The organism is Noviherbaspirillum suwonense (assembly GCF_900182955.1).
Classification (GTDB): Bacteria; Pseudomonadota; Gammaproteobacteria; order Burkholderiales; family Burkholderiaceae_D; genus Noviherbaspirillum_A; species Noviherbaspirillum_A suwonense.
In genome coordinates this window covers 1-56677 of record NZ_FXUL01000020.1, presented here as the reverse complement: position 1 = coordinate 56677, position 56677 = coordinate 1, and the positions used below count along the sequence as shown (strand labels likewise).

Genomic DNA, 56677 nt, shown 5'->3' with positions numbered 1-56677 from the left:
CCCATACGTCCTGGCGGCCGCCCGCGAAGCCGAAGGTCTTGAAGCCCATGGTTTCCAGCGCGACGTTGCCGGTGAGGATGATGAGGTCGGCCCACGAAATCTTCTCGCCGTATTTCTGCTTGATCGGCCACAGCAAACGCCGCGCCTTGTCCAGGCTGACGTTGTCCGGCCAGCTGTTAAGCGGCGCAAAGCGCTGCTGTCCGCGGCCGGCGCCGCCGCGACCGTCGCCGATGCGGTAAGTGCCGGCGCTGTGCCATGCCATCCGGACGAACAGGCCGCCGTAATGCCCGAAGTCCGCGGGCCACCAGTCCTGCGAGTCTGTCATCAGTTCGGCAAGATCCTTCTTGACGGCGGCCAGGTCGAGGCTCTTGAAGGCCTCGGCATAATCGAAGTCCGGCCCCATCGGGTTGGACCTGGACGAGTGCTGATGCAGCAGGTCCAGGCGCAATTGCTGCGGCCACCAGTCGCGGTTCGTCGTTCCTACGCCGGCAGCGGCATTGAACGGGCACTTCGATACATTTTTTTCCGTACTCATCTTGCACTCCTGTTTATCAAGTGAAATGCCTAATCAAGGGACTCGATTAATTATAGGCAGATCGTTTTTTGACGTGGATTGGCAATTCTCATTGATTCAATAGCGTTTCATGCAAGCTGCGGCAAACGCGCCGCAAGCGCTCGCTGCGCCCCTGCGACGGGAGGCGCGACGATGAATCTCGCCGCAAGCCGGGCCAGCGTGTCGGCCTGTTCATTCAGCGAGCCTGCCGCCGCGGCCGACTCTTCCACCAGCGCGGCGTTCTGCTGCGTGACCTGTTCCATGGCGGCCACCGCGATGTTGACTTCGGCAAGGCCCGCGCTCTGCTCCATGGCCGCGGCGCTGATGGCCGCGATGGTGTCGCTGACCTGGTCGATGCTGTCGGCGATCTCGCGCATGGTCGCGCCGGCGTCATGCACCAGCGACTGGCCGCCAGCGACTTCGCGGGCGGCTTCGTCGATGAGCTTCTTGATCGTCTTCGATGCGACCGCCGAGCGCTGCGCCAGGTTCCGCACTTCGCCTGCCACCACCGCGAACCCGGCGCCCTGCGGCCCTGCCCTCGCCGCCTCGACCGCCGCGTTCAGCGCCAGGATATTGGTCTGGAATGCGATGCCATCGACTTCGACCGTGATCTCGGCGATCCGTTTCGATGACGCATGGACCGAGTTCATCATGTCCTCGACCCGTGTCATCGCGTCCCTGCCGCTTGCCGCGCAGGACGACGCTGCCCGCGACAGCGCGTTCGCGTGGGTCGCGCTGACGGCAGTCTGCTGCACGTTGCGTCCCAGGTTTTCCAGCGTGGCGGCGGTCTCTTCCAGCGCGCTGGCATGGTGCTCGGTGCGGCTGGACAAGTCCATGTTGCCCGATGCGATCTCCTGCGCGCCGATGCGGACCGAGTCCACCGCGCGCTGGATGCCGGCCACGGTGCCGCCCAGCACCTGCTGCATCGCCTTCATCGAGAACAGCAGGCTGCTGTCGTCGCTTTTACGGAGCGCGATGGCGCTGCCCAGGTCGCCCGAGGCGATGCGGCGCGTAATGGCGACTGCATCATGCGGCTCGCCGCCGAACTCGCCGAGCAGCCCCCGGACGATTACCGCCGCGACCGCGATGCCCAGCGCCAGCGCGCCCGCGAAGATCGCCAGGAGCAGCCTGCCGGCGCTGCCGATCTCTTTCCTGGCGTCGGCTTCGTCAGCCTCGTTGCGCAGGTTCACCGCCTGCACGGCCGTGTCGATTGCGCTGCGGTGTTCTTCATAGGCAGCCTTCATATTTTTAAGCACCGCGCGGAGTCGCGGCTCGTCCCCGGCCTTCGCCGCTTCTGCGAATTCCGTGTCGGCAAGCGCATAGAACGCGGTTGCGGGGCGATAGGACGCATCGAGCAGGGGCTGGGCCACCGCGGCCTCCAGACCCTGCTTTTCCCAGAACGCATGCCTGGCGACATAGTCCGCTTCCAGCCTCCTGAGCCGTTCCAGCAACTCGCCCCGCGGTCCGTCCGGCGCAGCGGCAATTTCCAGCGCCACCTGGTAGGACTCGACGATGTACTCGGGCGGCGGCAGGATGTCCGCGACCAGATCCTTGCCGTTCGCGATGCGCTGGTACACCGGACCGTTGACCGCGAGCTTGTCCAGGGCCAGGAAGGCGGCATAACCGGACAGCAGGAAACCCGCGGAGAAAATACCAACTATCAAGGCCATGCGATATGACATGCGTACTTCCAGAAGCCGTTTCATCCGTTTTCTCCCCCATGTTTATATTTCTACATGACAATATATTATGGTAAAATTCGTTTAATTGATATTGAATTTAATAAATATAACGAATTTAAATGTTTTTTCTCATCCCATCGCCGGGGCGTATTTTTATTAGCGGCGAAACTGCCGGTATGCATTCAGGAAAGAACGACGGCAGTCGTAATAGATGGACAGAGTTGGCTTGTAACAGCCGGTTATCAAGGAAAGTTCGGAGAATAAATGCAGGTTCTTTTGATTGACGACACGCCGGTGTCGCTGACGTTCATGAAATACCTGGTGCAGAAGATCCCGGGTGGCGAGGTCGTCAGTTTTGCCGATCCGCTGGCTGGCCTCGAATGGTGCCGCGGCAACGAGCCTGACCTGCTGATCGTCGACTTCATGATGCCGCAGCTCGACGGCAGGTCGCTGGTGGCCGGCTTTCGCGAGATCCATCCCCACGTCCCGGTGCTGATGGTCACGGCCAATCATGACACCGAGCTCAGGCACAACGCCTTGCAGACCGGCGTCACCGACTTCCTCAACAAGCCGCTGGACAACGTGGAATTCGTTGCCCGCGTGAAGAACATGCTGGCGCTGCGGGCCAGCCACAAGGAGTCCAGGGACCGCGCTTCATGGCTGGCCGCCGAAGTGCGCAAGGCGACAGAGAAGCTGGTCGCTCAGGAACGCAGCACGATCTTCTGCCTGTCGCGCGCGGCGGAATACCGCGACCCGGAAACCGGCTCCCATATCCTGCGGATGGCGCACTACTCGCGCCAGATCGCCGGCGTGCTGGGATTGAGCGCCGAGCTGCAGGACCTGCTGCTGCAGGCCGCGCCGATGCATGACATCGGCAAGGTCGGCACGCCGGATGCGATTCTGCTCAAGCCCGGCCGCCTGAGCCCGGAAGAGTTTGCGATCATGAAGCAGCACGCGGCGATCGGCTACAAGATCCTCAGCGCGATGACCTCCCCGCTGCTCGCGACCGCCGCGGAGATCGCCTATACCCACCATGAAAAATACGACGGCAGCGGCTATCCGCGCGGCCTGAAGGGCGACGAGATTCCCCTATTCGGCCGCATCGTCGCGGTGGCCGATGTGTTCGATGCGCTGACCTCGGCACGGCCGTACAAGCGGCCCTGGTCTGCCGACGAAGCGGCGGACTTCCTGAAGGCCGGCCGCGGCGCGCACTTCGACCCTGCCTGCGTCGACGCCTTCCTGCAGGACTGGGACGCCGTCATGCAGATCCGCGACAGGTTCGCGGATGACGACGACGAGCACGGAACGCAACGTGCCCTTGAAGTGCAGATGTCTGCGCACTGAGGATTGCCATGGCATTACATCCGATGCACAACCAGCCCTTTCAACCGACCGGAATCAACACCAGCATGCCTATCCCCAACGCCTCCCGCCGCCTCTTCACCGCGTCCCTGCTGCTTGGCGCGGCCGTTGCCGCCATGGCTGCCCGGCCGGCGAACGCCGAGAACGCGTCCTACCAGTTCTCGCCGGTCAACCAGTACGGCATCGAGCTGACCGCGCAATACTGGAATCCCATCATCGACTATGTCTCGAAGAAGGCCGGCGTGCAGCTGCGCCTGAAGATCGGCCGCACCTCGGCGGACACCACCGCCTACGTCCTTGCCAACGAAGTCGACTTCGTCTTCACCAATCACCTGTTCAGCCCGGAACGCGACAAGCTGGGCTGGCGCACCGTGGCGCGGCGGAACACGCCGCCGATACACAGCCAGATCCTGGTGCTGGAAGATTCCCCGATCAAGTCGCTCGAGCAGCTTGCCGACCAGTCGGTCGTGTTCCCCGGGCCGGAAGCGCTGGTCGCCTACAAGTACTCGTATGCGCAGCTGCTGAACCGCAAGATCCCGGTGCATGTGGGCTTCAGCGGCAACCATGACGGCGCCTTTGCGCAGCTGGTCAGCGGCAAGGCGCAGGCCGTGGGCGCCAACTCTCAGCTGGGCGACGGCTGGTCCAGGCGAGAAGGCAGGAAACTGCGCGTGCTGTGGCAATCCGAAGCCCTGCACGACCTCGCGCTGATGGTGTCCAAGAATGTCCCCGACAACCACCTGCACGCGGTGCAGCGCGCATTCGTGGAGATGGGCGGCGACCCGGAGGGCCGCAAGATCCTGGCGACCGCATCCGAACTGGTCAAGCTGCCGCCGTCCACCGCCTTCGTCATCTCGACCGGATCGGAATACGCCGCATACCGGTCGTTCTACCAGACAGCCCCGGCCAGCCTGCGCTGATATCCATGCCCCAACTACCACGCGCAATGCATTGGCTGGAGCGGCTGCTGCCGGCATCGCTGGTCAACCGGGTGTTCATGCTCTACAGCCTGAGCCTGCTGCTGTTCGTCGGCGGCGGCCTGCTGGTGTTCCTGCGCTTCCAGTTCTACGAGGAAGTCGAGAGCACGCAGGTGGCGTCGGTAATGGTGATCGAGGTGGTGGCCCAGGCGGTGCAGGACAGCGTCGTCATCGGCGACTACGACACGGTCCACAAGACGCTGGACAAGGCGGTGCAGGCGTCGCTGTTCAAGTCCGCCAGGTTCATCGACATGCAGGCCGGAAAAGTGGTCGCGCGTTCGCGCACGCGCCCGCCGCGGATGGCGCCGCAGTGGGTAGAGAACTATGTCGCCGGCTACCTGTACGACGTGAACCGCACGGTGTCGGTCGGCGGCCGGGACTACGGCGTCATCCGGCTCGAATTCGACACCGCCATCGTCGCCGGCAGCTTCTGGTCGCTGGCGGAGGTCGCGCTGACCATCAGCGTCGTCTCGCTGATCGGCGGGCTGCTGCTGATCCGGCTGCTGCTGCTGCAGTGGCTGGGCGGGCTGGAGCGGCTGCGCGACCTGGTGGAGGACCTGGGAACCGGCGCAGTCAAGCCGGAGACGCTGGATGCGCATGACGCACCGCTGGAAATCCGCCGGGTCGTGGAGATCTTCAACCAGACCGCGGTCCTGATACGCGACCGCGAGGCCACCCGACGCGCGCTGGACGACCAGAAGTTCGCGCTGGACCAGCATGCGATCGTCAGCATGACCGACGTCGACGGCAACATCACCTATGCGAACGACCTGTTCTGCCAGATCAGCGGCTATACCCGCGATGAACTGATTGGCAAGACGCACCGCATCATCGGCTCGCAGCGGATGCCGAGGGCATTCTTCGACACTCTGTGGGCGACGATCACCAGCGGCCAGGTCTGGAACGGCGAGATCTGCAACCGCAACCGCGACGGCGGGCTGTACTGGGTCAATGCCACCATCGTGCCGCTGCTGGACGACGAGGGCCGGCCGAAGCAGTTCATAGCGATCCGCACCGACATCACCGCGATGAAGGCCGCGGAAGTCGCGATCCTGCGCGCGAAGGAAACGGCCGAGCAGGCCAACCGGATCAAGAGCGACTTCCTGGCCAACATGAGCCACGAGATACGCACGCCGATGAATGGCATCATCGGCATGACCGAACTGGCGCTGGACACCGAACTGACCGACGAGCAGGCCGACTACCTGCGCATGGTCCGGTTCTCCGCCGGGTCGCTGCTGCAGATCATCAACGACATCCTCGACTTCTCCAAGCTGGAGGCCGGCCGGCTCGATGTCGAGCAGATCGAGTTCTCGCTCGAGGGCATGCTGCACGAACTGGTGCGCAGCCAGGCGATCGAGGCGCACGAGAAGTCGCTCGAGCTGCTGCTGCGGATCGAGCCGGCGGTGCCGGAACGGATCATCTCCGACCCCGGCCGGCTGCGCCAGATCGTGCTGAACCTGGTCGGCAACGCGATCAAGTTCACGCACCACGGGGAGATCGAGATCTCGGTCTCCAGGATCAACCGTCCCGGCGACGCGCTGGCGGATATCCGCATCAGCGTGCGGGACACCGGCATCGGCATTCCGCAGGCAAAGTTTGCGGACATCTTCGATGCGTTCTCGCAGGTCGACACGTCCACCACGCGCCAGTACGGCGGCACCGGGCTCGGCCTGTCGATCTCGTCGCAGCTCGCGCGGCTGATGGGCGGCATGCTGACGCTGGAAAGCGCGGTCGGCGCGGGCAGCACCTTCCACCTGACGCTGCAGGTGCCGACCGTCAGGGTCCGCGCAGCCACGGGGCTGGCGAACCGCAAGCTGGCCGGCATGCGGGTGCTGGTGGCGGACGACAACGCGACCAACCGCAGCATCCTGACCGGCGTGCTGCGCAACCTCGACATGCAGCCGGCGGCTGCGCCCGGCGCGGAGCCGGCGCTGGCCGAGCTGCATCGCGCGCGGCTGGCCGGAGAGCCGTACGAACTGGCCCTGCTCGACGTGCAGATGCCGGGCGTCGACGGCTTCGAGCTGGCGCGGCAGATCCGGGCGCAGCCCCTGCTGGCGGGCGTGAAGATCATGATGCTGACCTCGGAGGGACGCCGCGGCGACGCCGCCCGCTGCCGCGAGCTGGGACTGGAAAGCTACCTGGTCAAGCCGGTGTCCCGCTGGGAACTGCTGCAGGCGGTGTCGGCGGCCTTCGGCGAGCAGGCCAGCGACGACATGCCGCTCATCACCCGCCATACGATCCAGCAGGCCAAGCGCCAGCTGCGGCTGCTGGTCGCCGAGGACAACGAGGTCAACCAGATCCTGGCGCTGCGGCTGCTGCAGAAGCATGGCCACATCGTCACGCTGGCGGGGACCGGCCTGGAAGCGGTCCAGCAATGGCGCAGCCAGCCCTTCGACGCGATCCTGATGGACATCGACATGCCCGACATGGACGGCTACGAAGCCAGCATGCTGGTGCGGCGCGAGGAAGGCGGGTCGGGCAAGCGCATTCCCATCATCGCGCTGACCGCGCATGCGATGCGCGGCGCGCGCGAGAAGTGCATCGCGCATGGCATGGACAGCTACCTGGCCAAGCCGATCGACCCGGTGGCCCTGCAGCGCGAACTCGACGGCATCGGCGCGCAGGCGCCGGCGAGCGCGATCTCCTTTGCCGTTGCGCACCCGGTCGACTTCGCGGCGGTGCGGGAAAAGATGGATTACAGCCGCGAGCTGTTCGAGGAAATCGTCGCCCTGTTCCTGCGCGACATGCCGAAGGAAATCGCCCGGCTGAAGCAGCACGCGGCCGAGGGCGATGCCGATGGCGTCAGGCGCGATGCGCACACCATCCGCGGCATGGTCAGCATGTTTTCTTCCGGCCCCGCCGCACAGGTGACGAACGCCATCGAGGCGCGGGCAAGCCACGGCCGGCTCGATGGCCTGCTGGCGGAGCTGGAACAGGCGGTGGACGCGATCGGGGATGCGCTCTCCGCCTACCGGTGGGAGGACGACTGCGCCGCGCTGCGGCAACCTGGCTGATACGCCGGCAGACCCGGCCCACCTGCTCGGTCTGCTGGCGAACCGACCGCGCCGGCGCCTTGCGCTATGTTGCTGCAACTAATCCTGCACACCCGGAACACCATGGCTAACGACAGGCAGGCATTTTGCGGCGCGGTATTTTCCCTTTGCGTCGTCGCGCTGGCCGCCTATGTGGCCCGTGACTTCCTGGTGCCGGTGATGTGGGCGGCGATCCTCGCGATCGCGACCTGGCGGCTCTACCTGCGGCTGCGGCGCATGCTGGGCAAGCACAACGTGCTGGCGTCCGCGCTGGCGACGCTGATCGTCGCGACGGTATTCCTCGCGCCGCTGCTGGCGGCGCTGCGCGAGATCTCGAAGCTGGTGCCCGAAGCGGCGGTCTTCATCACCCATGCCAATGCGCAGGGCGTGCCGCCGCCGGCGATACTCGGCCGCATTCCCCTTGCCGGCCCGGCGATCCATTCCTGGTGGTCCAACACGCTGGCGCTGCCGCATGGAATCGCGCAGGTCTTCTCGGGCCTGCCGGTGCAGCGGCTCACCGGCGCCGGCGACCTGCTGAAAATCTATGGCGCCCGCGCCTTCCACGGCCTGGTCCACTTCGGCTTCACCATCCTCTGCCTGTTCTTCCTGTACCTGAACGGCCTGGTGCTGCGGGCGCAGATCGCGGCGATCGGCGCGCGCTATCTCGGGGCCGAGCGCTGGCAGCGCTATGCGCGCAACGCGGTGCTGGCCATCCAGTCGACGGTCAACGGCCTTGTGCTGGTCGGCCTGGCGGAAGGCGTGCTGATCGGCGTCAGCTACTGGATCGCCGGCCTGCCGTCGCCCATCGTCTGGGCCGCGCTGACCGCCGCGCTGGCCATCATCCCGTTCGGCGCCCCGGTCGCCTACCTGGCCGCGGCCGCCTTCCTCGCCGCGAGCGGCAACGCCAGCGGCGCGATCGGGGTCGCCGCGTGGGGGTCGGTCGTGCTGTTCGTCGCCGACCATTTCGTCCGGCCGCGCCTGATCGGCGAGGCCACGCGCATGCCCTTCCTGCTGGTCCTGTTCGGGATCTTCGGCGGCGTGGAAGCCTTCGGCCTGGTCGGCCTGTTTGCCGGGCCGGCGGCGATGGCCCTGTTCATCACGCTGTGGCGCGAGCCGTACGAAGACGCGGTGTCGCGGCAGGAAACCGCGCGCAACGGCAAGACGGGCAACAGGTAGTATCCATCCCGGATCATGGCGCACCCGATGAGACCGACGGTTCAAGTTCGTAGGGTGTAATAAGCGCAGCGCATTACACCCTACGAACTTGCATCGCGCCTTGTGAGCCAAGGTTGGCGTGACACGGCGATCGACGCGCGCTGCCGGGCCGGTTTATTCGCTGACCGTATGGTCCGGCATCGCGGCTTCCAGGAAGGCGCCGGACATTGGCAACGGGTCGCTGCGGTCGGCGCGGAACAGCCAGAAGCGCTGCCAGCTGTCGCCGGGGCGCGCGCCTTCCCATACCTGGTGATAGCCGCGCAGGTCGACCTGGCGGGTTCCCTCGACCGCATAGCCCTGCACCAGCAGCACCTCGCATCCGGCGCCGGGCCACTGTTCGCGCCGCAGCGTGTTGAGCCCGCTGAAATAACGCAGCATCGCCCGCTCGCCTTCCCCCAGCCCGATGCTGGCCACGCAGTCATGGTCGTCGGGCAGCGGCATGGCCGCGAACACCGACCGGTAGCTTTTCGCGTAGTCGAGCCATGGCATCCACAGCGTCGACAGCAGCACCCAGAAAACTGCCAGGCTGGCAGTCCAGGCGAACAGGCCGGACGCGGCGAACCGGTAGCGCCGGCTTGCCAGCCCGAGCGCCGCCAGCGTGGCGGCAAGCGCGACCGCGAAGGCGCCGGCGTCGAAGCTTGGCAGGTAGTCGGCCGGCAGCACCCGCAGCAGCCAGGGCCAGGCAGGCGCGGCGCCGGTGAACATCATGATGCCCCAGCCGCTCCATACCAGCAGGGACATCAGGCCGAACAGGATCGCCGCGCCGGCGACCCAGAGCCGGTTGAACCGTTCCGGCAGGCTGCATGCCGCCGGGGCAGCCAGCAGCGCCAGCGGCACCATCAACGGCAGCGCATAGATCACGCGCGCCGATGCCGACGCCGCCAGCGTCAGCATCAGCACGCCGAGGGTGACGGCCGCGTACTGCAGCGCCGGATGGCTGCCGATCTCGCCGCGCCGCTTCCACAGCAGGAATGCGGCCAGCGGCAAGGCCGGAAAGGTGAACCACGGCAGGTTATGCGCCCAGAACCATGTGGGCTGCTCGGTGCCGCTGGCGACCCCGGAAAACCCGAAGAAGCGGCCCAGGTTGTTTTCCCAGAACCATTCGCGGAACAGCAGCGGCGAGCGCAGGTACAGCGCCAGCGGCCAGACGACGATGAACGGCAGGCTAGCCGCGAACGCATTGCGCAGGCCGCGCAGGTAAGCCGGCGAACGCCATTGCCGGAAACACAGCGGCAGCAGCACCGCGCTTGCGCCTATCGCCAGCGGGCCGAGCAGGCCCTTTGCCAGGAAGGCGATGCCGACCCCGACGCCCAGCACGATGCCGGACGCAAGCGGCCTTTCCAGCAGCCGCGCATGGCCGTAGGCGGACAGCGCGAAGCCGGCCAGCAGCGGCACGTCGGGCATCATCAGGTGGGTCTGCGGGGCCAGCGCGAAGCAGCCAAGCAGCGCCAGCGGCGCATACCGGCCGACCTGCCTGCCCCACCAGTGGCGCGCCGTCAGCCACAGCGCGCCGCAGGCGACCAGCATGAAGAAGCTGGACGTGAGCCGGGCCGCATCGGGCGGCGCGAGCCATCCGGACAGCAGCGTCACGAACAGCGTCGCCACCCAGTAATACAGCGGCGGCTTTTCCATGAAGTATTCGCCGCCCAGCATGGGCGCCACCCAGTCGCCCGAGCCGACCATGCTGTGGATCATGCCGAACACATAGGCCTCGTCCGCCTTCCACGGGTCGTGCCCGACCGCGCCGGCAGTGACGAAGACGACGATGAGCGCGACGCACAGCAAGGCGGAAGGATGACGGTGCGCGGAGGGAGGGAAAGCGTGCATGGCCAGGTGCGATGGTTATTCTGTGTTGGAGTGAAGGCCGATGATGGCAATGGAATGGCGGACGTCAGCCGCCGCAACCGTTCCGCGCTCGAGCCGCGGGCGGCGCGGCTTATTGCACCTCCCGGGACAGGGAGGCGATGGCATAAAAAAGCCCGCAGCAGTGCAGCATCCAGGCGCATGCTGCGGGCAAACGGCGTCCGTCAGGGACGAGGAAATGCACGGACGCCGTGGAGAAAGGGATAGCCTGCCGCGCCGGGCCGATGCGAGGCGATCGATTGCGCTTGCGTTCGTCGGCATCGGCAGCTACTCCTGCGGCGCGCGGGAAAAGTAGCCATAGGCCATCGGCAGCAGCAGCAAGGTGAAGAAGGTGGCGGAAACGATGCCGCCGACGATCACCACCGCGAACGGCCGCTGCGTCTCCGAGCCGACGCCATGCGACAGAGCGGCCGGCAGCAGCCCAAGGCCTGCCATCAAGGCAGTCATCAGGATGGGCCGCAGCCTGGCTACCGCGCCTTCGATGGCGCTGTCGAAGGTCGCCGCGCCGGTGCTGGCTATCTCGACGATCTGCTCGACCATGATCACGCCGTTCTGCACCGAGATGCCCGCGACGGCGATGAAACCCACCGCGGCCGACACCGAGAAATGCAGGCCCGCCAGCGCCAGCCCCGCGATGCCGCCGATCAGCGCAAACGGCACGATGGACAGCACCAGCGTCGCCTTGCCGACCGAGCGGAAAGCCCAGAACAGCAGGGAGAAAATCAGCAGCGCCGTGACCGGCACGATGACCGCCAGCCGGCGCACCGCGCGCTGCTGGTTCTCGAACTGGCCGCCCCAGGTCAGCGTGTAGCCGGGCGGCAGCACCAGCTGCTCGCCGACCTTCTTCTGCGCCTCGGCGACGAAGCCGCCCTGGTCGCGTCCGATCAGGTTGGCCTTGACCGACGCATTGCGCCCGCCGGCCTCGCGGCTGATCCGGGCCGCGCCCTGCCGCACCTGCACCCGCGCCACGTCGCCCAGGCCGACGGTGCCGGCGCCGCCCGGCAGCGGCACCTGGATCGCGGCGATATCGTCCACCGACTCGCGGGCGTCGGCGCGCAGCCTGACCGTGAGGTCGAAGCGCCGGTCGCCTTCGTAGAACTGGTTGACGGCGGTGCCGGCCAGCGCAGTCTGGATCGCGCCGTTCACGTCGGCGACATTGATGCCGAGCCGGGCGACCCGCTCGCGGTCGATCACGATGTCGAGCTCGCTCTGGCCGCCGATGCGGATCGCGGCGACGTCGGCCGCGCCCGGGATAGCCGACAGTATCGCGGCCACCTCCTCGCTTTTCTGGGTCAGCACCTCGAGGTCGGGACCGAAGATCTTGACGGCGATCTCGCCTTTCACGCCGGACAGCGCTTCCTCGACGTTGTCCTCGATCACCTGGGAAAAATTGGTCGGCACGCCCGGCAGGCGGCGGATCTTCGCGGACATGTCTGCGACCAGGCTCTCCTTGTCCGGGAAGCGCCAGCTGCCGCGCGGCTTCAGGTCTGCCAGGATTTCCATGTTGTTCGCGCCCTTGGGGTCGGTGCCGTCGTCGGGACGGCCGACATGCGCAATCACCTTGGCCACTTCCGGATAGGTCAGCAGGATCGCCCTCACCTCGCGCTCCACGCGCTTGGTCTGCTCCAGCGCGCTCGACGCAGGCAGCGTGACGGTGAGCCAGATGTTGCCCTCGTCCAGCCTGGGCAGGAACTCGCTGCCCAGCATGGGCGCCAGCGCCAGGGTCACCGCCAGCGTCGCGCCGGACGCGGCGAACACCACGAAGCGGCTTTCATGGGCGCGCCGCAGGAAGCGCCGGTAGCGATCCTGCAATGCATGCATCCACGGGCTGTGCCGCTCGGCCAGCGTGTGCCGCTTCATCAGCAGCGCCAGCAGCGTCGGCACCAGCGTCATGGTCAGCAGGAGCGCGCCCAGCATCGCGAAGCTCAGGGTCAGCGCCACCGGCGTGAAGATCTTGCCCTCGACCCGCTGGAACGTGAAGATGGGAATGAAGGCGATGATGATGATGGCCTTCGCGAACAGGATCGGATGACCTAGCTCGACCAGGGTGGCCCGCAGCACGTCCCTGCGCCACAGGTAGTCGGCGTCCGCCAGCGCCGGGTCGAAGGTGCGGGTGGCGAGCCGCACCATCAGCGCCTCGACCAGCACCACCGCGCTGTCGATGATGATGCCGAAGTCGACCGCGCCGAGCGAGATCAGGTTGGCCGGCACGCCCCTGGCGTCCAGCATGATGAAGGCGAACAGCAGCGACAGCGGTATGACGGCGGCCACCACCAGCGCGGCGCGCCAGTCGCGCAGGAACAGCACCAGGATCGCGATCACGAGCGCCGCGCCCACCAGCAGGTTCTCGGCCACCGTGTGGACGGTGTGGTCGATCAGCTCGGTGCGGTCGTAGATCGGGTGCACTTTCACGCCGGCCGGCAGCCTGGCGTTGATGTCGGCGATGCGCTGCTTCACATCGTCGACCACGCGCGCCGCATTGCCGCCGCGGACCATCTGCACCACGCCCTCGACGACGCTGTCGCTTCGGTTGAACGCGACCACGCCGGACCGCGGCCGCGCGCCGGCCCCGACCTCGGCCACGTCCGACACCAGCACCGTGCGCCCGGCCTTCGCGCTGACGATCACGCGGCCGATATCGTCGATGTCGCGGAACAGCCCGATGCCGCGCACGATGAGCGCCTCGTCGCCGCGGCGCAGGTAGCCGCCGCCGACATTGGCGCTGTTCAAAGTCAGCGCCTGGCTGACCTGGTCCATCGTCAGGCCGTAGCGCTTGAGCGCCTGCGGGTCGACCCGCACCTGGTATTCCTTGACCGTGCCGCCGAAGCTGACGACGTCGGCGACGCCGGGCACGTTGCGCAGGCCGGGACGGATCACCCAGTCCTGCAGCGCCCGCACCTCGGAGTCCGGCATCGCGACCGGCGCCTCGACGATGTAGCGGTAGACCTCGCCGACGGCCGTGGTCAGCGGCGCCAGCGTCGGCTGGATGTTGGGCGGCAGGTTCACGCCCTGCAGTTTTTCCAGCACCTGCTGGCGCGCGAAATAATCGTTGGTGCCATCCTCGAAGGTCAGCGTCACCACCGACAGGCCGCTGATGGTGACCGAGCGCAGCTGCGTCTGGCGCGGCACGCCGCTCATCTCGCGCTCGATCGGCAGCGTCACCGTGCGTTCGATCTCTTCCGGCGCCTGGCCGGGGTACTGGGTGACGATCTGCACCTGCACGTCCTGCACGTCGGGGAAGGCTTCGATGGGCAGGCCGACCAGCGCGCGGTAGCCGAAGATGGCCAGCGCAGCGGTCAGCACCAGCACGAACACGCGCTGGCTGAGGACGAAGCGGATCAGCTTATCGAGCATGGGACGCCATCTCCGCATTCAGCAGCAGCGCGCCTTCGACCACCACCCGGTCGCCGGCCTGCAGGCCGCTGTCGACATGGCTGGTCTCGCGGCCGCGCAGCGCCAGGCCCACCTGCCGCTTCCGGAAAACGCCGGGGCTAGCCTCGACGAACGCATAGGTGTTGATGCCCTCGGTGACCAGTCCCGCATTGGGCACGGCGATCGCGCTGCGGCCGTTGTCGGACAGGAAGGAAACCCGCGCATACATCTCGGGGCGCAGGCGGCCGTCGGGGTTCTCGACCGTGCAGCGCACCTGCACCCGGCGCGTCGCCGGGTCGAGCGCATAGCCGACCTTGTCCACGGTCGCGCTGAAACGCGCGCCGGGAAACGCATCGGTCTCCAGGCTCACCTTCTGGCCCGGCCTGACCTGCGCCAGCGAGCGTTCCGGCACATCGACCAGCAGCCAGAGCCGGGACGGGTCGCTGACCACGAACAGCGGGTTTGCCAGGTCGGGCCGCAATTCCATGCCGGGCGTGACCTGCCGCTCGACGACCACGCCGGCCAGCGGCGTGCGCAGGCTGAAGCTGCCGTTCTCGGCGCCCGATGCATGCAGGCTGCGCATCCGCAGCCCGGTGCGGCGGCTCTCGGCCGCCGCCTGCCGGTAGTCGGCGTCGGCCGCCTCGACATCCTTCTGCGGCACCACCTCGTGCGCGAGCAGGTTGCGGGCGCGCTCGTAGGCCAGCTTCTTGCGCACCTCGTCGGCCTGGGCCTTGCGCCAGTCGGCATCGGCGGCGGCCAGCTCGGGCGCGTCGGCCTGCAGCAGCACCGCGTTGCGAGCGACGCGGTCGCCGGGTTCGGCGACGAGCTTCAGCACGCGGCCGGCGATCGGGCTCGAAATGCGGGCGGTGCGGTTTTCATCGAGCGCCAGCCTGCCGTTCAGCGCCTCGGCCATCGGCAGCGGCATCGCCACCGCGGTCTCGATGCGCAGCGCCGACAGCTGCGGCGCGCCGGCGTCGAAGCGCAGCACGCCGGGCTCGGCGAGGCGCGCCGGGACCGGGTCGGCGGCCGGCTGGTCGGCCGCGTGCAGGCGGGTGGCGAAGATGGCGCCGGCCGCGACAGCGCCGATCAGCGCAAGCGTGGCGACGGTTTGCAGGGTTTTACGCATGGTCATTACAGGTCGTTGTTATCGGTGGCGCCGGCGCGGGCGGCTTCCCGCGCGGCCAGCGCCTTTGCATGCTCGGCCCGGACGATGGCCGCATCGAGCAGGGTCGCGCGCCGCGTGCGACGGGCGTCGAGCACGTCCATCACGCCGGCCGCGCCGTTGCGAAACGCGTATTCGGCGGCATCGGCCGAGCGCGCGGACGCCGGCAGCAGCTCGCTCTCGTAACGTCGCCGGCGGCTGGCGGCGACCCGCGCATCGCTGGCGCTGCGCGCCAGGTCGGACAGCGCGGCGGCCCGCGTCTTTTCGAGCGTGACCGCGGCGCTGTCGGCCGCCGCCTGCGCATTGCGGATCTCGCCCTGGTACTGGTTGCGCACGAATAGCGGGAACTGGACCGCGACACCGACGCTGTTGCCGCTGCCCTGGGCATCGGCCGCGCTTTGCGGCCAGTGCTCGCCCTGCAGGCTGACGGTGATGTCGCGGGTGCGCAGCGCCAGCGCCAGCCGCAGCGCGGCGGCCGCGGCGCCCACCCGCGCCTTCGCCGCGCGCACGTCGGCGCGCCTGTCCAGCGCGGCCTCGATGCCGGCGATGTCTGCGGCATCGTCCTCCGCGCCGGGCGCGGGCAGGTCAGGCCACGGGTCGGTTGCGCGCAGCCGCGGCGCGTCCTGCGGCATGCCCAGCGCCAGCGCTAGCGTCTGCTGTGCGCGCTGCAGTTCGGCGTCGGCCTGGTCGACGTCGTTCGCCGCGCGCAGCGCATCGACCTCGATGCGGGAGACATCGGCGCCGGCCAGGTCGCCGGCCTTGCGCCGCCGGCGCGCCGCTTCCAGCGAGCTGCCGTACAGGCCGGCGGTGTCGCGCGCGATCTCGCGCTTCTCGTGCGCCGCCAGCAGGTCGTAATAGGCCTGCGTCACGGCCAGCCGGAGTTGCCGCCGGACGTCGGCCAGGTCGGCGCGGGACGCCAGCTCGAGGTACTGCGCATTGTCGATGCGCAGCGCGCGCTTGCCACCGCGCTCGATCTGCTGGTCGATCCGCACGCTGCTGTCGACGGTCTTGCCGCGCAGCGGCCCGGCGCCGATCCCTAGCGATGGATTGATGTTGACCGTCTGCAGCGTCAGGACCGGGTTGGGCGCGGTGTCGGCGGCCAGGATCGCGGCCTGCGCGGCTTGCACGGCGGCCAGCGCCAGCCGCAGGTCATGGTTGCCGTCGACGGCCATGCGCTGCGCCTGCGCCAGGCCGAGCCCGCCATCGGACTGCTGGGACCACGCGGGCGCACAGGTCGACAGCGTGCAAAGGAGGAGGAGGATGATTCTTTTCATGGCGCAGACTGCCCGGAACGAAACTGCAAGGCCACGGATGATGAACCGCCTTCCTGTCAGCAAACTGAAGAAGGGCTGACAAACTGCTGACAGTGCGGCGGCAGGACTTTCTCTATAATTGCCTGCTTCAAATCCAGGCCGGTCGAAACACACTATGGATGTTCTGCTTGTCGAAGACGATGCCGTCCTTGCCGATGGAATCGCGCGCAACCTGACCAAGCACGGCATCGTCGTGAACGTGGTCTCGAACGGCCTGGACGCCGACGACGTGCTCAAGCGCCAGTCCATATCCGCGGTAGTGCTGGACATCGGCCTTCCCGGCATCGACGGCTTCGAGGTGGTGCGGCGGCTACGGGCGCGCGGCAGCACGACGCCGGTGCTGCTCCTGACCGCGCGCGACGCGGTGGAAGACCGGGTCTTCGGCCTGGAGCTGGGCGCGGACGATTACCTGGTCAAGCCCTTCGCGACACCCGAACTGGTGGCGAGGGTGCGGGCCATGCTGCGCCGCGCCGGCCCGCTCCAGGCCACGCTGCAGATCGGCGGCCTCACCCTCGACAGCGTGGCCCGCCGCGCGACCGTGCATGGCCGCGTGATCGAGCTGTCGGCGCGCGAATGGGGCATCCTCGAATACCTGGTGCGGCATCGCGGACGCGTCGTCTCCAAGCAGCAGATCATCGACGCCATCCTTCCCTGGGGCGAGGAACTGACCCTCAACGCGGTGGAAGTCTATGTCTCGCGCATCCGCATCAAGGTCGGCGACGCCGGCCTCGGGCTGCGCACCATACGCGGATTCGGCTACATGCTCGACAAGGCGGTTTAATGCGCAGCATCAGGCTGAACCTGCTGAAGCGGCTGCTGCTGCCGCTGCTGGCGATCAACCTGGTCGGCGCGGGTTCGACCTACTGGCTGGCATGGCGGCCGACGCAGCTCGCCTACGACCAGAACCTGGCCGACGCCGCCTGGGCGCTGCTGCCCTACATGCAGCAGCATGACGGCAGGATCGTCGTCGACCTGCCGCACCAGGCCGAGCAGGTGCTGCGGCTGGATCATTTCGACTCGGTCTATTTCGTCGTGCGCAATGCGGCCGGCGACACGCTGGCCGGCGACCGGGACTTCCCGCCGCTGCGCACGCCGCCGTCCATCGACGAGCCGGAAGCCTACGACAGCCGGATGCGCGGCGGGGCGATCCGCGTGATCGCGCTGTCAGTGCTGGTCGGCAGCGAGCGGGTCACGATAGGCGTGGGCGAGACACTGTGGAAGCGCCTGAGCGTCCGCTCGGGCGGCAACTTCGCCGGCCTGCTGCTGCTCGACCTGGCGCTGACCTTCATCTCGATCGCGGTGGTGTCGTTCGGCGTCACCCGCGGCCTGGCGCCGCTGCAGGCGATGCGGGACAGCCTGGATGCGCGCAAGCCCGACGACCTCGCGCCGCTGCCGGACGGCCCGCTCGCGCTCGAACTGGCGCCGGTGGCGTCCGCGATCAACCAGCTGCTGGACCGGGTGCGCCAGGTCTCGCGCAGCCAGCAGGACTTCCTCGCGAATGCCGCGCACCAGCTGCGCACGCCGCTGGCCGGGCTCAAGACCCAGCTCGAATGGCTGCAGCGCGGCGAGCCCGACCGCGACGAAGCCGCGCGCGCGCTGTCGCTGATGATGTCGTCGGCCGAGCGCATGATCCGGCAGACCAACCAGCTGCTGGCGCTGGCGCGCGCCGAGCCGGACCAGTTCGAGAAGGCCAGGCTGTACCCGCTGTCGCTCGACAAGCTGGTCGCGGAATCGGTGCAGCACTTCGTCGAGGAGGCCGACAAGAAGGGAATCGACCTTGGCTTCGATTTGTCGCCGGTCGACATCATCGGCGACAGCTTCCTGCTGCGCGACCTGATCGACAACCTGGTCGACAATGCGATCCGCTATACGCCGCCGCATGGCCGGGTCACGGTCAGCTGCCGCGCCGTCGACGGCGCCGGCCTGCTGAAGGTGGAGGACGACGGCCCGGGCGTGCCCGCCGACGAACGCGAACTGGTGTTCAGCCGCTTCTACCGCCTCAGCCACAATACCCGCGGCAGCGGGCTGGGCCTGGCGATCGTGCGCGACATCGCGGCCGACCATGGCGCGCAGATCAGCCTGGACGCGGGGCCGGATGGCAGGGGAACGGCGTTCTCGGTGCGTTTCCAGCTGGCGCCGGCCTGATGCCGGCCGCTGGCGTTCACCGGCGGCGCCGGGGGATCGGAACGGGGATGGGAGCGGAGCACGGCGTTCGTCAGCACGCGCCATCGCGCAGCTGCATCGCGTCCTGGATCCCGGCGCGCAGGCGCTTCAGGCTATGCAGCGCCCTGAACGTGGAAAACAGGAGTTCGGCCTGGATGCCCGCGCCGGCCTCCTCGCTGACCAGCGCGACGATCTGGTCGGCGAGCATGCACAGGCGCTCTTCGACTTCGTCGATATGCTGTTCCGGCATCTGCCCGCCGGCATCCAGTCCATCCATCGCGGTTCTCCCGGGTGACGCGACTGCCGTTGTTCGACGCAGTGTAGGCGTCCTGCAAGGGGCCGTCTGTCATGTCCCGGACATAGCGGCGGCCTGCGAATGCGCAAGCATTCGGCAGTGCGCCTGCACGGAAGCGATGGGTATGCGGGATGTGGATGGAAAGCGCGTCGGCGCGGGGCCGGCGCAGCGACCGCGTGTCGGGTCGGGATTGCAGACGTGCTGGTGCGCGGCCGGCTGGCGCGGCCAAGGCAAGGCGGGGATCGCCCGGCGGCGTCGCCGAGCCAGCCGGGCATGTCGCCCGGCTGAGGCAAATTTATGTCGCCGGCGCGGACAGCTTGATGTCGCGGGTCGGGAAGACGGTCGAGATGGCGTGCTTGTAGACCAGCTGCGTTGCGGTGCTGCTGCGTAGCATGACCACATACTGGTCGAAAGATTCGATATGGCCGACCAGCTTGATGCCATTGACCAGAAACATCGAGACGGGAATGCGTTCCTTGCGCAGCGTGTTCAGGAACAGGTCCTGCAGGTGTTGTTCGTTACTTTTCACGGCAATGCTCATTCTGGATAAAACCAGCAGTGTAACGGTTTTGCTAATATTGAATTGCCTATTTCCTCCGCGCCGATGCGGCCGGATGGCACATACTGCCCGGCGCGCTCAAGTAAGAAGCCCGCGTGCCGATAATCCCGACAAGCAAAAAAGATCGCCGCACCGGCGCGCCGTCATCCCGGGCGCCACCTCACATGAAACGGCATTGCATTTGACAACCTACCCAGACCGCCCCGCCGCCAGCCTTGCAGACCACGATGGAATGCGAGGCAGCACCGAATGACCCCCGGCGGCGACGCACCGGCCGGCAACGCCAAGCGCAATGCGATCCTGTTCGTGCTGCTGGTCGCGCTGACCCTGATCGGCATGGGCTGCTGGACACTCTGGAAGGCGCGGGTGCTGCAGATGGAAGAAGCCAGCACCGCCACCGCCAACATGACGAAGGCGCTGTCCCAGCATGCGGACGACACCTTCCGCGCGGCCGACTCCATGCTGCTGGGCGTGGTCGAACGGCTCGAAGTGGACGGGATGGCCGGCGTGTCCCTGCCGCGCCTGCATAACCTGCTCAAGGCAAGCGTGGCCCAGCTGTCCTCGCTGGAAGGCATGTTCGTCTTCGACCAGGAAGGCCGCACGATGGTCAACGCGCTGAGCGTGCGGCCCGCAAGGGCGGGCAATGCGGACCGGGAGTACTTCGTCTATCACAAGGCGAACCTCGACCAGAGCGCGCATGTCGGCGCGCCGACCGAAAGCCTGACCACGGGCCGCTGGGTGGTGCCGATATCGCGGCGCATCAACCACCCGGACGGCACGTTCGCCGGCGTCGTCCTGGCGACGGTGGACATGGCGTATTTCCGCCAGTTCCACCAGAGCTTCGACATCGGCGCCAACGGCACCATCCTGCTCGCGCTGGACGACGGCACGGTGCTGCTGCGCCGCCCCTTCAAGGCGGATCTCGTCGGCGCGAATGTCGGCAAGGGGCCGGTGTTTACGCAGCTGCGCGCGAACGGCCCCGGCACCGCGATGCTGCAGTCCGTGGTGGACCAGGTGGTCCGGGTCTACAGCTACGAGCATGTCCGGCACTATCCGCTGGTCGTCGCGACCGCATTCGCGAAGGACGACATCTTCGCCGGCTGGCAGCAGGAAGCGCTGCAGACCGCGGCGGTGATCCTTGCGCTGATCGCCGTGCTGAGCGGATGCGGCCTGCACCTGGTGCGCCAGATCAGCGTGCGCGAGCGGGTCGAGGCGGAACTGCGCGACGCCAAGTACACGCTGGAGCGGATGAACCGTTCGCTGGAACTGCTTTCGCTGCAGGACAGCCTCACCGGGCTGGGCAACCGCCGCCGCTTCGACCTGGCGCTGCAGGCCGAATGCCGGCACAGCATGCGGCACCAAACCCCGCTGGCGCTGGTGATGATCGACGTCGACCACTTCAAGCGCTACAACGACCTGTACGGCCATCCGGCCGGCGACGAGTGCCTGCGCCGGATCGGCGCGGCGGTGTCGGCGGCGCGCGGCCGCGCCAGCGATGTCGTCGCCCGCTACGGCGGCGAGGAAATCGCGGTGCTGCTTCCGCAGACGCAGGCCGCCGGCGCGCTGGCCGCGGCCGAGCGCGTCCGCGAGGCGGTGGAAGCCATCGCGATCCAGCATGCGGGCAGCCCGGTCGGGCATGTCACCGTCAGCATCGGCGTGGCGACGCTTGCGCAGGGCGAGCACCCGGATGCGCCGGCCCTGCTGCTGCGGGAAGCGGATCGCGCGCTGTACGAAGCCAAGGCCGCGGGCCGCAACCAGGTCAGGCTGGCGGCCCCCGCCGGACGGGTCGACGAGGGAATACTCACTGCGGATAACTAGGCTGCGGCTGCGGCCGTCGGCGACGCCCGACGCCTGCCGTCTCCGGCGAGCGCTGCGCCGCCTTCCGGACCCGGCGTCCGGCCTTTTCCGCCTGCTGCCTATAGGCGATATCCGCCCACCTCCGGCCGGGTAGCCAAACGTTAGCCGCTAGGCTACACTCGTTCGCCGTTGCCGAACGGCACGGATGCGGATGCCGGCTGGCCGGCGCCGCGCAGAACAACCAACGACCGCGGACCAACGATGCAAATTCCTTCCTTCCGGCGCCTTGCCGTACCGGCAACCGCCTGCGCGCTCCTGGCCGCATTGCCCGCGGCCGCCGAGCCGCTGCCCCTGTGGGAAGCCGGGCTCGGGGTCGCCGCGGTGACCCTGCCCGACTACCGCGGCGCCGACAGCAGCCAGACCTACGTGCTTCCCGCGCCCTATTTCGTCTACCGCGGCGAGTTCCTGAAGGCCGACCGCAACGGCGTGCGCAGCACGCTGTTCAACACCGAGCGCGTCGAGCTCAATATCAGCCTGAATGCGACGCTGCCGGTCAGCAGCAAGAACAACACGGTGCGCCAGGGCATGGCGAGCCTGCGGCCCACCGTCGAACTGGGGCCGACGCTGTCGGTGAACCTGTGGAAGGCCGATTCGGGCGGGATGAAGCTGGACCTGCGCACGCCGCTGCGCACCGCGGTGACCATCGAGTCGTCGCCGCGCCAGATCGGCTGGCTGTTCGCGCCCAACCTGAACCTCGACGTGCGCGATCCGTTCGGCATGTCGGGCTGGAACCTGGGCATGCTGGCAGGCCCGAACTTCCAGAGCCGCCGCTACAACCGCTATTTCTATTCGGTCGGCGACGCCGACGCGACCGCCGCCCGTCCGCGCTACGACGCGCCGGGAGGCTATGCCGGCTCGCAGTTCACGGCGGCCGTGTCCAAGCGCTTCGAGCGCTACTGGGTCGGCGCATTCCTGCGCTACGACGCGCTGGGCGGCGCATCCTTCGAGGACAGCCCGCTGGTGCAGAGGAAGAACGCGGTGTCGGCCGGGGTTGCGGTCACCTGGGTGTTCGGGCAGTCTGCGGCCATGGTCGACGCCAGCCGCCTCGGCGAGTGACCGCCGCCCCAGGAATTAATTTTCGGCAACAAACCCTATTGCCTGCGGGGCGAAAATGATAGAGTCTTGGCTCGTTACCTCCGCCGCCAGAAAATGAATGTGAACCCGACGTCCCCTGTAGAAATCGACGAATGCGATGTGCTGATCATCGGCGGCGGCCCGGCCGGCTCCACTGCCGCCACGCTGCTGGCACGCAAGAATTACCGCGTCACGCTGGTCGAGAAGGCGCATCACCCGCGCTTCCATATTGGCGAATCGCTGCTGCCGGCCAACCTGCCGCTGCTTGAGAAGCTGGGCGTGGCCGACGAAGTCCGCGCGATCGGCATGGTGAAATGGGCTGCCGAATTCATGTCGCCGTGGCATGACCACAAGCAGGTGTTCCAGTTCGGCGACGCGATGGACAAGAGCATGCCCTACGCCTATCAGGTGGAGCGCGCCGGCTTCGACGAAATCCTGATCCGCAACGCCGGCCGCAGCGGCGCCGAGGTCATCGAGGGCTGCAGGGTGACCAATGTCCAGTTCCTGCCCGACGACCAGGGCGCGCTGGTCGCCACCCGCAGCGACGACGGCGTCGACAGGACGTGGCGCACCCGCTTCGTGCTCGACGCGTCCGGCCGCGACACCTTCCTCGGCCGGCAGTTCGACGTCAAGGAGCGCAACGACGCGCACAACAGCACCGCGCTGTATGCGCACTTCCGCAACGTCAGGCGCAACGAAGGCCGCGACGAGGGCAACATCACCATCTTCTGGTTCGACCACGGCTGGTTCTGGTTCATCCCGCTGTCCGACGGCCGCACCAGCATCGGCGCGGTCACCTGGCCGTACTACCTGAAGACCCGCAAGAAGCCGTTGGCCGAGTTCCTGATGGACACGATCGCGATGTGCCCGAAGCTGGCCGAGCGGCTGCAGGGCGCCGAACTGGCGTCCGTGCCCGAGGCCACCGGCAATTACTCGTACACCTGCAGCCGCAGCCACGGCAGCAACTACCTGCTGCTGGGCGACGCCTATGCATTCATCGACCCGGTGTTTTCCTCGGGCGTGATGCTGGCGATGAACAGCGCCTTCGCCGGCGCCGACGCGGTCGACGCCTGCCTGTCGCAGCCGGCGCGGGCGCCGGCGGCGCTGCGGCGCTTCGACCGCACGATGCGCATCGGGCCGAAAAAGTTTTCGTGGTTTATCTACCGCGTCACCAATCCCACGATGCGCAACCTGTTCATGGGGCCGCGCAACCTGTTCCGCATGCAGGAAGCGCTGCTGTCGGTGCTGGCCGGCGACGTGTTCGGCAAGACCCGCATCTGGCCGCACCTGCTGGCGTTCAAGGCGCTCTACTACGGCATCTCGCTGGCCAATATGAGGCGCACCTACAATGCGTGGAAAACCCGCAAGCGCAATATCCGCCCGGCCGACGCGGCGCTCTGATGCGGCCCGGCAGCCTGCGGCGCGCGGCGGCCGGCGTCTGGCCGGCGCGCGTTCCCGTCCAACGCCTGCGGCATAAGGTCATGAAATTCCCTGCGCGCGCGCTGATGGCGGTCTACGACTGGTCGGTCTTCTACCTGTGCCTGGCCGAGTTCGTGCTGCTGTCGCTGGCGTGGTCCCTGCTGGCCAGCCTGCTGCACATGGTGCTGCCGCAGCCGCTGGGCCAGCGCGTCGGCCGCCTCGGCATCATGCTGTCCTGCCGGCTGTTCCTGTCCACGCTGGCGCTGTCCGGCCGCTTCCATTTCGACCTGCGGCCGCTGGACGCGATGCGCGGGGAGAAGGCGATGATCATCGCGCCCAACCATCCGTCGCTGTGGGACGCGGTGATGATGGCCTCGCGGCTGCCGGACGTCGCCTGCATCATGAAGGCGACCATCCTGGACAACCTGCTGCTCGGCGGCGGCGCCCGCCTGTCGCGCTACATCCCGAACGATTCGATCCGCGCGATGATCTGCCTGGCGCTCGACAACCTGCGCGCCGGCAGCCATGTGCTGCTGTTCCCCGAGGGCACGCGCACGGTCACGCCGCCGATCGGCAAGATCACCGGCGCGGTCGGCGTGATCGCCTGCCGCGCGCACGCGCCGGTGCAGACCGTGCTGGTCGACACCAACAGCCGCTTCCTGTCCAAGGGCTGGCCGGCCTGGCGCAAGCCCGACCTGCCGCTGACCTACACGGTGCGCCTGGGCCGCCGCTTCGATGCGCCGACCAGCAGCGCCACCCTTGCGAGCGAACTCCAGCAATATTTTTCCGACGCGCTGACGCAGCCCGCGGCTGCGCCGGGCGCGGCCGCGGGCGCCGCGGCGCCGTTCGACGGACAACCGACAGCCAGCACCAAATGACCGTTCCAGCGCAACAGGCCGGGGGCGCGCCGGCGCCCTCCGCGACCCATATCGTCCTGATCCCCAGCTACAACCCCGGCGCCCGGGTCTACGACGCGGTGGAGGCCGCGCGCCGGCACTGGAACCCGGTCTGGGTCGTGGTCGACGGCAGCACCGACGGCAGCGCCGAACGTCTGCGGCAGATGGCCGCGCAGGATGACGGCCTGCACGTGATCGTGCTGCCGGAGAATGGCGGCAAGGGCGCCGCGGTGCTGCGCGGGCTCGACGAAGCGGCGGCCCGCGGCTACACCCATGCGCTGACCATGGACTCGGACGGCCAGCATCCGGCCGGCCTGATCCCCGCATTCATGCAGGCGTCGCAGCGGGCGCCGGACGCGATGGTGCTGGGCAAGCCGGTGTTCGACGCCAGCGCGCCGGCGCTGCGGGTCAAGGGCCGGCAGGTGTCGAACTGGTGGGCCAATCTCGAGACCCTGTGGTCCGGCATCGGCGATTCGCTGTACGGCTTCCGGGTCTATCCGGTCGCGCCGCTGCGCGCGGTCATGCGCGGCCAGCGCTGGATGCGGCGCTTCGACTTCGACCCGGAAGCCGTGGTGCGCCTGTGCTGGCGCGGCGTCAGGCCGGTCAACATCGACGCGCCGGTGCGGTATTTCGGCGCCGCCGAGGGCGGCGTTTCCCATTTCCGCTACCTGCGCGACAACGTGCTGCTGACGGGCATGCATGCCCGCCTGTTCCTCGGCTTCGCGCTGCGGCTGCCGCTGCTGCTGTACCGGCGGCTGCGGCGGCAGCCGGGCTGACACGCCAAACCCGACACTCCCCCACAACAAGAGGAAGATCATGCAAGCAAACGGCCTCGGGTATCACCACCCCGCCGCATTCTGGACCGGCTGCGCCGCCATCACGCTGGGCGTGTTCGCGCACCTGCCGATGTTCGTCCACGCGTCCCACATGGGCTACCAGATGGCCGGCATGGAGATGGACGCCACCATGCTGACCGGCATGGGACTGATCCCGTTCGGCCTGCTGCTGGCGGCCTGGGGCATGCTGCCGCGCCTCCCCGGGGCCGGCGCTTCCGCCGGCGCGCCGCTGCAGTTCCATGTCGCCGACGGCGCGGCGCTGAACCGCGAGCACTGGAAGCTGGTGCTGGTGCTGGTGCTGGCCCTGACCGTCGACGTGCAGAAGCCGGCGACGCTGGGCTTCGTGATGCCGGGCCTGACCGGCGAATACGGGATCAGCAAGCAGGCCGCCGGCCTGCTGGCGCTGGTGGCGCTGACCGGCACCACGGTCGGCTCGGTGCTGTGGGGCCGCATCGCCGACCGCTACGGCCGGCGCGCCGCCATCCTGCTGTCGGCGCTGATGTTCATCGGCACCGCGATCTGCGGCGCGATGCCCTCGTTCGAATGGAACCTGGTGATGTGCTTCCTGATGGGCGCGTCTGCCGGCGGCCTGCTGCCGATCGCCTTCACGCTGATGGCCGAGACCGTGCCGGCCGCGCACCGCGGCTGGCTGCTGGTGGCGCTGGGCGGCATCGGCACCTCGGCCGGCTACCTGCTCGCAGCCGGCGCGGCGGCCGTGCTGGAGCCGCTGTTCAGCTGGCGCGTGCTGTGGCTGCTGGGCCTGCCGACGGGCGCGCTGATCATTTTCCTCGACCGCTATATCCCCGAGTCGCCGCGCTTTCTGGCGCGGGTCGGGATGGAAGGGGAAGCGCGGGCCGTGCTGGCGAAGTTTTCAGGCGTGATGGACGAGCCCGCGGCGGCTGCCGGCGCCGCGCCGCATGCGTCGCGCGGCGCCGGCAATCGCGGCGCGATCACCTTCGGGCTGATCTGCTGCGGCCTTGCATGGGGACTGGTGAATTTCGGCTTCCTGCTCTGGCTGCCGACCAGCCTGGGCAGCATGGGCATGGACCCGGCCGCCGCCAGCGCGCTGCTGGCGCGCTCGGCGCTGCTGGCGCTGCCCGGCACGCTGGTCGTGATCTGGCTGTATCACAGCTGGAGCAGCGTGAAGACGCTGGTGCTGTTCGTGCTGCTGACCGCGGCCACGCTGCTGGCCTTCTTCGTCGCCAGCGCGGCCGGCCTGCGCTCGGTCCCGGTCATGATCACGATCACCGCGCTGCTGCTGTTCAGCGCCAGCGGCGTGATCGCGATGCTGATCCCCTATGCGGCTGAAATCTACCCGGCCGACCAGCGCGCCACCGGCTCCGGCGTGGTCGCCGCCAGTTCCAAGGCCGGCGGCATCCTCGGCGCGGCCGGCGGCGTGCTGGGCATCTTCGGCAACCTCGGCCTGTCCGCGCTGCTGATCGCCCTGCCGCTGGTGCTGGCCGCCGGGCTGCTGCTGAGAAGCGGCATCGAGACCCGCGGCCGGCGGCTGGAGCAGATACAGGAATCGCTGCTCGGGCCGGGCAGCGCGGGCTCGTAGGGAAACGTTCCGGCCGCGCGGCGTGAAGGCGCGCCGCGCCGCCCGGATCAGCGCAGCAGCGCCACCGGCGATGCCGCCGATGCCGCCGATGCGCCGAGCTTGAACACGCCTGCGGTCTGCGCCAGGCTCATCGACCGCTGCTGCATGGTGTCGGCCGCGGCCGAGATCTGCTCCACCAGCGCCGCGTTCTGCTGCGTCGTCTGGTCGATGTGCGAGATCGCGCGGTTGACCTGCTCGATGCCGGCCCGCTGCTCGTCGCTGGCGGTGGCGATGTCGCCGATCAGCTTGCTGACCCGCGCGACATTGTCCACCACCTCCTGCATCGTCGCGCCGGCCTGGTCCACCAGCCTGGCGCCGGCGTCGACCTTGCCGACCGAGTCGCCGATCAGGCCGCTGATCTCGCGGGCCGCCGCGGCGCTCTTCTGCGCCAGGCTCCTGACCTCGGACGCCACCACGGCAAAGCCCCGGCCCTGCTCGCCGGCGCGCGCCGCTTCCACTGCCGCATTGAGCGCGAGGATATTGGTCTGGAACGCGATGCCGTCGATCACGCTGATGATATTGGCGATCCGCGTCGACGACTCGCTGATCGACGCCATCGTGTCCACCACCTGCCCGACCTCTGCGCCGCCCCGGGCCGCGACTTCCGACGCCGAGCGCGCCAGCTCGTTGGCCTGGCGCGCATTGTCCGCGTTCTGCCGCACGGTCACGGTCAGCTCCTCGATCGAGGCCGCGGTTTCCTCCAGCGAGCCGGCCTGCTGCGCCGTGCGCGAGGACAGGTCCATGTTGCCGGAGGCGATCTGGCCGGACGCGGAGACGATGGTATCGGTGCCGCTGCGCACTTCGCCGACGATGCCGGCGAGGCTGTCGCGCATGTCCTTGATCGAATGCAGCAGGCTTGCGCCGGCGCCGTCCTTCAGCGCGATCGGCGCGGACAGGTCGCCGGCCGCGATGCGCCGGGTGACGTCGGCGGCATAGGCCGGCTCGCCGCCCAGCTGGCGCAGCAGGCCGCGCGTGATGACGAAGGCCAGCGCGCTGCCGAGCAGCACGGCGGCGACGCCCAGCGCCAGGATCAGGGCGATGGAAAAGCGCGCGCCGTCGCTGATAATCGCGGCCTTGGCGTCGATCGCCTCGTGCTGGCTCCTTGCCAGCGCATTGACGCTGGCGATGAAGGCGTCGGACTTGGCCTTCATCTCGTGGTCGAAGAAGCGGTTGGCTTCTTCGAGCCTGCCTTCCTTCTTCTGCTTGAACGCGGATTCGCGGGCGCTGCGGTAGGCCGCGCGCTTGTCGAAGGCATCGGCGATCAGGGCCTTGGATGCCGGGTCGGTCAGGCGCTTCTGCATCTCGGACTGCAGCTTGACCGCGCGCTCGGTGGACTCGGCGATCGACGCCTCGAACAGCTGCTGGACCGCCGGGTCGGTCGCCTTGGCTGCGGCGATGGTCTTCGGCACGTTCAGCTCGATGATGCTCTTCCACTCGCTGACGATGCGCTCGGTCTGCAAATCCTCTTTCAGCGTCTGCTCGGTGAGTTCGCTGGTTTGCCGCATGCGCATTACGCTGAGGGCGACGATGACCGCGAGCAGCACGAAAACGCAGGCGAAACCGAAAGCCAGTCGTCGGCCGACCGGCACATTATTCATGTTCATACAGATTATTCCTGGGATGGCGGATAGGGTCGGGAACCGGAGCGGACTGCGCCGCCAAGGTTTCCCTCTGGAAAGATTTAAATCGTAACATTTCAGGCGCACCGCGTGCAACGTTTCGCGGCGGGCCGGAGCAGGATTGGTCGCACCCAACGCGGCCGGCATCGGCGCGCTGCCGGCAAAGCATGCCTGCAGCCTTGCGCCGCGCCCTATCGCATCGTCGCCCGGGGCGCGGCGGCAGCCGGCGCGGCGTCGGTCAGAACTCTTCCCAGTCGCCGCCGGCCGCGGTCGGCGCGGCAATGCGCGGCTCGGTGCGCGGGGCATTGGCCACCGCGCCGCCCCTGCGTCCGCCGACCGTGCGCGGCGCGGCAGCCGCCGGGGCCGGCATCCTGACGGCCGGGGCCGACGCGATCGACGGCACGGCCGCCGCTGCGGCATCGTCGACGCGGAAGGCCGCCACCGCCCTGGCGAGCGAGCTTGCCTGCTGCTGCATCGAGCCGGATGCGGCGGCCGCCTGCTCCACCAGCGCCGCATTCTGCTGCGTGGTCTGGTCCATCTGGGTGATCGCGATATTCACCTGTTCGATGCCCGCGCTCTGCTCCTGCGCCCCGGCGCTGATTTCGGCCACGAGGTCGGTCACCCGCTTGACGCTGACGACGACTTCATCCATGGTCCGGCCGGCTTCGGCCACCAGGCGGCTGCCGTCGTTGGTCTTGCCGACGGAATCGCCGATCAGGTCCTTGACTTCCCGGGCCGCCGCGGCGGAACGCTGCGCCAGGCTGCGGACTTCGGAAGCGACGACGGCGAAGCCCCTGCCGTGCTCGCCTGCGCGGGCCGCCTCGACTGCCGCATTGAGCGCCAGGATATTGGTCTGGAATGCGATGCCATCGATCACCGTGATGATGTCGACGATCTTCTTCGACGCTTCGTTGATCGAGTCCATCGTCTGCACGACTTCGGCAACCACGGTGCCGCCCTTGGCCGCGATGGCCGACGCCGACGAGGCGACCTGGTTTGCCTGGCGCGCATTATCCGCATTCTGCCGCACGGTCGAGGTCAGCTCTTCCATCGACGAGGCGGTTTCCTCCAGCGCGCTGGCCTGCTGCTCGGTGCGCGCCGAAAGGTCGGCATTGCCCTGCGCCAGCTCGCCCGATGCGCCGGCGATGGTTTCCGCGCCCTGCTTGACTTCGGCCACCAGCCCGCGCAGCGCCCGGCTCATGTCGCCCAGCGCCTCGAGCAGCTGGCCGGCCTCGTCGCGCGAGTTGGACCGGACATCCGCGGTCAGGTCGCCCTTGGCGACCCGGCGCGCGATGCCGATCGCAAAAGCCAGCGGCTTGACGATGCTCGCCTTCAGCGCGAAGCCGCAGGCCGCCACCAGCAGTACCAGCAGCCCGGTCAGCGCGATCTGCCAGTTCAGGCTGGACGCGGACGCCTCGTTGCTGAGCGCGGCGCTGCGGTCGATCTCGGCGCGCTGCATCTCCAGCAGGTCGCGCAGCAGCGTCTGGTATTTCTCCGACGCCGGGATGAATTTCTGGTCCAGCACGCGGTTGGCTTCCTCGGCATTGCCCGCTTCCTTGGCCTTGGTGACCGCCGCCTTCTGCACATTGTAGAAGTCGCGGGCCTCGGAGATCTGCTTGAGCAGGCGCATTTCGTCGTCGGACGTGAGCAGCGTCTCCACTTTCTTCATGATTTCCCCGGCCTGCTTCGAACCCTGGGCCGAGTCTTCCGCAAAGAAAGTGACCAGGCCATTGTCCGAACTCTTTGCAATGGCCAGGGTGCGGCGCGAGCCGCCGTAAATCGTGCGGTACCAGTCGCTGACGAGCCGCTCCTTCTTCAGCGGCAGCTCGAGCAGCGCCTTGTTCGACGCGCTCATCTTGTCCATCTGCCACAAGCCGATGCCGGTCGTCAGGACCGATACGGCAAGAACGACGCCAAAAGCGGCGGCAATTTTTTTCCCGATGCTTGCATTTCCCATCAACGGCATGGACGACACCCTTCCTGTTTAGAACGCACGGACTGCGATAAGAGCCGCACTATGCGCCAAAATGTTTCTGTCACGCAACTTAATTTTTGGAAGTGTGAAGATTGTTACCGATAAGTCCATTTTTCATTTGCATTTCACTAATTTATCCTGATTGTTAATTAAAAAGCGCTAAGAAAACGTCGCCGCATGGTGTTTTCTTGCAGCGCCGCCTTCCTTTTTTTAATTCCTTAAAGTAACATCCGCCCCTAAATTTCCAGCAGGAAATTTCACATTCTCCGCTGGCGTTCTTTTACTTTCGACCTGTTGAAAGTTGACGATTGAAAGTTGAATAACGCTCCGCCTCACCATTTCATTTGCCGAGAGTCGCATCCGCCATGAGCGATACCACTGAAAAAACACCCCGCCGCGCCTTCCTGATCAAGTCGCTGGTCGGCGCTGCCGGCGCCGCCGGCGCGGCGGCCATGCCGCTGTCCGCCGCCGCCCAAGCCGCCGCTCCCGCAATGCCGGCAGCCACCACCCCGGCCGCCGCGCCGGCCGCCGCTGCAGGCGCCGCCGCCGGCTATGAATGGCTGCGTCCGGGCGAGCAGGCATTCGTCGAAGCGCTGGTCAACCATCTCTGCCCGGCCGACAAGCTGTCGCCGGGCGGCGTCGACATGGGCCTGAACATCTTTTTCGACCGCTCCCTGGCCGGCGCATGGGGCCAGGGCGACAGGCTGTACCTGCAGGGACCGTTCGCCAAGGGCACCCCGAGCCAGGGCTACCAGCTCGGCATGACGCCGGCCGCGCTGTTCCGCGCCGGCACCGAGGGCTTTACGGAATACGTGTTCTCGACGGAGGGCAAGGGCTTCGATGTGCTGCCCGCGGAAGCAAGGGAGACGCTGCTCAAGGACCTGCAGGCCGGAAAGATCGCGCTGCCGAACGGCGTCCCGTCACAGCCCTACTTTGCCCAGCTGCTGCAGATGTTTTACGAAGGCATGTTCGCCGACCCGATCTACGGCGGCAATCGCGACAAGATGGCGTGGAAGATGATCGGCTACCCCGGCGTCAACACGACCAACAAGCTCAATATCGTCAAATTCAGGAACAAACCCTACCGGCCGCAGCCGATGGGCATTGCAGACCTCAGCTAACCGGAGCGACCATGAAGACAATGAAGGAAGTAGATGTAGTGCTGGTCGGCGGCGGCTGGACCGGCGGCATCCTCGGCAAGGAATTCTCGGAAGCCGGCATGACCGTGGTCTGCCTGGAGCGCGGCGGCCCGCAGTCGTCGTCGGAAGACTTCACCGTGCCGCGGATGCGCGACGAACTCGCGCTCGGCCAGCGCCACGCGATGATGGTCAACACGGTGGACAACACCGAGACCATCCGCAACGATGTCAAGCAGACCGCGCTCCCCTACCGGCGCCTCGGTTCCTACCTGATGGGCACCGGCGTCGGCGGCGCCAGCACGCACTGGAACGGCCATACCTGGCGCTGGGACGACAGCGAGCTGAAGATCCGCTCGCGCTACGAGGAAAAATACGGCAGGAAGTACATCCCGGAAGACATGACGATTCAGGACTGGGGCGTCACCTATGCCGAACTCGAGAAGTACTACGACAAGTTTGAAAAGGTCGCCGGCATCTCCGGCAAGGCCGGCAATATCAAGGGCAGGAAGGTCGCCGGCGGCAACGTGTACGAGGCGCCCCGTTCTTCCGACTATCCGCTGCCGCCGCTGCAGCCCGGCCTGGCCGGCGAGCTGTTCTCCGAGACCGCGCAGAAGATGGGCTACCACCCGTTCCCGCGCCCGACCGCGAACACTTCCCAGTCGTACACCAACCCGGACGGCGCCAAGTTCGGCGAGTGCCAGTACTGCGGCCACTGCGAACGCTTCGGCTGCGAGGCCAATGCCAAGGGCGGCGCGCACATGACCGTGCTGCCCGCGGCGCTGAAGCAGAAGACCTTCGAGCTGCGCGCCAATTCCTGGGTCACCAGGGTCGAGCGCGACAAGTCCGGCAGGAAGGCCACCGGCGTCACCTACCTCAACACCATCACCGGCGAGGAATGCTTCCAGCCGGCGAAGATGGTGGTGCTGTGCGCCTATGGCATGAACAACGTCCATCTGATGCTGGCCTCCGGCGTGGGCACGCCGTACGACCCGGTCTCCGGCAAGGGCCTGATCGGCAAGAATTACTGCTACCAGACCGGCGCGGCGGCGATGCTGTTCTTCGAGGACAAGCATTTCCATCCGTATATGGCTGCCGGCGGGATGGGCATGCTGATCGACGACTTCCATGCGAACTGGGATTTCGACCGGACGCCGCACGGCTTCATCGGCGGCTCCATCATCGGCACCGCGATGTACGGCGGCCGCCCGATCCAGTGGCGTCCGGTGCCTGCCGGCACGCCGGCCTGGGGCAGCAAGTGGAAGGAAGAGACCGCGAAGTGGTACGACCAGTCGATGAACATCGCCGCCTCCGGCAGCGTGATGCCCAATCGCTACAACTACCTCGACCTCGACCCGACCTACCGCAACCGCTTCGGCATGCCGCTGATGCGCATGACCTTCGACTACAAGGACAACGAGCGCAAGCTGTCGGCCCATGCGGCGGACGTCATCAACCGCATAGCCACGGCGATGAACCCGACGCACCTGACCAGGGCCGCAGGCCGCACCAACTGGAGCTCGGTGCCCTACCAGAGCACCCACAACACCGGCGGCACCATCATGGGCACGAATCCGGGCAACTCGGTGACGAACAAGTATGGCCAGGTCTGGGAAGTCGACAACCTGTTCATCACGGGCGCGTCGCTGTTCCCGCACAACTCGGCCTACAACCCGACCGGCCCGGTCGCCGCGCTCGCCTACATGGCCGCCGACATGATCAAGAACGTCTACGTGAAAAACCCTGGAAAGCTCATCGATGCATAAATCATATAAGTCATCCCTGTTCGCGCTGCTCGCAGCCGCCGCCTTCGCCACCGGCGCGCATGCCGACGACCTCGGCAAGAAAACCTTCGAAACCTGCGTCGCCTGCCATTCGATGAAGGCCGGCGAAAACGGCACCGGGCCGACGCTGCACAAGCTGATCGGCCGCCAGGCCGGCAGCGTGGAAGGCTTCCGCTTCTCCGGCCCGATGAAACGCAGCGGCATCGTCTGGAATGCGGAAACCCTGAGCGCCTTCCTGCGCGCGCCGCAGGAAAGCGTACCGGGCAACCGGATGCCCTACTCCGGCACGACCGACGAAGCCGCGCTGAAGGCGCTGGTCGCCTACCTGGAAGCCGAAAGCAGGTAGGCCCGGCCGGGATCCCACGGCTCCCCAACGCAAAAGGCCCGCTTGAAAGCGGGCCTTTCGCCGTCCTTCCTGGTCCGGGCAATTCGATCAGGCCCGGCTGATTCCCGCTATATCAGCCCGCCGTTCACCGAGATCACCTGGCCGGTGACATAGGACGCGTCATCCGACGCCAGGAAGCGCACCAGCGCCGCGACCTCTTCCGGCGTGCCGGCGCGCTTCATCGGCACCATGGCCGCGACCGTGGCCGCATCGAAGGCCGCCGCGCTCATCTCGGTGCCGATGATGCCAGGCGCCACCGCGTTGACCGTGATGCCGCGCGACGCGACCTCGATCGCCAGCGACTTGGTCGCCGCATTCAGCGCGCCCTTCGCCGCCGAATAATTCACCTGTCCGCGGTTGCCGGTCAGCGCCGCGACCGAGGACATGTTGACGATGCGGCCCCAGCGGCTGCGGATCATGGTCATCATCAGCGCCTGCGTCACGTGGAAGAAACCGTTCAGCGACACGTCGATGACGCTGTGCCACTGGGATGCGCGCATGCCGGGGAACACCGCGTCGTCATGGATGCCGGCATTGTTGACCAGCACCTGGATCGGCGCGGCGTCGACCAGCGGGTCCAGCGCGGCGGACACCGCCCGCGGGTCGGTGACGTCGAACACCAGCACTTCGGCGCTGCCGCCGGCGGCGACGATGCCGTCAACCACCGCCTGCGCCCGCTGCGCGCCGCTGTTCGCGTGGACGTAGACATGGAAGCCGTCCTGCGCCAGGACGCGGCAGACCGCCGCGCCGATCGCGCCGCTGCCGCCGGTGACCAGCGCCCGTTTCTGTCGATTGCTCAAGGTTGTGCTCCGTGTCAGGGTAAATCGGGCAGCGCCGCGTCCAGCACGATGGCGGCGCGGCCTTCCAGCAGCAGCCGGTCGCCGGCGCGCAGGCTGAAGTCGTAGAGCACCGTGCCGCTATCGCCGGTGACCCGCACCGCTTCCACCGCGAGGTCCTGCTCGATGTCGTCGAGCCGTCCCACGTGCAGCACCGCGCTGCGCACGCTGGCGAGAAAGCCCGGACGCGGCGCGGCGCCGTCGGCCAGCAGCGCGCCGTGCACGGCCATTGCCTGCGCCGCGTATTCGATGCCGCAGGCCGCGGCCAGCCGGCCGTGGGCGCGCAGCGGATTGGCGGCGGACCGGTGGCTTTCGGCGCTGCAGAGCACCCGCTGCGCATCGTGCCCGACGACGCGGCCGAGCAGGCACATGCTGCCCTGGTGCGGGATATGCGCGGCGATCCAGGCGCGGTCGAATACGGTTGTCATGGCGACGGCAGGCATGGCGCGACGTCGACCGCGAGGCGGCTGTGCGCCAGGTAGTCCAGCACCAGCTGCGCCGCCGTGCCGCGGGCGACCGCGTCCAGCAGCGGCAGGCTGCGGGCCGCCGGGATTGCGCCGCGCAGCGCTTCCAGCGCCGGGTCGGCCATCGCCGTGGGCAGAAGGCCGGAAAGCGCCGCGCCGATGCGGGCAAGCGACTGCGGCCCGCGCTGCGGCGACAGCAGCAGGCCGATGGCGAATTCATCCGGTATCGGCCGCGCCGCATGCAGCGGCTCCGGGTAGGCGGTGTCGGCGGCGATCAGCAGCACCGGCACGCCGTCCACCGCCACCTGCGCCAGCGCTTCCAGCAGCCCGGCGCCGAAGCTGCCGTCATGCGCGCACAGCACCGACGCGGTTTCCATCGCGCCGGCGCCGATGCTCCAGTAGCCGGCCGCGGCATTGTGGACCGAGTTGTGGAAACGGGTCGGCGACACCTGGCGGTCGTTCGATGCGAGCATCTCGCAGAGTTCATGGCAGTTCACGCCGTCGCCGCCGGACGAGGAAAACACGGTCGCCAGCGTCGCCAGGTCCTGCCCGGCGCCGGCTTCGACGCCGACCGCGAGCGCAACCCGCACCAGCGGGCCGCTGCGCCGCCGCTCGGCGCCCGGCAGCATGGCCGGCGCCGGCAGCGCAGTCTTGGCGGCGGCATAAGGCTCGCCGCCGGCCAGCACGCGGCGCGCCTGGCCCCAGCCGGTCAGGCCGGGGCCGAGCAGGCCGATGCCGTCGATATATGCATGCAGGGTCGTCATGCCGGCCTCAGCTTGCGCGGGAAAAAACCAGGCTGCAGTTGGTGCCGCCGAAGCCGAAGGAATTGCTGAGCGCATGCCGCAGCGGCTGCGCGCGGTTTTCAAGCAGGTAGGCCAGCGGCAGGGCCGGGTCGACCTCGGTGGTGTTGACGCCGGCCGGCATCAGCCCGTGCCGCAGCGCCAGCGCGCAGACCACCGCTTCCAGCCCGCCGGCCGCGCCCAGCGTGTGGCCGGTCGCGCCCTTGGTCGAGCTGCATGGCGTGTCCTTGCCGAACAGCGCGGCGACCGCGCGGCCTTCGGCGGCGTCATTGGACGGCGTCGCGGTGCCGTGCAGGTTGATGTAGTCGATGTCGGCAGCGGCCAGGCCGGCCGCCGCCAGCGCCTTTTCCATCGCGATGCGCGCGCCCAGCCCCTCCGGGTGCGGCGACGACATGTGATAGGCGTCGCTGGACTCGCCGACGCCGGTCAGCAGAACCGCGCCTTCCGGCAGCGCGCCGGTGGCCGGCTCCAGCAGCGCCAGCGCCGCCGCCTCGCCGATCGAGATGCCGCTGCGGTCGGCCGCATAGGGCCGGCACGGCTCGCCCGAGGTCAGCCCGAGCGAATTGAAGCCGTACAGCGTGGTCAGGCACAGCGAGTCGACGCCGCCAACCACCGCCGCGTCGATGACGCCGGCGGCGATCATGCGCGCAGCCGACGCGAACACCTTGGCGCTCGACGAGCAGGCCGAGGACACGGCCGTGGCCGGTCCCTGCAGGTCGAAGTAGCGCTGGGTGAAGCTGGCCGCGGAAAAGGTGTTGTGCGTGGTCGCGTAGATGAAGTCCTCCGGCAGCGCGCCGGTTTCCGGGTCGCGCCGGCGGTAGGCCAGCTCGGTCTGGTGTATGCCCGAGGTGCTGGTGCCGATGAACACGCCGATGCGCCCGCGCCCGTAGCGCAGCGCCGCCGCGCGCACGGCGTCGCCGAACCCGTCCTGCTCCAGCGCCAGCTTCAGCAGCCGGTTGTTGCGGCAGTCCCAGTCTTCCATGCCCTCGGGCATGGCCACCTCGTCGACGCCGTCGACCCTGCCTATCCAGGTGTCCAGGTCGACCGTGTCGAAGTCGCACCGCGCCAGCCCGCTGCGCTGCGCCTCCAGCGAGGACCGGGTTGCGGACAGGCCAGTGCCGATGCAGCTGGTGGCGGTGAAATGCGAAAGGAGCAGCGGTTTCAAGGGAGGACCGGGCGGATTGGATGGCAAGGTAGGGATTCTAGCAAAACACCGGCCCGTTTCAGGCCCGCGCCGCCTGATCCAGCTCGGCGACCAGCAGAATGTTGGCGAACGGCGTGCCCTTGTTCATCGGCAGGCTGCGCACCGAGAAGCCCAGCCCGGACAGCGCCGCTTTCCAGTCCGCCAGCGTCCGGCAATGCAGCCGGCTGTTGCGGTGCCCGCGCACGAAGGTCACGACATGGTCGACCCAGACGCTGAAGCGGAACGGCCAGCCGCCGCCGGCGTCGCCGACCCGCAGCACCAGCACGCCGCGCGGGGCCAGCGCATCGCGGATGCGGCTCAGCACGTCGTCCTGCGCCGGGATGTCGACGTAATGCAGCACGTCCAGCACCACGACCGCGTCGACGCTGCCGAAATCGGCCTTGCACATGTCGGCGGCGGTGAAGACAGCGGCCCCGCCCAGCGCCCGCCGCGCGCGTTCGACATCCTTCGGCATCAGCTCGATGCCATGCAGCGCGCGCGGCGCCGGCGCGGCCGGCCAGTGCGCCGGCCAGTCGCCGGCCGCATGCATCGCCTGCGCCGACAGCAGCCAGGACGCCAGCAGGCCCTGGCCGCAGCCGATGTCCAGCACCCGCGCCCGGTCGGGAATCAGCCCATGCTCGAGAAGGCCGGCGAACACCGGGTCGCCGCCCAGCTTGCCGCGGGCGAAATGCCACGCGAAGCGGCCGGCGGAACGGTAAGGCGTGGCGGCGCGGTCGATCAGGCGGCGCAGGAATGCTTGGGTCATGGATGGCGGGACGGTGATGTGTCGCAGTCGAGCGCATGCGACAGGGTGACGAAGTGAAGGCCGGATGCCGACGCCTGCCGGGCCAGGCCGGGCAGCACGTCGAGGATGACGGGAACGCCGGCGGCGCTGCGTGCGCAGTGGCCGTCGTGCAGCAGCAGGATGGCGCCTGCGCGCACCGCCGGCAGCAGCCTGCGGCTGACGGCGGCGGCGTCGCTGCGGGTATCGTAGCCGCGCCGGGTCCAGGCCGCCAGGCGCAGGTCCATGCGCTCCAGCACCGGGCCGAGGAAGGGATTGCGCAGCCCGGCCGGCGCGCGGAAGAAGCGCGGGCGGCGGCCGGTCACGGCGGCGATGCTGTCCTGCGCGGCCTGCAGCTCGCGCCGGTAGCCGCGTGGCCCGAGCATCGAAAAATTGTGGCGGTGCCGCTCGCTGTGGTTTTGCACGTCATGCCCGCGCGCGACGATCTCGCGGCACAGCGCCGGGTGGCGGCGCACCCTTTCGCCGATGCAGAAGAACGTGGCCTTGACCTGCAGGCGGTCGAGCAGGTCGAGCACCGCGGGCGTGACCGCCGGGTCGGGCCCGTCGTCGATGGTCAGCGCGATTTCGCCGCGGGCGGCGCTGGCGGCCGGCAGCCGGGTCCAGTTGGGGCCCAGCCAGGCGCAGCGCGGCAGCAGCCCGGCCAGCGTCAGCAGGCCGTGGTTCAGCACGAAGGCGGCCAGCACCCAGCGCCATGCGGACGGCTGCACGAGCAGCGCCAGCGCCATCGCCGCATGCAGCAGCAGCGTCAGGCGCAGCAGCGGCGACAGCGGCGCCGGGCCGGCATCGGCGGAAGAAGGCCGGGACGGGCTATGCATCAGTCGTCTCCACGAAAGCGGGCGTCATTGCGGTCGAGGAAATTGTTCCACAGCCTGCGCCAGCTTGGCCAGTCGTGGCCGCCCGCCACCCAGTCGACCCGCTCCGGCGGCAGCGTGCCCGCCATCAGCCGCTGGCCGGCGGCGAAACGGTCTTCGCTGGCAAGCGCAAGATGGATTTCGAGCAGGCCGCCGGCCCGGCCGTTCTGCGCCAGCCAGCGCCAGGCGTTTTCCTCGTCGTCGGCCTGGCCGGCCGCGGCGTCGCTATTGTTAACAGCATGCGTTTCGGCCCAGGCCGCGGGACCGCCGGCCGCTTCGATCGCGCCGGTCAGCAGCCGGTTGCCCGGATACGGCGCCAGCAGGAACATGCCGTCCACCCGCGCCGGATACCGGGCCGCGTGCGCCAGCGCCATGAAGCCGCCCAGCGAGACGCCGGCCAGCCAGGTCGCCCGGTAATCCTGCCGCGCCGGGCCGAGCAGCGCTTCGAGGCGGGCGCCGACGCTGCCGTCGGTCGCCTCGCCGATCGATTGCAGTCCCGGGTCGACCAGCACCAGGTCGAGCGCCAGTCCGCGCCCGCGCACCGCGGCGACGATGCCCTCCTCCACCAGCGTCTCCGGCGTCTGCAGCGCGCCCGGCAGCAGCACCATCAGCGCCGGCGCGCGCCGGCCGGGACGTGCGATGTCGGTCAGCACCCGCAGCGCCGTCATCGCCGGAATCCCCTGGAGAATGCCGCCGCATAGACCAGCGCCAGCACGGCGCCGGGGCCGACCGTGCGGCCGATCGCCTGCAGCACCGGCACGTCGGAAAAGCCGAGCAGGCCGAAGCCGGCGACTGTTGTCAGGTTCGCGAACAGCATCGAGGCCAGCGTTTCCGGCGCGATGGGCCTGGATTCCGGTTGGCCGCCAGGCCCGGTCCCGGCATCGCGCGGGCGGTCGAAGAACAGCGCGTAATTCGATCCGACCGCGCAGATCAGCAGCAGTCCGACCAGGTGCAGGATGGTCATCCGCTGGCCGGTCGCCGCCAGCAGCGCGACCACGGTGATCACCGCCGCGAACAGCGGCAGCAGCACGCGCAGCACCCGCGCCGGCGAGCGCAGCGCACCGCCCAGCAGCGCGACGATGGCCAGCAGGCCGCCGCCGGACAGCAGGATGGCTTCGTTCAGGTAGCCCGAATACAGGTGGTCGGACTCGGCCTTCAGGTCGACGAACAGCGCGCCGGGTTCGTCCGCGCGGGCCAGCGCCGCGCGCACGGCGTCGGCGGCGATGCCGGCGCCGTTGTTGGCCTTGGCTGCAGGCGCAGTGAGCGGCAGCAGCGCATTCCAGCGCCCGTCGCGCTCGAACATCAGCGAGTCGACGGCGATTGCAAACGAGGTGCCGTCGAGGTCGGCGCGCTGCAGCGGCTGGCGCGCGCGGGCGCCGGCGACATCCTCGATGAAGGGCGAAAACAGCGCCGGCCGCACCGGCAGCCCAACGCTGGCCTCAACCATGCGCTGCGCCAGTCCTTCGGCGGGCAGGCTGGCCTGGCGCTGTTTTTGCGCAGCCATGCTGGGCAGGTAGCGGCTGGCGCTTTCATAGCCGGCCAGCACGCCCTGCGCGACCAGCGGCTCGAGCTGCCGCGCGATTTTTTCGCTGGCGACGAGCGCGGCCTCGCGGTCGGGCGCCGACAGCGCGACCATGTAGCGTACGTCGGGCGCGCCCATGTCGGCGCGCAGCCGCGCGTCCAGCGCCTGGTCGGCCTGCGACACCGGCGACAGCGACGACAACTCGGTATTCCACAAGCCGCCGCGGTGCAGGAACACCACCACGCAGGCGGCCAGCACCAGCGCGGCCAGCGGGAAGCGCAGTAGCGGCGCACGCTGCGCTGCCGCGCCCACCGCGTGGCCCAGCCGGGAAATGTCGCGGATGCGGAAATTCGCCGGCAGCAGGTGCGGCAGGATGTATCGGGTGACGGCGGCGGCGACGACCAGCCCGGCGATCGAATACAGACCAAGCTGCGACAGCCCCGGAAAGGTCGACAGCAGCAGCGCGGAGAAGCCGACGATGGACGTCAGCATGCCCAGCCGTATGGTCGGCCAGAACTCCTTGACCCATGCCCGCTGCACGTCGGCGTCGGCAACGGCGCCTTTCGCGGCAAGCGCGCGCGACTGCACGAACAGGTAGATCGAGTAGTCGACCGCTTCGCCGATCAGCGTGGTGCCGAAACCCAGCGTGATGCCATGCACGATGCCGGACCCGAGGCTGACCGCGGCGACGCCGGCCAGCGCGCCCGACAGCACCGGCAGCAGGCCCAGCGCAAGCGCCCATGCGGAACGGTACAGCAGCAGCAGCATCGTGATGATGACGCCGGCGCTGATCGCCGACAGCTTTGTGACCTCGCTTTCGATGGTCTGGCGCGACTGCACCGAGAACACGCCGGGGCCGGTCATGGACAGCGTCAGCGCGCCGATTCCAGCGTCGGCATTCCCGGCGCGGGCGGCGTCGAAGGCCGCGCGGATGGATTGCATCGCCTGCTGCTGGCCGTCGGTGTCGACCGCGGCCGCGCGGGTCTGCACCAGCATCAGCGCGGACGCGCCGCTGCGCGAGACCCAGACGCCGTTGCTTTCGCGCGGCCGGTTTCCGGCGGCGAGCCGTTCCAGCAGCAGCACGGTTTCCCCGGTCGGGTCGCGCGGCAGCAGCGGCTTGGCCAGCATGCCGGCCGGGGACGCCAGCAGGTCTATCGTGTCGGCCAGCGCCGCATGCAGGCCGTCCACAGTGAAATGCGCCGGCGTGACCGCCGGGCTCAGCAGGTAACGGTTCTCGAACAGGAAGCGCTGGTCGTGCTCCGCATTGACCGGCTCGCCATTGCTGACCGACGCCAGCGCGGCATCGGCCCGCAGCCGTTTTCCCATCGCCTTCGACACGGCGGCGCGGGCAGCCGCGTCGCCGCCCTCGATGCCGACCAGGATCAGGCGCGACACCACGCCGTCGCGCAGCTGGTCCAGCAGCACCTTCTGCTCGCGGGTCGGCGTCTGCGGCAGGAAGGCCGACAGGTCGGCGGTGAAGCGCGCCTGCAGCACGACCAGGCCGCACAGCAGCAGGCCGGCCAGCCACAGCACGATCGCGCGGGTGCGCACGGACCATCCGCCGCGCATCATTGGGCGCTGATGCGGCTGATCGTCATCACCGAGCGGTCGCCGTCGGCCTGCAGGATCTCGACGCTGCGCACGTCGTCGAGCGCGCCGGCGATGCGGATGCTGGCCACCGTGGCGGCCATGCGCTGGTCGAGCGGCTTGAGCGTCAGCAGCCAGCGCTGCGGCGGGCCTTCCAGCGACAGGGCGAAGCTGCGCTCCAGCGCCTTGCGGTCGCCGGCCAGCGTGCCGCGGATGCTGTTGACGAAGCCGGCCAGTTCGGGCGCGCTGTCGACCTGCAGCGTCATGTTCTGGCGGCCGCGCTCGATGACCAGCGTATTGCCTTCGATGATCATTGACTCCGGCCGCGGTTTCAGCGTGCGCTTCTCCAGCTTGTCGGGCGCGACGTAGAACAGCTGCCCGGAGGACACCACCGGTTTTTCCAGCATCGCGATGGTCTTGGTCTCGACGAAGTCGGCGCGGCCGACGCTGACCTTGCCCAGCGCCTGCATCAGCCGCTCGATATCCCACGGTCCGTCGGCCGCATGCGCCGGGCCGGCCAGCAGTATGGCGAGGACGGTGGCCAGCAGCACCGTCGTCAACCTGCGCAGCGCCTTCATTCCCCCGCCTTCCCGGCGCTGGCCGCCGCCGAATCCGCGTGCCAGAACCTGAAGAAATTGAACCAGTTGTAAGGCGTCTGCCGGCAATGCTTTTCGAGCAGGCCCACATAACGCTCCATCGCCTGCTGGATCGCCTGCTGGCGCTCGCCGGCCTGCAGCTTGCTGAAGTCCGCCAGCGGCTCGAAATGGATGCGGTAACGGCTGCCGCCCATGTAAAGGCCGGTCATGAAGACGACCGGGCGGCGCAGCACCGCCGCCATGCGGAACGGCCCGAGCGGCAGGTCGGCCTGGCCGCCGAGGAAAGGCATGGTGCGCATCACGTCGCCGCCGAAGCGTCGGTCGGCCAGCATGCCGACCGCGGTGCCCCGGTCCAGGCAGGCGCTGATCTTCAGCATGGAATCGACCTGGCCCAGGGCGATCACGTCCTGCTGCGCCATCGGGCTGATGGCGTTGAGCATCTGGTTGACCTTGCGCGCATTGCCCTCGAACATCGCCATCGCGACATCCAGGCCGGCATGCTGGCGGCCCAGCGCGCGCATGACCTCGAAGCTGCCCATGTGCGCGCCGATCAGGAACAGCCCGCGGCCGTCGGCCAGCAGGTCCGTTACCATGCGGTCGCCCGACACCTCGATGTCGAACATGTCGAAGCGGTTGTTGAGCAGGTAGACCCGGTCGTGGATGGTCGCGGCGAAGGTGAAGATATGCCGGTACAGGTCGGACACCCTGACCCGCCGTCCCAGCACGCGGGCCAGGTAGTCGCGCGACGCGCCGCGGCTGTCCGGCGCGAACAGCAGGAAGTAGGCGGTGATCAGGTGCAGCACCACGCGCCCGGCCGGCCGGCCGAGCCTCAGCGAGATCCAGGTCATGATGCGCAGCATCGCCATGTTGCTGCGCTCCGGCGCGGCGCGCCATGCCGCGCCTGTCGTGTCGTTTTCTTTGGATAGTTGCATATTTGCGTGTACGTCCTTCACCGGGCCGTTCCTTCCGCCTGGCGATGGAGGACGCCGGAAGCGACCTTGCGCTCGCCGTGCGTCAGTGTGAATCGGATCGTGCGCCCGTCCGCGCTGTGATGCGAAACGGCGACCGGCTGTCCCGGCAGCACCGGGCTCAGGAACTTGACCGAGGCGATGCCGCAGGCGGACAGGTCGACGCCGAGCGCGGCGCCGATCGCATGCAGCGCTTCGTCCAGCAGCACCACGCCGGGCACCACCGGCATGCCGGGAAAATGCCCGGCCAGCGCCGGATGGTCGGGCGCGATCGTCACCATGGGTATGAGCATGGGCATGCTCATGCGCCCTCCCCGCCGGCGCGCGGCCGCGCCGCACTGGCCTGCGCCAGCCGCGCAAGCGCTTCCTTCGGCAGCTTGCCCGTCGCATTGCGCGGCAGCGCGTCGACGAACACCAGCGGCCGCGGCAGGAACACCGGGTCGATGCGCTCGCGCAGCGCGGCCAGCAGTCCGGCCGGCGCAAGGCCGGGCGCCACGACGAAGGCCGCAAGCCGCGTCACGCCGCAGGCGTCGGCCTCCTCCGGCATCGCGAACACGCCGTCGAGCACGCCGGGCACCGCATTGAGCTGCAGGTTCAGGTAGGCCAGCGAGTTGCGCTTGCCGGCGATGTTGATCAGGTCGGCCATCCGGCCATGCAGCAGGAAGCGTCCGCCTTCGCGCGGCTCGATCACGTCGCTCATCGGCGTCGGCGTCTCGACATGGCCGCCCGACACCGATGACACGCCATTGACCTGCTCGAACGCCAGGCCCGGAAACAGCTGCCATTCCTGCGTGCGTGCGGACTGCCGCATCGCGATCTGGCCGGTCTCGGTGCTGCCGTAGATTTCCAGCAGCGGCGCGCCGAAGCCGGCTTCGGCTTCCACCGCCAGCGCAGCCGACAGCGGCGCGGTCGCCGACACCAGCAGGTCGGCCTGCGGCAGCGCGAGGCCGGCGCCGAGCACCGAGCGCAGGTGGACCGGCGTGGTGACCAGCGTGCGCGGACGCGGCGTGGCGCGCAGCGCCTCGCAGATGTCGGTCGAGTAGAAGGTCGGTCCGGCGACCAGCGCATTGGCGCTCTGCATCACGATCAGCACGGTCGACTCGAAGCCATACATGTGCTGCGGCGGCACCGTGCCGATCACCGCATGGCTGCGGCCGTCGAGCATGCCGCACAGCCGCGCCTCGGCCTGCACGTTGCGCACCAGCGAACCCCAGCGCTTAGGATGCGGCTGCGGCACGCCGGTGGAGCCGGACGTGAAGACATAGGCGACGCACAGGTCGGCGTCGATCGCCGGCACGTTGAAGCCGGCGGCATCGTCCTGGCCGGCGGCGGACGTCCCGGGCGTCGCCAGCACCGGAAAGCGGCATACCGGCATCGCGATGGCGGTGTCGGCGTCACAGAGGCAGAATGCGTCGGGCGCGAACTGCAGCATCTGGCGCACGGTCTCGGCGGTCTGCGTCGACGGCAGCAGGCTGGTCTTGCCCGCGCTCATCGCCGCCGCCAGCCCGACCATGAAACGATAACGGTCGGTGCAGGTGTTGAGCATGTGCCGCCCTGCGGGCAGGCAGGCGCGCACCTGCGCGACGTCGGCCAGGAAGCGGCCGGCGCTCACCGGGCTGCCGTCGCGCCAGGCTATCGGCTGGCCGGCGCGCTCGTGGGTGATCAGGGGAAAGGTAGCCATGTTCTGTCGATAAGGTCGTTCGTGCCTGCGCGGCCGGTCAGCGCGGCGTTTTCCAGAATGCCTGCACGCCGGCGACGATGCCGGCATGCTCGACTTCCGGCAGCGCGCGGCGGCGCACCGCGTACTCGGCGACGAACATCAGCGCAATCAGCGGCGCGGTAAGGAAATTGGCGAAGGTCGACCAGACGCCGACCGGCGCGGCGAAGAAAAGCACGGTCGACGCCAGCGACATCGCGCCGAAAAAAATGCTCCAGGCCAGCGTCACCTGCCGGGTGTAGCGCTCCATGCCGGGCGCCAGCGCGCCATGCACCATCCGCGCGAAAAGCGTGCACATGGCCTCGCGGCCCGGCCCGAGCGAGCGGGCGAAGGCGATGCACAGCAGCAGCTGCGTGAACGCATGCTCGATCCAGTAGATCAGGCTGGTGTGACGCTGCAGCAGCGGCAGGCAGGCCAGCACGACGACGCAGGCGGCGACGGCCAGCGTCATTGCCGCAACGCGGCGGCGCGAGCGCCAACCGAGCACCAGCGCGGCCACCATCATCGGCGTCAGCGCCAGCAGCGCGCCGGCGCGGCCGGTGTCGGCCGTGTTGGTGCGATGGGCGAGGATCGCGTAGGCCAGGCCGGCGCCGCCGAAGGCTGCGACGCGCGCATAGCCGGCGGCGCGGGACATCAGGCCGCCTTGTGCTGGGCGATGTAGTCGGTCAGGCTGGCCAGCGAACTGAAGATGCGGTGGTTGTCGTCATTGTCGGCGCGCAGCTGCAGGCCGTAGCGCTTGGAGACGACCAGCGCGATTTCCAGCACGTCGATCGAGTCCAGCCCGAGGCCGTCGCCGTACAGCGGCTCGTCGGCCTTGATGTCTTCCGGCGCGACGTCGAGGTTGAGCGCCTGGACGATCAGTTCCGCCACTTCGCGCTGGAGGTCGCCCTGCTGGGCGCTTGAATTTTCAAAAGTCATTTGTCTGTTTCAGGAAGCGGGCGCAATGCCCTTGTCACGATGATGGACCGGCGGCAGCGCCGCCGACGGATGGCTCAACCCTGCCCCTTCGTTGCCTGGTACTCGGAAAACATGCCGAGTTCCAGGTGGCGGCCGGCGCCCGCGAAGCCGGCGCCCTGCAAGGTGCGCAGCACGTCTTCCGGTGCGGCGCAGGCCTCGATGGTGTCCCAGTAGTAACGCCACAGCACCGAAGTGTTGCCGCTGCGCGATGCCAGCCTGGCCAGCATCGGCACCACGTGCCGCGCATAGCCCTTGAGCAGCGCCTTCTGCAGCCGGTTTTCAGGACAGGTTATTTCAAGGATGCACAGGCGTCCGCCCGGCTTGAGCACGCGATGGAATTCTGCGAAGGCCACCGACAGGTCGCTGATATGCCGCAGCGCGTAGCCCATGCTGAGGAAGTCGACGCTGTTGTCCGGAAACGGCAGTTCCTCGGCGCGGCCGGCGACCAGCGTCACGCCGGCCGGCACCACCGCGTTTTCCAGCATGCCGGGGCTGGGATCGACGCCGGTGACGTTGCGCGGGTCGCCGACGATGGCGGCTGCCTGCTGCGCGACCAGCCCGGTGCCGACGCCGACATCGAGCGCCTTCATGCCCGGCCGCAGCCCGGCGCGCAGCAATGCCTGGCGCCGGTACCAGGGGCCGCTGCCGAAGCCGAGGATTTTTTCAATGCGGTTGTAGTCGGGCGCGGTGCTGTTGAACATGTCGGCGACCCAGCCGCGGCGCGCGCTTTCGGTCGGATAGTAGTCGGTCAGCGGCGCGTGGGGCGCATGAACGATATTTTTATCGCCAGCACGAGGGTTCTGCATGATCGTTTCTACAAGGACTTGGAAGGCCGCCGGTCATGCAGGCGGATCGACGGCGGCATGACCGGCAGTCATTGCAAAAAAACAATAGCAAGTCCCGCTGAACCATGAAAATGCCTGGCCGCACGGGCGCTACGATAACCCATGGGCAAACGCCGGCGCAACTACTCTTCATGCTATATGGAAATAAAGCGACTGCTGCCGGCCGCATCGCGCAGCCGGGACGGCCGCGTGCCGGTCCACCGGGAAAGGCCGGTAAACGGCTGCGCCGGCCTATTGGGCAGCGTTGCGGATGCAGGCGCGCAGCGGCCGGCGGTCCAGCACGGTTTCCCATATTTGCAGCCACGGCGCCCACTCGTGGCCGCCGGGAACGCTGGTGATGCGATTGTCCGGCAGCACCGCCGCCAGCAGCCGGTTGCTCATTGCGAAGCTGTCGCTGCGGCCATAACCCAGGCTGATGACCGGATCGGGCCTGCCGCCATGGCGGCGCAGCCAGTCCCATAGCGTGCGTTCATAGTCTTCCGCGGTCCACTGGCCCGGCTCCCATGCCTTCAGCCCGCCGGCGCGGACGATTTCCTGGTGGATGCGGCTTTCGCCGAGATAGGGCGCGATCAGCACCAGTTCGTCGACCATGCCGGGCTGCATCTGCGGATACAGCAGCGCGCCCAGGCCGCCCACCGAGATGCCGACCAGCCAGATCCGGCGGTAGCCTTTCTCGCGCGCCGGACGGATGACATCCTCGTGCAGCCGGTCGACCGCGGTGCGCTTGATGTAATAGCCGAAATGCAGGTCCGGGATCAGGATGTCGGCATCCACGCCCCGCTCCCGCACCGCCTGCACGAATCCCTTGTCGACCAGGTCCTTCGGCCGGTCGTAGCGCCCCGGCAGGAACACCAGCAAGGTGTCCGGATGGACGCTGCAGCGGCCGCCCAGGTCCAGCACGTCCAGCTTGTCGCGGGTCGGCGGGAACAGCGCGCAGCCGGCCAGTACGGTCAGCAGCGTTGCGGCCAGCAATACGGCGGTATAAGGTCGTTTCATGGTCCGGCGCCCGGTTGTTGTTGTCATTCAGGGAAGTGTATCGAAAACCCCGGAGGCGCAAACCGCGGCAATGTCGAACTTCCTCAGATATGCCAGGAAATTTGTTTGCGTGCGATCAAAACATCGCTCCGCCAGTTTAGTCGCGGCAAGGCGTATATTCGTGACGTCGATACAGATCGACTTCTGATTTTAGGCATCATGCCTAAATCCCCTGCGACCCGCGTCAGCCTCATGGCTGCCCGGGTCGCATCACATTGGGGCCGTGAGTGTCATTAATATATCGGCATACCACGCGCAATTGAGCCCCAGCGCCTCGTCCAGCCCCAGGTCGCGCGTGCCGACATCGAGCCGGGCCGAGTGCACGCCCAGCAGCCGCCACGGCAGGTCGGCAAGCCCGGCTTCCGGATTCTGCAGGCGCAGCACCACCGGCGCGCCGCTGGTGCCGCGATGCGTGCGGGCATCGGTCAGGAAATAGCCTTCTCCCTGGAAACGCAAGCCGAAGGCGGAAGCGATGATCGCGTGGCGCGCAACCGGCAGATGGTGCAGCGTATCGTGGAAGCCGAGCGGAAAGCCGACGACCAGCAGGTTGCAGCCGACTTCCACCTCGTCGAAACGGCCCAGCAGGTGGGCCGGCGTGAATGCGCGGTAGACGACGCCGCGCGGCAGCGCCGCCCGGACGATTTCCACCACCGCCACGTCGATCGCGCCGGCGGCGTCCATTCCCTGGCGCCAGATGCTGCGGCCGTCGCGGTACAGCGGAATCGAATAGCCGGTGGATTCGGCGAGGTTCTGCGCATCGGTGTGTAGCTCGATCTGCAGCCGGTCCGGAAAGTGACCGCTGGGCTCGTCGAAGACCACGTGCCGGCTCGTGACGAGGAACAGCCTGCCGTCGCGCTCGAACAGGAAACCGCTGGCGTTGGTCAGCCAGCGGTCCTGCTGAAAGGTAAAAATGCGGATGGCGGCGAGGAGTATCGGTTCGATCATGGAGCGCCCGGAAAATGGAGCATGCGGCGCAGCGGCAATAACTGCGTTTGCCCGGAGTATAAGGCTTGCCGTCGCCGCGACCGGCGCCGAACGGCGGCGGCTTGTGCGTATCGACCTGCCCGGTTCCGGCGATTTCATTTGCGCCGGCCCGGTTATAGGCGCAATATCGCACCTCGCTTTCGAGCCTACCCCCTTTTCAGGAACCCCACTATGGCTACCAGCCCCCTCCCGGCAACCGTCAGCAGCACCGGCATCACCTTCACCGTGCAAGTCGACTACATCAAGCGCGACTGCTTCATCTCGAACGAAGCGCTGCAAAAGCTGGCCGACCGCAAGGGCTTCGACGGCACGCCCGAAGCCGCTTTCCGCGCAATGGAGCCGGCGATCACCGGCGTGGCGCGCCGCATGGTCCATGCGCGCGTCGGCGGCACGCCGCTGCTGCTCAATCCCGACACCTTCCATTAAATAGCACAAAGCCATCAAATAGCACTAAGCCGGCCCGAAGCCGGCTCAGGTTGCCGGCATGAAAGCCGGCGCGGCGCCAACGAGGTCAGGCCGGCTTGTAGAACACGTAGTCCGCCTGGTACTTGACCGTCTTTTTCGTGCCGGCCGAGGTCGCTCCGCAAGCGTCGCTCGGCGCGACGCCGCCCACGGTGTTGAGGCGCTGGATATAGCTCACGCCCGTCATCGCGCCATTGCCCATCGCGGGACTGGCCTGCACCAGCTGCAGCGGGATCGCGCCGGCATTGGGCGAAGGCGCCACTGCGAGCTGCTTGCCGCCGACCTTGCTGCCATCGGCCGATTCCCAGGTCGGGCCGCCGTAATATTTGCCCACCATCTTCTTGTTCATGTCGTACAGCATCGCGTTGGGGCCGGTGAATACCCATTCCCATGCGTCGGCAGCGCCAGCCTTGGCGCGGCATTCGTAGGTCAGGTCGCCCATGCCGGTCGTCATCATCACCGCCTTGTGGCCGGCCGGCACCGTGACGGCGGCAGGCGCGTCCGGGGTTTTCATTGCGCTCATCGTTCCTGGGGTCGAACAAGCGGCCAGGGTCATTGCCAGGGCGCCTGCGGCGGCTGCGGTGGTCAGAAGTTTCATGGTTTCTCCGTGATGTCGTTAAAAATCGAGGGGGTGGTGCAACTCTTGTACGTTCGCCATGCCAAACTGGATTCAACGGGCTGCCAGCCAGATTGCGGCGCTGTCCGCCATTTCTTCCGCGCCGCCCGCCCGCGCCGTTCCCGGCATGGTGGCGTATCACCTGCAGGAGCTTCAGATGACCGGTCCCGATCTTTCCACGATGCCAGGCTGGACGACCCACCCGCCCGGCATGCGCGAACTTGCGCTGACGCTCGAGGCCACCCTGGGCGACCGGATGCGGCTGCCCCGCGAAACATTCGGACTCGATGGCATGCAGCTCGGCCAGTCCGGCGCGGTCCGCGAGGAAGTGGCGCTGGACGCGCCGTTCGGCCGGCTGCTGCGCTTCGGCATGCCCGGACATCGCCGGAACCGGGTGCTGCTGGTCGCGCCGATGGCCGGACACGGGTCGGCGCAGCTGCGTGAAACCGTGGCCGGCCTGCTGCCGGAATTCGATGTCTACGTGACCGACTGGCGCGATGCGCGGGACGTGCCGCTGTCCGAGGGCGGTTTCGGGCTGGACGACTATATCGATTACCTGCTGCGCTTCATCGTCCATGTCGGACCCGGCGCGCACCTGATGGCAATCTGCCAGTCCTGCGTGCCGACCCTGGCGGCGCTGTCGCTGCTGGCCGAGGACCAGCACCCGGCGCAGCCGGTCAGCCTGGTCATGATGGCCGGGCCGGTCGACGCCGCCGTCAGCCCCAGCCCGGTCAACGACTATGCGACCGGCGCGTCGCTGTCCTGGTTCGAACAGCACCTGATCAGCACGGTGCCAGCCGGCGCGGCCGGCGCCGGACGCCGCGTCTACGGCGGCGCGATGCAGCTCATCAGCGCCGCCGGCATGGAATACCGCCGGCGGCTGGCGGCGCTGTCGTCCAGCATGTTCGACCCGTCGCGCTACCTGCAGGCCATGATGGAAATGGGCAGCGCGATGCCGCCGCAGCAGCCGGTGCTGGACCTGGCCGCCGAGTTTTACCTCGACAACCTGCGCGACGTGTTCCAGCAGTGCGCGTTGGCGCGCGGCAAGCTCCGGCACCGCGGCCGCCCGGTGCGGCCGGAAGCCGTCCGCGGCATTGCGCTGCTGACCGTCGAAGGCGCCGAGGACGAGATCTGCGGCGCGGGCCAGACGGCGGCCGCCCATGCGCTCTGCAGCGGCATCGACGACGCCTGCAAGCGCCATGTCGCGGTCGACGGCGCCGGGCACCGGGACGTGTTTTCCGGGGAATCATGGCGCACGCAGGTGCTGCCCGAGGTCATGAAGACGCTGATGGTGGATGCGGCAGGCGACTCGCCGGCCGTGCGCCGCCGGGTCCGGCGGGCCTAACGGGCGGGCGCGGGTCCCGGTCGGCGGCCCGCTGCGAAGCCGGTCGGTGTCGACGCACCCGCGCCGCCGGAAATCACTGCCGGGCCAGGCTGTCCCTCAGGTGCGCCAGCGCATCCTCGTTGGTGCGCTCGAAGCGCAGCGGCGTCACGGCCACGCCGCCTGCCTGCACCACCGCGGTTTCGGTGTCCGGAGCGTTTTCCACGGCTTCGCGGTAAAACTGCAGCCAGTGGTAGGTCAGCCCGCGCGGATCGGTGCGCGGCACGACATTGATGCTCTTGACCAGGCCCGCGCCCTGCCGGGTCAGCATCAGCGGCCCGGCTTCGGCCGGCGCCACGTTGGGGAAATTCACGTTCAGGCAGGCATGGGCGTCCCAGCCGGCCGCAAGCAGCCTGCGGATGATGTCGGGCGCCAGCTGGCGCGCCGTATCCCAGCGCACCGCCGCCGCGTCCGAGAAGGTCTGGCTCAGCGCGATCGACGGAATGCCGAACAGCATGCCGGTCATGGCCGCGCCGACCGTCCCGGAAAACACCGTTTCCACGCCCAGGTTCGCGCCCCGGTTCACGCCGGACAGGATCAGGTCGGGCAGCCCGTCGCGCATCAGGTGCCGCACCGCCATCACCACGCAGTCGCCCGGCGTGCCGGAAATGCCGAAGCGGCGTTCGCCGTGGCGGCTGTAGCGCAGCGGCTGGTGCAGGCTGATCGAGTGCGAGGTGCCGCTCTGGTCATGCTCTGGCGCGACCACCCACACTTCATCTGCGAGGCTGGCTGCCACCTGTTCCAGCACCGCCAGGCCGGGCGCGTCGATGCCGTCGTCGTTGGTCAGCAGAACGCGGCTGACAATGCGGCCGCCCGGGCCGCCGGAATTGGGCAAGGGATGTACTGGGGAAGACAATATGCGTGCCTCGTAGGTGTCGTTGCAGGGATAGCGCCGGCCGCCGGCCGCTGGAAACAGGAAAAGTGTAAGTCGATGCGGCGGCGCGCACCTTGCGCATTCCGGGCAACTGGCCGCAAAATCCGCACTTGTCCCGCCGCCCCGGTCCCGTCATGCCCCTCTATTCACTGCTCACGCGCATCCCGCGTTCCTTCTATATCGCCGCCGCGCTCACGCTGTACCTGCTCCTGCTCTGGATGGGCGGGCACCAGTCCACGGTCGACCATTTGCCGGGCCGCGCCGATTTCAGCAAGGTCTATCACCTGGTGTTCTATTCGGGATGGTGCTGCCTGGCCTGGCTGTCCCTGCGCCGGCCCGGCATCGCGGCCGCGGTGGCGCTGACCGTGCTGGCCGGCGCCGGCGACGAATTCCACCAGTATTTCCTGCCGTTCCGGGAAGCGCGGCTCAGCGACGTGCTGATCGACGGCTGCGCCGCGCTGGCCGGGGCGCTGTCGATGCATGCGCTGCGGCGGCGGGCGATGGCGCTGGAAAAGTCGCGCATCCGGTAGCGGCCGCCAATCCGCCCTCTGCGGGCTGCCGCGGTGCGTTAACGTTAACACCGCCTCCGGCCGGGCCTGGGTCAAGCGCGGGGCCGCGGCGACATGCGGCCCGCGCATCGCCGCCCGCTGCAGCCCCCGGCCTCACCGCAAGGACATCTTCGCCCAGCCGGACTTCTTCCTGGGCACAGGATGCATGCCGTTGTCGCGACACCATTCCGCGCCGCACAGCCGGCAAACGAAGTATTCGCCGCCGCTCATCCGGACGCGCGCAGTCGTCTGCAGGCCCCGACGACCCTTGCTCATCAAGCCTGCATGTTCACGGCCGCCGTGCTGCAGCGCGTTGCATGCTGAACACATGGTCATTTCGTTCTCCCCTTGCGCAAGTAGGGTCGGATTGCTGCAGTGCGCAAGAGTTCATGGGAAATATGTTAAAAATTGCAACGAAGTCAGGCCGTCGATTTCCGATGGCGCTGCTCCACCATGTCGACCGCGATCTGCCGCGCCGCCTGCTCCGCTTCCTGCTCGGTGCCGAAGCTGGTCTCGACCGCCACATGCTGCGAAGGGAAGACCGGCTGGCGGTGCATCGGGTTGGGCGACGGGCCGAAGATCTCCACCCAGGCGGCCCAGCCGTCGGACTCCGGGACATGCACCCCGGAGTATTCGATTTCATAATCGCCAATTTGTTCGGTTGCCATAACAGCCTCCTGAAGCGGCTTTTCTGAAACACTAGATTCTAGAATCCGTCCAGGAGGTTGTCCGAAAAACAAGTGCAAATAACGATGCCGGTCAAATGCAGGCCGGCGCCGCCCGGGGCAGGCTCAGCCGCCGTAGGCGTAGGTAAAGCGGTTGCCCTGTATCCGCCCCATGACCCGCGAGCGCTGGTCCAGGCCGACATGGTCGCGCGCATTCATGTTGATGACGCCCTGCGGCACGGTCAGCTCGCGGGTGTTTTCCAGCGCGGCGCGCAGCGCGGTCCGGAATTCCACGGTTCCCGGCTTGGCGGTCTTCAGCGCCTGCGGCACCGCATTGGCGATCAGCATCCACGCGCCCCACGCATCGGCCGCGAACTGGGTGACGGTGCCTTCGCCGTATGCCGCTTCATAGCGCTGCGTGAAGTCCAGCGCGACTTTCCGGACCGGATTGTTCGCCGGCAGCTGCTTGGCGACGACGGCCGGCCCGGTCGGGAAGAACGTGCCTTCGACATCCTTGCCGCCGACCTTCAGGAATTCCAGCGTGCCGATGCCGTGGGTCTGGTAGATCCGGCCCTGGTAGCCGCGCTCGACCAGGGTTTTCTGCGGCAGCACCGCCGGCGTGGCCGAGCCGGCGACCAGCACCGCGTCCGGCTTCGCCGCCATGATCTTGAGCACCTGGCCGGTGACGCTGGTGTCGGTGCGGGCGAAGCGCTCGTTGGCGACGATCTTCAGCTTCCGCAGCTCGGCCAGCTTAGAAAATTCGCGCCACCAGCCTTCGCCGTAGGCATCGGCGAAACCGATGAACGCAACGGTCCTGATGCCGTTGTCGGCCATGTGCTGGGTCAGGATGGTGGTCATGTGCGTGTCGTTCTGCGGCATCTTGAAAGCCCACGCCCGGCGCGCGTCCTGCGGCTCGACGATGGACGAAGACGCCGCCAGCGCCACCATCGGCGTCTGCGACTCGGCCAGCGGGTCCAGCATCGCCAGCGCATTCGGCGTGGTGTTCGGCCCGACGATGATGTCGACCTTTTCCTCCGCGGTCAGCTTGCGCAGGTTGCGCACCGCGTTGGTGGTGTCGGACGCATCGTCGAGGATGATGTACTCGACCTTCTGCCCCGCCACTTCCTTCGGCCACAGCAGCATCGCATTGCGGGTCGGCGCACCGATGGCCGCGGCCGGCCCGGTCGTCGAAATGGTGACGCCGACCTTGATCTGCGCGAACGCGGACGGCGCGACCGCGGCGACCGAGATGCAGGACATGCCGGCGAACCAGCGGAAGAATTTGGATTGCATGAGATTCCCTGTCTTGTTGGTTGTTCGTTGTGGGTTGTTTGCGTACGTGGGGTCAGCGGCTGGCGGGCAATTCGCCCTCCGCCACTTTCTGGTCGATCGCGCCAAAGATCGACTTGCCATTGGCATCGAGCATCTCGATGCGGATCGCGTCGCCGAAGCGCATGAAGGCCGTCGCCGGCGCGCCGCCTTCCAGCATCTCCAGCGCCCGTTTTTCGGCGATGCAGGTATAGCCCCGGCGCGCATCCTTGTTCGACACGGTGCCGGAACCGACGATGCTGCCGGCGCGGGCATTGCGGGTCTTGACCAGGTGCGCGATGAGCTGCGGGAAGCTGAACACCATGTCCACGCCCGCATCCGGCTGGCCGACCTGCGTATTGTTCCAGGCCGCGCGCAGCGGCAGATGCACCCTGCCCTCCCGCCAGGCCGCGCCAAGCTCGTCCGGCGTCACCGCGACCGGCGAGAAACTGGTGGCCGGCTTGGCCTGCAGGAAGCCGAAGCCCTTGGCCAGCTCATCCGGGATCAGGTTGCGCAGCGAGACGTCATTGACCAGCATCAGCAGCCGGATATGGCCGGCAGCCTGCTCCGGCGTCGACCCCATCGGAACATCGTCGGTGATCACCGCGACCTCGCCCTCGAAGTCGATCCCCCACTCTTCGGACATCACGACGATGTCGTCGGTCGGACCGATGAAGTCATCCGAGCCGCCCTGGTACATCAGCGGCTCGCGCCAGAACGATTCCGGCATCGCGGCATTGCGCGAGCGGCGGACCAGTTCGACGTGGTTGACGTAGGAGGAGCCGTCGGCCCACTGGTAGGCGCGGGGCAGCGGCGCCATGCAGTTGCGGGGGTCGAAGTCGATGCTGCGGGGGGCGCGGCCGGCGTTGAGCTGGTCGTACAGTTCGTTCAGCTGGGGGGCCATGAATTGCCAGTCGTCGAGGACGCGTTGCAGCGTCGGGGCGATGGCGTCGGCGATGGCGGCGGTCTTGAGGTCGCGCGAGACGACGGCGAGTTGGCCGTCGCGGCTGCCGTCTTTGAGGGTGGCTAGCTTCATGCGGGTGGATGGGGGTTGGGGATGCGGGTTCGTATTATAGCGGCAAGGTTTTGGGCGATGTGGGCGGGGCCGCGCAGCGGCAGATGCGGTTGCCCGCGCAGCGACCGTTGCCGTTGCAGTTAGCTCCGCGCAGCGACCGTTGCTGTTGCCGTTACGCGTAGCGACAGTTGCCGTTGTAGTTGCCGCTCCGCGTAGCGACAGTTGCCGTTGTAGTTGCCGCTCCGCGTAGCGACAGTTGCTGTTGTAGTTGCCGCTCCGCGTAGCGACAGTTGCTGTTGCCGTTGCCGCTCCGCGTAGCGACAGTTGCTGTTGCCGTTGCCGCTCCGCGTAGCGACAGTTGCTGTTGCCGTTGCCTTTGAAGTGGCCGTTGCCTTTGAAGTGGCCGTTGCCGTTGCCTTGGCAGTGGCTGTTGTAGTGGGTCCCCGTTGATGACGCCACGTCGCTGGTGCCGAAATCGGATAAAGAAGCGTCCGCTGTCTGAGCGAAGCGAGTTTCGGACGCTTCCCGATTTCGG

At 68.1% G+C, this 56677-nt stretch carries 50 protein-coding genes (1 of these 50 cut by a window edge); 18 read left to right on the top strand and 32 right to left on the bottom strand.

The features are described 5' to 3' along the window. Positions 1-535 carry the beginning of a catalase/peroxidase HPI gene (katG, locus tag QOL82_RS21515; protein ID WP_283444367.1) on the bottom strand. 1715 nt of this gene lie to the left of the window's left edge, so only the first 535 of its 2250 coding nucleotides appear in the window; its start codon is at positions 533-535; the stop codon falls past the left edge of the window. Positions 536-642: 107 nt separating this feature from the next. After that, positions 643-2223 carry a methyl-accepting chemotaxis protein gene (locus QOL82_RS21510; protein ID WP_283444366.1) on the bottom strand — a complete coding sequence of 527 codons (1581 nt, stop codon included), beginning with the start codon at positions 2221-2223 and terminating at the stop codon, positions 643-645. Between the two features lie 276 nt (positions 2224-2499). On the opposite strand from QOL82_RS21510, the gene QOL82_RS21505 reads away from it, so the two are divergent. From QOL82_RS21505 to QOL82_RS21490, 4 genes are all read left to right on the top strand, one after another. Continuing rightward, on the top strand, positions 2500-3579 hold the full coding sequence (locus QOL82_RS21505; protein WP_283444365.1) for an HD domain-containing phosphohydrolase: 1080 nt from the start codon (positions 2500-2502) through the stop codon (positions 3577-3579). A gap of 65 nt (positions 3580-3644) precedes the next feature. Beyond that, positions 3645-4514 (top strand): phosphate/phosphite/phosphonate ABC transporter substrate-binding protein, encoded by an 870-nt coding sequence (locus QOL82_RS21500; protein WP_283444364.1) that lies wholly within the window; start codon positions 3645-3647, stop codon positions 4512-4514. 5 nt (positions 4515-4519) lie between these two features. Next, a complete protein-coding gene (locus QOL82_RS21495) occupies positions 4520-7588 on the top strand; it encodes a hybrid sensor histidine kinase/response regulator (RefSeq protein ID WP_283444363.1) in 3069 nt (1022 codons plus the stop codon). Between the two features lie 102 nt (positions 7589-7690). Further along, on the top strand, positions 7691-8782 hold the full coding sequence (locus QOL82_RS21490) for an AI-2E family transporter (RefSeq protein WP_283444362.1): 1092 nt from the start codon (positions 7691-7693) through the stop codon (positions 8780-8782). 153 nt (positions 8783-8935) lie between these two features. On the opposite strand, the gene QOL82_RS21485 is transcribed toward QOL82_RS21490, so the two are convergent. The 4 genes from QOL82_RS21485 to QOL82_RS21470 all read right to left on the bottom strand — a co-directional run bounded on the left by QOL82_RS21485 (position 8936) and on the right by QOL82_RS21470 (position 16492). Beyond that, positions 8936-10648 carry an ArnT family glycosyltransferase gene (locus QOL82_RS21485; RefSeq protein WP_283444361.1) on the bottom strand — a complete coding sequence of 571 codons (1713 nt, stop codon included), beginning with the start codon at positions 10646-10648 and terminating at the stop codon, positions 8936-8938. A 303-nt stretch (positions 10649-10951) separates the two neighbouring features. Then, positions 10952-14038, bottom strand: a complete 3087-nt coding sequence (locus QOL82_RS21480) for an efflux RND transporter permease subunit (protein WP_283444360.1) — start codon at positions 14036-14038, stop codon at positions 10952-10954. Beyond that, positions 14028-15188: an efflux RND transporter periplasmic adaptor subunit gene (locus tag QOL82_RS21475; protein WP_283444359.1), complete on the bottom strand. Its 1161-nt coding sequence runs from the start codon at positions 15186-15188 to the stop codon at positions 14028-14030. The genes QOL82_RS21480 and QOL82_RS21475 overlap by 11 nt, the downstream gene beginning before the upstream one ends. Further along, a complete protein-coding gene (locus QOL82_RS21470; protein WP_283444358.1) occupies positions 15188-16492 on the bottom strand; it encodes a TolC family protein in 1305 nt (434 codons plus the stop codon). Before QOL82_RS21470 ends, QOL82_RS21475 begins: the two co-directional genes overlap by 1 nt. A 154-nt stretch (positions 16493-16646) precedes the next feature. Between QOL82_RS21470 and QOL82_RS21465 the strand changes: the two genes are divergently transcribed. Both QOL82_RS21465 and QOL82_RS21460 read left to right on the top strand, forming a co-directional pair. Further along, the gene (locus QOL82_RS21465; protein WP_283444357.1) at positions 16647-17312 is read left to right on the top strand and encodes a response regulator transcription factor; all 666 of its coding nucleotides are present in this window, start codon (positions 16647-16649) and stop codon (positions 17310-17312) included. Continuing rightward, on the top strand, positions 17312-18676 hold the full coding sequence (locus tag QOL82_RS21460; protein ID WP_283444356.1) for a sensor histidine kinase: 1365 nt from the start codon (positions 17312-17314) through the stop codon (positions 18674-18676). Before QOL82_RS21465 ends, QOL82_RS21460 begins: the two co-directional genes overlap by 1 nt. A 70-nt stretch (positions 18677-18746) precedes the next feature. On the opposite strand, the gene QOL82_RS21455 is transcribed toward QOL82_RS21460, so the two are convergent. Beyond that, positions 18747-18971 (bottom strand): hypothetical protein, encoded by a 225-nt coding sequence (locus QOL82_RS21455; RefSeq protein WP_283444355.1) that lies wholly within the window; start codon positions 18969-18971, stop codon positions 18747-18749. A gap of 313 nt (positions 18972-19284) precedes the next feature. Next, on the bottom strand, positions 19285-19518 hold the full coding sequence (gene hfq, locus QOL82_RS21450) for an RNA chaperone Hfq (RefSeq protein ID WP_283444354.1): 234 nt from the start codon (positions 19516-19518) through the stop codon (positions 19285-19287). A gap of 279 nt (positions 19519-19797) precedes the next feature. On the opposite strand from hfq, the gene QOL82_RS21445 reads away from it, so the two are divergent. The 6 genes from QOL82_RS21445 to QOL82_RS21420 all read left to right on the top strand — a co-directional run bounded on the left by QOL82_RS21445 (position 19798) and on the right by QOL82_RS21420 (position 27188). After that, entirely contained in the window at positions 19798-21366 is a 1569-nt protein-coding gene (locus tag QOL82_RS21445; protein WP_283444353.1) for a sensor domain-containing diguanylate cyclase, read from the top strand. 240 nt (positions 21367-21606) lie between these two features. Further along, complete coding sequence (locus QOL82_RS21440) at positions 21607-22461, top strand: MipA/OmpV family protein (RefSeq protein ID WP_283444352.1); 855 nt, start codon at positions 21607-21609, stop codon at positions 22459-22461. A gap of 93 nt (positions 22462-22554) precedes the next feature. Next, on the top strand, positions 22555-23880 hold the full coding sequence (locus tag QOL82_RS21435; RefSeq protein ID WP_283444434.1) for an NAD(P)/FAD-dependent oxidoreductase: 1326 nt from the start codon (positions 22555-22557) through the stop codon (positions 23878-23880). An 80-nt stretch (positions 23881-23960) separates the two neighbouring features. After that, positions 23961-24776, top strand: a complete 816-nt coding sequence (locus QOL82_RS21430) for a lysophospholipid acyltransferase family protein (protein WP_283444351.1) — start codon at positions 23961-23963, stop codon at positions 24774-24776. Beyond that, entirely contained in the window at positions 24773-25570 is a 798-nt protein-coding gene (locus QOL82_RS21425; protein WP_283444350.1) for a glycosyltransferase family 2 protein, read from the top strand. The genes QOL82_RS21430 and QOL82_RS21425 overlap by 4 nt, the downstream gene beginning before the upstream one ends. A 40-nt stretch (positions 25571-25610) precedes the next feature. Then, on the top strand, positions 25611-27188 hold the full coding sequence (locus tag QOL82_RS21420; protein ID WP_283444349.1) for an MFS transporter: 1578 nt from the start codon (positions 25611-25613) through the stop codon (positions 27186-27188). Positions 27189-27235: 47 nt separating this feature from the next. On the opposite strand, the gene QOL82_RS21415 is transcribed toward QOL82_RS21420, so the two are convergent. Both QOL82_RS21415 and QOL82_RS21410 read right to left on the bottom strand, forming a co-directional pair. Continuing rightward, the gene (locus tag QOL82_RS21415; protein ID WP_283444348.1) at positions 27236-28831 is read right to left on the bottom strand and encodes a methyl-accepting chemotaxis protein; all 1596 of its coding nucleotides are present in this window, start codon (positions 28829-28831) and stop codon (positions 27236-27238) included. A 253-nt stretch (positions 28832-29084) separates the two neighbouring features. Next, positions 29085-30812 carry a methyl-accepting chemotaxis protein gene (locus tag QOL82_RS21410; RefSeq protein WP_283444347.1) on the bottom strand — a complete coding sequence of 576 codons (1728 nt, stop codon included), beginning with the start codon at positions 30810-30812 and terminating at the stop codon, positions 29085-29087. 374 nt (positions 30813-31186) lie between these two features. Between QOL82_RS21410 and QOL82_RS21405 the strand changes: the two genes are divergently transcribed. Genes QOL82_RS21405 through QOL82_RS21395 form a run of 3 tightly spaced genes read left to right on the top strand, consistent with a single transcriptional unit; the run spans position 31187 to position 34087 of the window. Next, a complete protein-coding gene (locus tag QOL82_RS21405; RefSeq protein ID WP_283444346.1) occupies positions 31187-31942 on the top strand; it encodes a gluconate 2-dehydrogenase subunit 3 family protein in 756 nt (251 codons plus the stop codon). Positions 31943-31953: 11 nt separating this feature from the next. Then, the gene (locus QOL82_RS21400) at positions 31954-33723 is read left to right on the top strand and encodes a GMC family oxidoreductase (RefSeq protein WP_283444345.1); all 1770 of its coding nucleotides are present in this window, start codon (positions 31954-31956) and stop codon (positions 33721-33723) included. Continuing rightward, positions 33716-34087 (top strand): c-type cytochrome, encoded by a 372-nt coding sequence (locus QOL82_RS21395; protein ID WP_283444344.1) that lies wholly within the window; start codon positions 33716-33718, stop codon positions 34085-34087. The genes QOL82_RS21400 and QOL82_RS21395 overlap by 8 nt, the downstream gene beginning before the upstream one ends. 107 nt (positions 34088-34194) lie before the next feature. Here the strand turns inward: QOL82_RS21395 and fabG are convergent, their stop codons facing one another. The 17 genes from fabG to QOL82_RS21310 all read right to left on the bottom strand — a co-directional run bounded on the left by fabG (position 34195) and on the right by QOL82_RS21310 (position 49234). Beyond that, a complete protein-coding gene (gene fabG / locus QOL82_RS21390) occupies positions 34195-34926 on the bottom strand; it encodes a 3-oxoacyl-ACP reductase FabG (protein ID WP_283444343.1) in 732 nt (243 codons plus the stop codon). Positions 34927-34940: 14 nt separating this feature from the next. Continuing rightward, complete coding sequence (locus QOL82_RS21385) at positions 34941-35390, bottom strand: hotdog family protein (protein ID WP_283444342.1); 450 nt, start codon at positions 35388-35390, stop codon at positions 34941-34943. Continuing rightward, the gene (locus QOL82_RS21380) at positions 35387-36190 is read right to left on the bottom strand and encodes a beta-ketoacyl synthase chain length factor (RefSeq protein ID WP_283444341.1); all 804 of its coding nucleotides are present in this window, start codon (positions 36188-36190) and stop codon (positions 35387-35389) included. Before QOL82_RS21380 ends, QOL82_RS21385 begins: the two co-directional genes overlap by 4 nt. A gap of 7 nt (positions 36191-36197) precedes the next feature. Continuing rightward, positions 36198-37391, bottom strand: coding sequence for a beta-ketoacyl-[acyl-carrier-protein] synthase family protein (locus tag QOL82_RS21375; RefSeq protein WP_283444340.1), 1194 nt, complete (start codon positions 37389-37391; stop codon positions 36198-36200). A 58-nt stretch (positions 37392-37449) separates the two neighbouring features. Then, on the bottom strand, positions 37450-38175 hold the full coding sequence (locus QOL82_RS21370; protein ID WP_283444339.1) for a methyltransferase domain-containing protein: 726 nt from the start codon (positions 38173-38175) through the stop codon (positions 37450-37452). Further along, positions 38172-39026: a polysaccharide deacetylase family protein gene (locus QOL82_RS21365; RefSeq protein WP_283444338.1), complete on the bottom strand. Its 855-nt coding sequence runs from the start codon at positions 39024-39026 to the stop codon at positions 38172-38174. The genes QOL82_RS21370 and QOL82_RS21365 overlap by 4 nt, the downstream gene beginning before the upstream one ends. Beyond that, positions 39026-39730: an alpha/beta hydrolase-fold protein gene (locus QOL82_RS21360; protein ID WP_283444337.1), complete on the bottom strand. Its 705-nt coding sequence runs from the start codon at positions 39728-39730 to the stop codon at positions 39026-39028. The genes QOL82_RS21365 and QOL82_RS21360 overlap by 1 nt, the downstream gene beginning before the upstream one ends. Beyond that, positions 39727-42156, bottom strand: a complete 2430-nt coding sequence (locus QOL82_RS21355; protein WP_283444336.1) for an MMPL family transporter — start codon at positions 42154-42156, stop codon at positions 39727-39729. Before QOL82_RS21355 ends, QOL82_RS21360 begins: the two co-directional genes overlap by 4 nt. Further along, positions 42153-42749, bottom strand: coding sequence for a LolA-related protein (locus tag QOL82_RS21350; RefSeq protein WP_283444335.1), 597 nt, complete (start codon positions 42747-42749; stop codon positions 42153-42155). Before QOL82_RS21350 ends, QOL82_RS21355 begins: the two co-directional genes overlap by 4 nt. Further along, positions 42746-43699 carry a lysophospholipid acyltransferase family protein gene (locus QOL82_RS21345; RefSeq protein ID WP_283444334.1) on the bottom strand — a complete coding sequence of 318 codons (954 nt, stop codon included), beginning with the start codon at positions 43697-43699 and terminating at the stop codon, positions 42746-42748. Before QOL82_RS21345 ends, QOL82_RS21350 begins: the two co-directional genes overlap by 4 nt. Positions 43700-43716: 17 nt before the next feature. Next, positions 43717-44040 (bottom strand): ApeI family dehydratase, encoded by a 324-nt coding sequence (locus QOL82_RS21340; protein ID WP_283444333.1) that lies wholly within the window; start codon positions 44038-44040, stop codon positions 43717-43719. Further along, positions 44037-45416, bottom strand: a complete 1380-nt coding sequence (locus QOL82_RS21335) for an AMP-binding protein (protein ID WP_283444332.1) — start codon at positions 45414-45416, stop codon at positions 44037-44039. The genes QOL82_RS21340 and QOL82_RS21335 overlap by 4 nt, the downstream gene beginning before the upstream one ends. A 37-nt stretch (positions 45417-45453) precedes the next feature. Further along, entirely contained in the window at positions 45454-46086 is a 633-nt protein-coding gene (locus QOL82_RS21330) for a COG4648 family protein (protein ID WP_283444331.1), read from the bottom strand. Beyond that, positions 46086-46370 (bottom strand): phosphopantetheine-binding protein, encoded by a 285-nt coding sequence (locus QOL82_RS21325; protein ID WP_283444330.1) that lies wholly within the window; start codon positions 46368-46370, stop codon positions 46086-46088. Before QOL82_RS21325 ends, QOL82_RS21330 begins: the two co-directional genes overlap by 1 nt. Before the next feature lie 74 nt (positions 46371-46444). Continuing rightward, positions 46445-47215: a class I SAM-dependent methyltransferase gene (locus QOL82_RS21320; protein ID WP_283444329.1), complete on the bottom strand. Its 771-nt coding sequence runs from the start codon at positions 47213-47215 to the stop codon at positions 46445-46447. Between the two features lie 270 nt (positions 47216-47485). Beyond that, a complete protein-coding gene (locus QOL82_RS21315; RefSeq protein WP_283444328.1) occupies positions 47486-48250 on the bottom strand; it encodes an alpha/beta fold hydrolase in 765 nt (254 codons plus the stop codon). A 249-nt stretch (positions 48251-48499) separates the two neighbouring features. Next, complete coding sequence (locus QOL82_RS21310; RefSeq protein ID WP_283444327.1) at positions 48500-49234, bottom strand: S1 family peptidase; 735 nt, start codon at positions 49232-49234, stop codon at positions 48500-48502. A 210-nt stretch (positions 49235-49444) separates the two neighbouring features. Between QOL82_RS21310 and QOL82_RS21305 the strand changes: the two genes are divergently transcribed. Beyond that, complete coding sequence (locus QOL82_RS21305; protein WP_283444326.1) at positions 49445-49699, top strand: DUF1488 family protein; 255 nt, start codon at positions 49445-49447, stop codon at positions 49697-49699. Positions 49700-49784: 85 nt separating this feature from the next. Here the strand turns inward: QOL82_RS21305 and QOL82_RS21300 are convergent, their stop codons facing one another. Next, positions 49785-50333, bottom strand: coding sequence for a DUF3455 domain-containing protein (locus tag QOL82_RS21300; RefSeq protein ID WP_283444325.1), 549 nt, complete (start codon positions 50331-50333; stop codon positions 49785-49787). 58 nt (positions 50334-50391) lie between these two features. Between QOL82_RS21300 and phaZ the strand changes: the two genes are divergently transcribed. Further along, positions 50392-51696, top strand: a complete 1305-nt coding sequence (gene phaZ, locus QOL82_RS21295) for a polyhydroxyalkanoate depolymerase (protein WP_283444324.1) — start codon at positions 50392-50394, stop codon at positions 51694-51696. Positions 51697-51769: 73 nt separating this feature from the next. On the opposite strand, the gene surE is transcribed toward phaZ, so the two are convergent. Then, positions 51770-52588 (bottom strand): 5'/3'-nucleotidase SurE, encoded by an 819-nt coding sequence (gene surE / locus QOL82_RS21290; protein ID WP_283444323.1) that lies wholly within the window; start codon positions 52586-52588, stop codon positions 51770-51772. A 152-nt stretch (positions 52589-52740) separates the two neighbouring features. On the opposite strand from surE, the gene QOL82_RS21285 reads away from it, so the two are divergent. Next, positions 52741-53136: a VanZ family protein gene (locus tag QOL82_RS21285; protein WP_283444322.1), complete on the top strand. Its 396-nt coding sequence runs from the start codon at positions 52741-52743 to the stop codon at positions 53134-53136. A gap of 437 nt (positions 53137-53573) precedes the next feature. Here the strand turns inward: QOL82_RS21285 and QOL82_RS21280 are convergent, their stop codons facing one another. From QOL82_RS21280 to QOL82_RS21270, 3 genes are all read right to left on the bottom strand, one after another. Then, positions 53574-53822 carry a hypothetical protein gene (locus QOL82_RS21280; RefSeq protein WP_283444321.1) on the bottom strand — a complete coding sequence of 83 codons (249 nt, stop codon included), beginning with the start codon at positions 53820-53822 and terminating at the stop codon, positions 53574-53576. A 123-nt stretch (positions 53823-53945) separates the two neighbouring features. Further along, positions 53946-55079, bottom strand: a complete 1134-nt coding sequence (locus tag QOL82_RS21275; RefSeq protein WP_283444433.1) for an ABC transporter substrate-binding protein — start codon at positions 55077-55079, stop codon at positions 53946-53948. Positions 55080-55164: 85 nt separating this feature from the next. Next, positions 55165-56163, bottom strand: a complete 999-nt coding sequence (locus QOL82_RS21270) for a fumarylacetoacetate hydrolase family protein (RefSeq protein ID WP_283444320.1) — start codon at positions 56161-56163, stop codon at positions 55165-55167. Between the last annotated feature and the right edge of the window lie 514 nt (positions 56164-56677).

Coding starts and splice junctions, on each gene's coding strand:
- QOL82_RS21505 (WP_283444365.1), top strand. CDS start 2,500: ATGCAGGTTCTTTTGATTGACGACACGCCGGTGTCGCTGACGTTCATG.
- QOL82_RS21350 (WP_283444335.1), bottom strand. CDS start 42,749: ATGAAGGCGCTGCGCAGGTTGACGACGGTGCTGCTGGCCACCGTCCTC.
- QOL82_RS21270 (WP_283444320.1), bottom strand. CDS start 56,163: ATGAAGCTAGCCACCCTCAAAGACGGCAGCCGCGACGGCCAACTCGCC.
- QOL82_RS21445 (WP_283444353.1), top strand. CDS start 19,798: ATGACCCCCGGCGGCGACGCACCGGCCGGCAACGCCAAGCGCAATGCG.
- QOL82_RS21435 (WP_283444434.1), top strand. CDS start 22,555: ATGAATGTGAACCCGACGTCCCCTGTAGAAATCGACGAATGCGATGTG.
- phaZ (WP_283444324.1), top strand. CDS start 50,392: ATGCCAAACTGGATTCAACGGGCTGCCAGCCAGATTGCGGCGCTGTCC.
- QOL82_RS21310 (WP_283444327.1), bottom strand. CDS start 49,234: ATGATCGAACCGATACTCCTCGCCGCCATCCGCATTTTTACCTTTCAG.
- QOL82_RS21395 (WP_283444344.1), top strand. CDS start 33,716: ATGCATAAATCATATAAGTCATCCCTGTTCGCGCTGCTCGCAGCCGCC.
- QOL82_RS21360 (WP_283444337.1), bottom strand. CDS start 39,730: ATGACGGCGCTGCGGGTGCTGACCGACATCGCACGTCCCGGCCGGCGC.
- QOL82_RS21330 (WP_283444331.1), bottom strand. CDS start 46,086: ATGTCCCGCGCCGCCGGCTATGCGCGCGTCGCAGCCTTCGGCGGCGCC.
- QOL82_RS21300 (WP_283444325.1), bottom strand. CDS start 50,333: ATGAAACTTCTGACCACCGCAGCCGCCGCAGGCGCCCTGGCAATGACC.
- QOL82_RS21320 (WP_283444329.1), bottom strand. CDS start 47,215: ATGCAGAACCCTCGTGCTGGCGATAAAAATATCGTTCATGCGCCCCAC.
- QOL82_RS21380 (WP_283444341.1), bottom strand. CDS start 36,190: ATGACGACCCTGCATGCATATATCGACGGCATCGGCCTGCTCGGCCCC.
- QOL82_RS21495 (WP_283444363.1), top strand. CDS start 4,520: ATGCCCCAACTACCACGCGCAATGCATTGGCTGGAGCGGCTGCTGCCG.
- QOL82_RS21370 (WP_283444339.1), bottom strand. CDS start 38,175: ATGACCCAAGCATTCCTGCGCCGCCTGATCGACCGCGCCGCCACGCCT.
- QOL82_RS21480 (WP_283444360.1), bottom strand. CDS start 14,038: ATGCTCGATAAGCTGATCCGCTTCGTCCTCAGCCAGCGCGTGTTCGTG.
- QOL82_RS21345 (WP_283444334.1), bottom strand. CDS start 43,699: ATGCAACTATCCAAAGAAAACGACACGACAGGCGCGGCATGGCGCGCC.
- QOL82_RS21410 (WP_283444347.1), bottom strand. CDS start 30,812: ATGCCGTTGATGGGAAATGCAAGCATCGGGAAAAAAATTGCCGCCGCT.
- QOL82_RS21425 (WP_283444350.1), top strand. CDS start 24,773: ATGACCGTTCCAGCGCAACAGGCCGGGGGCGCGCCGGCGCCCTCCGCG.
- QOL82_RS21340 (WP_283444333.1), bottom strand. CDS start 44,040: ATGAGCATGCCCATGCTCATACCCATGGTGACGATCGCGCCCGACCAT.
- QOL82_RS21400 (WP_283444345.1), top strand. CDS start 31,954: ATGAAGACAATGAAGGAAGTAGATGTAGTGCTGGTCGGCGGCGGCTGG.
- QOL82_RS21430 (WP_283444351.1), top strand. CDS start 23,961: ATGAAATTCCCTGCGCGCGCGCTGATGGCGGTCTACGACTGGTCGGTC.
- QOL82_RS21365 (WP_283444338.1), bottom strand. CDS start 39,026: ATGCATAGCCCGTCCCGGCCTTCTTCCGCCGATGCCGGCCCGGCGCCG.
- QOL82_RS21285 (WP_283444322.1), top strand. CDS start 52,741: ATGCCCCTCTATTCACTGCTCACGCGCATCCCGCGTTCCTTCTATATC.
- QOL82_RS21275 (WP_283444433.1), bottom strand. CDS start 55,079: ATGTCCTGCATCTCGGTCGCCGCGGTCGCGCCGTCCGCGTTCGCGCAG.
- QOL82_RS21415 (WP_283444348.1), bottom strand. CDS start 28,831: ATGAACATGAATAATGTGCCGGTCGGCCGACGACTGGCTTTCGGTTTC.
- QOL82_RS21460 (WP_283444356.1), top strand. CDS start 17,312: ATGCGCAGCATCAGGCTGAACCTGCTGAAGCGGCTGCTGCTGCCGCTG.
- QOL82_RS21500 (WP_283444364.1), top strand. CDS start 3,645: ATGCCTATCCCCAACGCCTCCCGCCGCCTCTTCACCGCGTCCCTGCTG.
- QOL82_RS21305 (WP_283444326.1), top strand. CDS start 49,445: ATGGCTACCAGCCCCCTCCCGGCAACCGTCAGCAGCACCGGCATCACC.
- QOL82_RS21315 (WP_283444328.1), bottom strand. CDS start 48,250: ATGAAACGACCTTATACCGCCGTATTGCTGGCCGCAACGCTGCTGACC.
- QOL82_RS21510 (WP_283444366.1), bottom strand. CDS start 2,223: ATGGCCTTGATAGTTGGTATTTTCTCCGCGGGTTTCCTGCTGTCCGGT.
- QOL82_RS21385 (WP_283444342.1), bottom strand. CDS start 35,390: ATGACAACCGTATTCGACCGCGCCTGGATCGCCGCGCATATCCCGCAC.
- QOL82_RS21455 (WP_283444355.1), bottom strand. CDS start 18,971: ATGGATGGACTGGATGCCGGCGGGCAGATGCCGGAACAGCATATCGAC.
- QOL82_RS21440 (WP_283444352.1), top strand. CDS start 21,607: ATGCAAATTCCTTCCTTCCGGCGCCTTGCCGTACCGGCAACCGCCTGC.
- QOL82_RS21280 (WP_283444321.1), bottom strand. CDS start 53,822: ATGGCAACCGAACAAATTGGCGATTATGAAATCGAATACTCCGGGGTG.
- QOL82_RS21405 (WP_283444346.1), top strand. CDS start 31,187: ATGAGCGATACCACTGAAAAAACACCCCGCCGCGCCTTCCTGATCAAG.
- QOL82_RS21355 (WP_283444336.1), bottom strand. CDS start 42,156: ATGATGCGCGGCGGATGGTCCGTGCGCACCCGCGCGATCGTGCTGTGG.
- QOL82_RS21420 (WP_283444349.1), top strand. CDS start 25,611: ATGCAAGCAAACGGCCTCGGGTATCACCACCCCGCCGCATTCTGGACC.
- QOL82_RS21335 (WP_283444332.1), bottom strand. CDS start 45,416: ATGGCTACCTTTCCCCTGATCACCCACGAGCGCGCCGGCCAGCCGATA.
- QOL82_RS21475 (WP_283444359.1), bottom strand. CDS start 15,188: ATGACCATGCGTAAAACCCTGCAAACCGTCGCCACGCTTGCGCTGATC.
- QOL82_RS21490 (WP_283444362.1), top strand. CDS start 7,691: ATGGCTAACGACAGGCAGGCATTTTGCGGCGCGGTATTTTCCCTTTGC.
- QOL82_RS21485 (WP_283444361.1), bottom strand. CDS start 10,648: ATGCACGCTTTCCCTCCCTCCGCGCACCGTCATCCTTCCGCCTTGCTG.
- QOL82_RS21470 (WP_283444358.1), bottom strand. CDS start 16,492: ATGAAAAGAATCATCCTCCTCCTCCTTTGCACGCTGTCGACCTGTGCG.
- QOL82_RS21325 (WP_283444330.1), bottom strand. CDS start 46,370: ATGACTTTTGAAAATTCAAGCGCCCAGCAGGGCGACCTCCAGCGCGAA.
- QOL82_RS21465 (WP_283444357.1), top strand. CDS start 16,647: ATGGATGTTCTGCTTGTCGAAGACGATGCCGTCCTTGCCGATGGAATC.